The 56236-nt window shown below is 34.7% G+C and carries 61 protein-coding genes and 1 tRNA gene (2 of these 62 running past the window's edge); 30 read left to right on the top strand and 32 right to left on the bottom strand.

The window, feature by feature from the left end; all coding sequences use genetic code 11:
• The 3 genes in view from murA to EZM65_RS11655 are tightly spaced (at most 37 nt apart) and all read right to left on the bottom strand, a layout consistent with a single transcriptional unit that may run on beyond the window.
• Positions 1–377: the beginning of a UDP-N-acetylglucosamine 1-carboxyvinyltransferase gene (gene murA / locus EZM65_RS11665; RefSeq protein ID WP_136668738.1), read on the bottom strand. Its footprint begins 934 nt before the window's first position; 377 of the gene's 1311 nt are visible here — the first part of the coding sequence; the start codon lies at positions 375–377; the stop codon falls past the left edge of the window.
• Positions 378–414: 37 nt separating this feature from the next.
• Positions 415–1122, bottom strand: coding sequence for a DUF4290 domain-containing protein (locus EZM65_RS11660; protein WP_136668737.1), 708 nt, complete (start codon positions 1120–1122; stop codon positions 415–417).
• Positions 1123–1410, bottom strand: coding sequence for a DUF493 family protein (locus tag EZM65_RS11655; protein ID WP_136668825.1), 288 nt, complete (start codon positions 1408–1410; stop codon positions 1123–1125). It abuts the gene before it with no gap.
• A 138-nt stretch (positions 1411–1548) separates the two neighbouring features.
• Between EZM65_RS11655 and EZM65_RS11650 the strand changes: the two genes are divergently transcribed.
• From EZM65_RS11650 to EZM65_RS11630, 5 genes are all read left to right on the top strand, one after another.
• Entirely contained in the window at positions 1549–2085 is a 537-nt protein-coding gene (locus tag EZM65_RS11650; RefSeq protein WP_136668824.1) for an AAA family ATPase, read from the top strand.
• Between the two features lie 51 nt (positions 2086–2136).
• A complete protein-coding gene (locus tag EZM65_RS11645; protein ID WP_136668736.1) occupies positions 2137–4029 on the top strand; it encodes an ATP-dependent DNA helicase RecQ in 1893 nt (630 codons plus the stop codon).
• Positions 4029–4979, top strand: a complete 951-nt coding sequence (gene fmt, locus EZM65_RS11640) for a methionyl-tRNA formyltransferase (protein ID WP_136668735.1) — start codon at positions 4029–4031, stop codon at positions 4977–4979. Before EZM65_RS11645 ends, fmt begins: the two co-directional genes overlap by 1 nt.
• Before the next feature lie 168 nt (positions 4980–5147).
• Positions 5148–5423, top strand: a complete 276-nt coding sequence (locus EZM65_RS11635; protein ID WP_136668734.1) for an HU family DNA-binding protein — start codon at positions 5148–5150, stop codon at positions 5421–5423.
• Between the two features lie 113 nt (positions 5424–5536).
• The gene (locus EZM65_RS11630; protein WP_136668733.1) at positions 5537–6097 is read left to right on the top strand and encodes a YqgE/AlgH family protein; all 561 of its coding nucleotides are present in this window, start codon (positions 5537–5539) and stop codon (positions 6095–6097) included.
• On the opposite strand, the gene EZM65_RS11625 is transcribed toward EZM65_RS11630, so the two are convergent.
• Entirely contained in the window at positions 6094–6903 is an 810-nt protein-coding gene (locus tag EZM65_RS11625) for an aminotransferase class IV (RefSeq protein ID WP_136668732.1), read from the bottom strand. The genes EZM65_RS11630 and EZM65_RS11625 overlap by 4 nt on opposite strands.
• Before the next feature lie 62 nt (positions 6904–6965).
• Complete coding sequence (locus EZM65_RS11620; protein ID WP_136668731.1) at positions 6966–7358, bottom strand: START-like domain-containing protein; 393 nt, start codon at positions 7356–7358, stop codon at positions 6966–6968.
• Positions 7359–7501: 143 nt separating this feature from the next.
• Between EZM65_RS11620 and EZM65_RS11615 the strand changes: the two genes are divergently transcribed.
• Positions 7502–7575: transfer RNA gene (locus EZM65_RS11615), tRNA-Met, on the top strand.
• Between the two features lie 502 nt (positions 7576–8077).
• Positions 8078–9592: a PAS domain-containing protein gene (locus EZM65_RS11610; RefSeq protein WP_136668730.1), complete on the top strand. Its 1515-nt coding sequence runs from the start codon at positions 8078–8080 to the stop codon at positions 9590–9592.
• Positions 9593–9661: 69 nt separating this feature from the next.
• On the opposite strand, the gene rny is transcribed toward EZM65_RS11610, so the two are convergent.
• From rny to EZM65_RS11595, 3 genes are all read right to left on the bottom strand, one after another.
• Positions 9662–11224, bottom strand: a complete 1563-nt coding sequence (gene rny / locus EZM65_RS11605; protein ID WP_136668729.1) for a ribonuclease Y — start codon at positions 11222–11224, stop codon at positions 9662–9664.
• A 211-nt stretch (positions 11225–11435) separates the two neighbouring features.
• Positions 11436–11732 (bottom strand): cell division protein ZapA, encoded by a 297-nt coding sequence (locus EZM65_RS11600; protein WP_136668728.1) that lies wholly within the window; start codon positions 11730–11732, stop codon positions 11436–11438.
• A gap of 8 nt (positions 11733–11740) precedes the next feature.
• A complete protein-coding gene (locus EZM65_RS11595) occupies positions 11741–12031 on the bottom strand; it encodes a hypothetical protein (RefSeq protein ID WP_136668727.1) in 291 nt (96 codons plus the stop codon).
• Between the two features lie 188 nt (positions 12032–12219).
• On the opposite strand from EZM65_RS11595, the gene EZM65_RS11590 reads away from it, so the two are divergent.
• The 4 genes from EZM65_RS11590 to EZM65_RS11575 all read left to right on the top strand — a co-directional run bounded on the left by EZM65_RS11590 (position 12220) and on the right by EZM65_RS11575 (position 17557).
• Complete coding sequence (locus tag EZM65_RS11590; protein WP_136668726.1) at positions 12220–13914, top strand: M23 family metallopeptidase; 1695 nt, start codon at positions 12220–12222, stop codon at positions 13912–13914.
• On the top strand, positions 13915–16377 hold the full coding sequence (locus tag EZM65_RS11585; RefSeq protein ID WP_371683006.1) for a carboxypeptidase-like regulatory domain-containing protein: 2463 nt from the start codon (positions 13915–13917) through the stop codon (positions 16375–16377).
• A gap of 34 nt (positions 16378–16411) precedes the next feature.
• On the top strand, positions 16412–17104 hold the full coding sequence (locus tag EZM65_RS11580) for a hypothetical protein (RefSeq protein WP_136668724.1): 693 nt from the start codon (positions 16412–16414) through the stop codon (positions 17102–17104).
• A 102-nt stretch (positions 17105–17206) separates the two neighbouring features.
• Positions 17207–17557: a hypothetical protein gene (locus tag EZM65_RS11575; protein ID WP_136668723.1), complete on the top strand. Its 351-nt coding sequence runs from the start codon at positions 17207–17209 to the stop codon at positions 17555–17557.
• On the opposite strand, the gene EZM65_RS11570 is transcribed toward EZM65_RS11575, so the two are convergent.
• The 5 genes from EZM65_RS11570 to EZM65_RS11550 all read right to left on the bottom strand — a co-directional run bounded on the left by EZM65_RS11570 (position 17558) and on the right by EZM65_RS11550 (position 23412).
• Complete coding sequence (locus tag EZM65_RS11570) at positions 17558–18259, bottom strand: DUF2971 domain-containing protein (protein ID WP_136668722.1); 702 nt, start codon at positions 18257–18259, stop codon at positions 17558–17560.
• 74 nt (positions 18260–18333) lie between these two features.
• On the bottom strand, positions 18334–20181 hold the full coding sequence (locus tag EZM65_RS11565; protein ID WP_136668721.1) for an ABC transporter ATP-binding protein: 1848 nt from the start codon (positions 20179–20181) through the stop codon (positions 18334–18336).
• Entirely contained in the window at positions 20181–21908 is a 1728-nt protein-coding gene (locus EZM65_RS11560; RefSeq protein WP_136668720.1) for a phospho-sugar mutase, read from the bottom strand. Before EZM65_RS11560 ends, EZM65_RS11565 begins: the two co-directional genes overlap by 1 nt.
• Before the next feature lie 23 nt (positions 21909–21931).
• Entirely contained in the window at positions 21932–22882 is a 951-nt protein-coding gene (locus EZM65_RS11555) for a glycosyltransferase family 2 protein (protein WP_136668719.1), read from the bottom strand.
• Positions 22882–23412, bottom strand: a complete 531-nt coding sequence (locus EZM65_RS11550; RefSeq protein WP_136668718.1) for a DUF4199 domain-containing protein — start codon at positions 23410–23412, stop codon at positions 22882–22884. The genes EZM65_RS11555 and EZM65_RS11550 overlap by 1 nt, the downstream gene beginning before the upstream one ends.
• A gap of 228 nt (positions 23413–23640) precedes the next feature.
• Between EZM65_RS11550 and EZM65_RS11545 the strand changes: the two genes are divergently transcribed.
• The 4 genes from EZM65_RS11545 (at position 23641) to mtaB (ending at position 28098) form a co-directional block, all read left to right on the top strand.
• Positions 23641–23892 (top strand): type B 50S ribosomal protein L31, encoded by a 252-nt coding sequence (locus tag EZM65_RS11545; protein WP_136668717.1) that lies wholly within the window; start codon positions 23641–23643, stop codon positions 23890–23892.
• A 122-nt stretch (positions 23893–24014) separates the two neighbouring features.
• A complete protein-coding gene (locus EZM65_RS11540; protein ID WP_136668716.1) occupies positions 24015–25187 on the top strand; it encodes a GlmU family protein in 1173 nt (390 codons plus the stop codon).
• Positions 25188–25273: 86 nt separating this feature from the next.
• Positions 25274–26671 carry an aspartate ammonia-lyase gene (aspA, locus tag EZM65_RS11535; RefSeq protein WP_136668715.1) on the top strand — a complete coding sequence of 466 codons (1398 nt, stop codon included), beginning with the start codon at positions 25274–25276 and terminating at the stop codon, positions 26669–26671.
• Positions 26672–26769: 98 nt separating this feature from the next.
• Entirely contained in the window at positions 26770–28098 is a 1329-nt protein-coding gene (gene mtaB / locus EZM65_RS11530) for a tRNA (N(6)-L-threonylcarbamoyladenosine(37)-C(2))-methylthiotransferase MtaB (protein ID WP_136668714.1), read from the top strand.
• 144 nt (positions 28099–28242) lie between these two features.
• Here mtaB and EZM65_RS11525 read toward each other — a convergent pair whose 3' ends face one another.
• Positions 28243–28581, bottom strand: a complete 339-nt coding sequence (locus tag EZM65_RS11525; protein WP_136668713.1) for a hypothetical protein — start codon at positions 28579–28581, stop codon at positions 28243–28245.
• A gap of 18 nt (positions 28582–28599) precedes the next feature.
• On the bottom strand, positions 28600–28881 hold the full coding sequence (locus tag EZM65_RS11520) for a GNAT family N-acetyltransferase (protein ID WP_136668712.1): 282 nt from the start codon (positions 28879–28881) through the stop codon (positions 28600–28602).
• 143 nt (positions 28882–29024) lie between these two features.
• Here EZM65_RS11520 and EZM65_RS11515 point away from each other — a divergent pair, with 143 nt between their 5' ends.
• From EZM65_RS11515 to EZM65_RS11505, 3 genes are read left to right on the top strand one after another with little or no spacing between them, the layout of a single operon-like run.
• A complete protein-coding gene (locus EZM65_RS11515) occupies positions 29025–29681 on the top strand; it encodes an alpha/beta hydrolase (protein ID WP_136668711.1) in 657 nt (218 codons plus the stop codon).
• Position 29682: 1 nt separating this feature from the next.
• Positions 29683–30531, top strand: a complete 849-nt coding sequence (locus tag EZM65_RS11510) for a lytic transglycosylase domain-containing protein (RefSeq protein WP_136668710.1) — start codon at positions 29683–29685, stop codon at positions 30529–30531.
• 6 nt (positions 30532–30537) lie between these two features.
• Entirely contained in the window at positions 30538–30906 is a 369-nt protein-coding gene (locus tag EZM65_RS11505; RefSeq protein ID WP_136668709.1) for a sulfite exporter TauE/SafE family protein, read from the top strand.
• 1 nt (position 30907) lies between these two features.
• On the opposite strand, the gene EZM65_RS11500 is transcribed toward EZM65_RS11505, so the two are convergent.
• Positions 30908–31612 carry a TlpA disulfide reductase family protein gene (locus tag EZM65_RS11500; RefSeq protein WP_136668708.1) on the bottom strand — a complete coding sequence of 235 codons (705 nt, stop codon included), beginning with the start codon at positions 31610–31612 and terminating at the stop codon, positions 30908–30910.
• A gap of 153 nt (positions 31613–31765) precedes the next feature.
• Complete coding sequence (locus EZM65_RS11495) at positions 31766–32281, bottom strand: DUF2892 domain-containing protein (protein ID WP_136668707.1); 516 nt, start codon at positions 32279–32281, stop codon at positions 31766–31768.
• A 252-nt stretch (positions 32282–32533) separates the two neighbouring features.
• Between EZM65_RS11495 and rpmH the strand changes: the two genes are divergently transcribed.
• The gene (rpmH, locus tag EZM65_RS11490; RefSeq protein ID WP_007136275.1) at positions 32534–32695 is read left to right on the top strand and encodes a 50S ribosomal protein L34; all 162 of its coding nucleotides are present in this window, start codon (positions 32534–32536) and stop codon (positions 32693–32695) included.
• 215 nt (positions 32696–32910) lie between these two features.
• Positions 32911–35763 (top strand): carbamoyl-phosphate synthase large subunit, encoded by a 2853-nt coding sequence (carB, locus tag EZM65_RS11485; RefSeq protein WP_136668706.1) that lies wholly within the window; start codon positions 32911–32913, stop codon positions 35761–35763.
• Positions 35764–35814: 51 nt separating this feature from the next.
• Here carB and EZM65_RS11480 read toward each other — a convergent pair whose 3' ends face one another.
• Both EZM65_RS11480 and nhaA read right to left on the bottom strand, forming a co-directional pair.
• A complete protein-coding gene (locus tag EZM65_RS11480) occupies positions 35815–36288 on the bottom strand; it encodes a hypothetical protein (RefSeq protein WP_136668705.1) in 474 nt (157 codons plus the stop codon).
• A gap of 170 nt (positions 36289–36458) precedes the next feature.
• The gene (gene nhaA / locus EZM65_RS11475; RefSeq protein ID WP_136668704.1) at positions 36459–37592 is read right to left on the bottom strand and encodes a Na+/H+ antiporter NhaA; all 1134 of its coding nucleotides are present in this window, start codon (positions 37590–37592) and stop codon (positions 36459–36461) included.
• A gap of 52 nt (positions 37593–37644) precedes the next feature.
• Here nhaA and EZM65_RS11470 point away from each other — a divergent pair, with 52 nt between their 5' ends.
• The gene (locus EZM65_RS11470) at positions 37645–38601 is read left to right on the top strand and encodes an ion channel (RefSeq protein WP_136668703.1); all 957 of its coding nucleotides are present in this window, start codon (positions 37645–37647) and stop codon (positions 38599–38601) included.
• Here EZM65_RS11470 and EZM65_RS11465 read toward each other — a convergent pair.
• From EZM65_RS11465 to EZM65_RS11455, 3 genes are all read right to left on the bottom strand, one after another.
• On the bottom strand, positions 38593–39498 hold the full coding sequence (locus tag EZM65_RS11465) for a YitT family protein (RefSeq protein WP_136668702.1): 906 nt from the start codon (positions 39496–39498) through the stop codon (positions 38593–38595). The genes EZM65_RS11470 and EZM65_RS11465 overlap by 9 nt on opposite strands.
• 66 nt (positions 39499–39564) lie before the next feature.
• A complete protein-coding gene (locus tag EZM65_RS11460; protein ID WP_136668701.1) occupies positions 39565–40107 on the bottom strand; it encodes a YceI family protein in 543 nt (180 codons plus the stop codon).
• A 25-nt stretch (positions 40108–40132) separates the two neighbouring features.
• The gene (locus tag EZM65_RS11455) at positions 40133–40483 is read right to left on the bottom strand and encodes a hypothetical protein (protein ID WP_136668700.1); all 351 of its coding nucleotides are present in this window, start codon (positions 40481–40483) and stop codon (positions 40133–40135) included.
• A 104-nt stretch (positions 40484–40587) separates the two neighbouring features.
• On the opposite strand from EZM65_RS11455, the gene EZM65_RS11450 reads away from it, so the two are divergent.
• From EZM65_RS11450 to EZM65_RS11440, 3 genes are read left to right on the top strand one after another with little or no spacing between them, the layout of a single operon-like run.
• Positions 40588–41112 (top strand): ankyrin repeat domain-containing protein, encoded by a 525-nt coding sequence (locus EZM65_RS11450; protein WP_136668699.1) that lies wholly within the window; start codon positions 40588–40590, stop codon positions 41110–41112.
• Position 41113: 1 nt separating this feature from the next.
• Positions 41114–41869, top strand: coding sequence for a T9SS type A sorting domain-containing protein (locus tag EZM65_RS11445; RefSeq protein WP_136668698.1), 756 nt, complete (start codon positions 41114–41116; stop codon positions 41867–41869).
• A 7-nt stretch (positions 41870–41876) separates the two neighbouring features.
• Complete coding sequence (locus tag EZM65_RS11440; protein WP_136668697.1) at positions 41877–42716, top strand: DUF5777 family beta-barrel protein; 840 nt, start codon at positions 41877–41879, stop codon at positions 42714–42716.
• A gap of 16 nt (positions 42717–42732) precedes the next feature.
• On the opposite strand, the gene EZM65_RS11435 is transcribed toward EZM65_RS11440, so the two are convergent.
• Genes EZM65_RS11435 through EZM65_RS11415 form a run of 5 tightly spaced genes read right to left on the bottom strand, consistent with a single transcriptional unit; the run spans position 42733 to position 46035 of the window.
• Positions 42733–43380, bottom strand: a complete 648-nt coding sequence (locus EZM65_RS11435; protein ID WP_136668696.1) for a cation transporter — start codon at positions 43378–43380, stop codon at positions 42733–42735.
• Between the two features lie 4 nt (positions 43381–43384).
• Positions 43385–43732: a heavy-metal-associated domain-containing protein gene (locus tag EZM65_RS11430; protein WP_136668695.1), complete on the bottom strand. Its 348-nt coding sequence runs from the start codon at positions 43730–43732 to the stop codon at positions 43385–43387.
• A gap of 10 nt (positions 43733–43742) precedes the next feature.
• Positions 43743–44291 carry an acyl-CoA thioesterase gene (locus EZM65_RS11425; protein WP_136668694.1) on the bottom strand — a complete coding sequence of 183 codons (549 nt, stop codon included), beginning with the start codon at positions 44289–44291 and terminating at the stop codon, positions 43743–43745.
• On the bottom strand, positions 44291–44668 hold the full coding sequence (locus EZM65_RS11420) for a 6-phosphogluconate dehydrogenase (protein ID WP_136668693.1): 378 nt from the start codon (positions 44666–44668) through the stop codon (positions 44291–44293). Before EZM65_RS11420 ends, EZM65_RS11425 begins: the two co-directional genes overlap by 1 nt.
• Positions 44669–44670: 2 nt before the next feature.
• Positions 44671–46035: a DNA recombination protein RmuC gene (locus EZM65_RS11415; RefSeq protein WP_136668692.1), complete on the bottom strand. Its 1365-nt coding sequence runs from the start codon at positions 46033–46035 to the stop codon at positions 44671–44673.
• Positions 46036–46175: 140 nt separating this feature from the next.
• Here EZM65_RS11415 and EZM65_RS11410 point away from each other — a divergent pair, with 140 nt between their 5' ends.
• The 5 genes from EZM65_RS11410 to EZM65_RS11390 all read left to right on the top strand — a co-directional run bounded on the left by EZM65_RS11410 (position 46176) and on the right by EZM65_RS11390 (position 51448).
• On the top strand, positions 46176–47708 hold the full coding sequence (locus EZM65_RS11410; RefSeq protein ID WP_136668691.1) for a glycosyltransferase family 39 protein: 1533 nt from the start codon (positions 46176–46178) through the stop codon (positions 47706–47708).
• A gap of 275 nt (positions 47709–47983) precedes the next feature.
• The gene (locus tag EZM65_RS11405; protein ID WP_136668690.1) at positions 47984–48559 is read left to right on the top strand and encodes a pseudouridine synthase; all 576 of its coding nucleotides are present in this window, start codon (positions 47984–47986) and stop codon (positions 48557–48559) included.
• A gap of 2 nt (positions 48560–48561) precedes the next feature.
• Positions 48562–49392 (top strand): hypothetical protein, encoded by an 831-nt coding sequence (locus EZM65_RS11400; protein ID WP_136668689.1) that lies wholly within the window; start codon positions 48562–48564, stop codon positions 49390–49392.
• Between the two features lie 29 nt (positions 49393–49421).
• Complete coding sequence (locus EZM65_RS11395; protein WP_136668688.1) at positions 49422–50384, top strand: acyltransferase; 963 nt, start codon at positions 49422–49424, stop codon at positions 50382–50384.
• A 92-nt stretch (positions 50385–50476) separates the two neighbouring features.
• Positions 50477–51448 (top strand): Na/Pi cotransporter family protein, encoded by a 972-nt coding sequence (locus EZM65_RS11390; protein WP_136668687.1) that lies wholly within the window; start codon positions 50477–50479, stop codon positions 51446–51448.
• A gap of 9 nt (positions 51449–51457) precedes the next feature.
• Here EZM65_RS11390 and EZM65_RS11385 read toward each other — a convergent pair whose 3' ends face one another.
• The 5 genes from EZM65_RS11385 to EZM65_RS11365 form a co-directional block, all read right to left on the bottom strand.
• Positions 51458–52237, bottom strand: a complete 780-nt coding sequence (locus tag EZM65_RS11385) for a dienelactone hydrolase family protein (protein WP_136668686.1) — start codon at positions 52235–52237, stop codon at positions 51458–51460.
• Positions 52238–52351: 114 nt separating this feature from the next.
• Entirely contained in the window at positions 52352–52813 is a 462-nt protein-coding gene (locus EZM65_RS11380; protein WP_136668685.1) for a DUF6252 family protein, read from the bottom strand.
• Between the two features lie 118 nt (positions 52814–52931).
• On the bottom strand, positions 52932–53708 hold the full coding sequence (locus EZM65_RS11375) for an ABC transporter ATP-binding protein (RefSeq protein ID WP_136668684.1): 777 nt from the start codon (positions 53706–53708) through the stop codon (positions 52932–52934).
• Positions 53709–53710: 2 nt separating this feature from the next.
• Positions 53711–54742 carry an iron ABC transporter permease gene (locus tag EZM65_RS11370; RefSeq protein WP_136668683.1) on the bottom strand — a complete coding sequence of 344 codons (1032 nt, stop codon included), beginning with the start codon at positions 54740–54742 and terminating at the stop codon, positions 53711–53713.
• A 1-nt stretch (position 54743) separates the two neighbouring features.
• Positions 54744–55886 (bottom strand): ABC transporter substrate-binding protein, encoded by a 1143-nt coding sequence (locus tag EZM65_RS11365; RefSeq protein ID WP_136668682.1) that lies wholly within the window; start codon positions 55884–55886, stop codon positions 54744–54746.
• A 94-nt stretch (positions 55887–55980) separates the two neighbouring features.
• Here EZM65_RS11365 and EZM65_RS11360 point away from each other — a divergent pair, with 94 nt between their 5' ends.
• Positions 55981–56236, top strand: the 5' portion of a protein-coding gene (locus tag EZM65_RS11360) for a DUF5522 domain-containing protein (RefSeq protein WP_136668681.1). It continues 110 nt past the right edge of the window; 256 of the gene's 366 nt are visible here — the first part of the coding sequence; the start codon lies at positions 55981–55983; the stop codon falls past the right edge of the window.

Raw genomic sequence — 56236 nt, 5'->3', positions numbered from 1 at the left:
CGTCGGCCAATTTTATCTCCACCTGGTTTAGGGATGTATCCACAGCCAAAACGTGCTAAAAGAGGTCCTACAATCATGATAGATCCTCTTAAGCTTCCGCCTTCTTTTTTGAAAGCTTCTGTTTTCAGGTAATCAATGTTTACATCGTCAGCTTGGAAAGTGTAGTCTCCAGGGCCGTTTTTTTGTATTTTTACACCTAAATTTCCTAGAAGTACAATCAGTTTGTTTACATCAATAATATCTGGAATATTAGTAATTCTAACTTTTTCAGAAGTTAATAAAACAGGGCAAAGTACTTGTAATGCTTCATTTTTTGCTCCTTGAGGCTGTACATTCCCTTTTAGTGGTTTTCCTCCTTCAATTTTAAATGTTCCCATTTTGAGTTATGAGTTATAAGTTATGAGCTTTTGACTCTTAATTATTTTTTTTGAATGGTTTTTTCGGTCCGCTTTTTAAATTCTGATTTTTATGCTTGCTCATGCTGTTAATTTGCATCTTGTTTGATGTACGCTTGTTGGTACGCATTAAATCATGAGTATTTGAAAGTTCTTCGGTTGAAGCCGTTAAATTGATTTTACCGTCAGAAAGCTCATACAAATGTTCAAATATAACGGCATCGGTTACGGTATCTTTGTTCCAGCTCAAATAACACTTTTTCATGTGGTTTGCAATCACACGTATCAAGGCATTTTTTAAATCACCGTCTTCCCATTCCAATGCCTTTGCAATCATATAGGTGATATTGTTGCCGTAAAAGCGGTATTTTGGGAAATTCTGAGGGTAAGGAAGCGGAGCGGGTTTTAAATGTAAAACTTCTTTGGTAGGGATTGGATAAGGAGAATCCACATCTAATTGGAAATTTGACATAATAAATAGTTGATCCCAAAGTTTGTGCTGAAAATCAGGAACATCACGCAAATGAGGATTCATACTTCCCATTACAGAAATAATGTATTTCGCTAATTTGTTTTTTTCTTCTCTGTTTTCAAGAGCAACAGCCTGATCAATTAATTTATGTAAATGACGGCCATATTCTGGAATGATTAATGATTTCCTTTCAGAATTATATTCTAAATTTTGAACCGCATTCTGAGCTAGTTCTGTTTTGATTTTTGTAACCATTTATAAAGAAATTATGCCTTCAATAGTTGAAACTTCCTGGTATTTTGTTATGATTGCCTCTGCACTTGGCATAACAACATCTACAGATATACTTGTGAACTTGCCGTTTTTTGACTGGCGGGTATCAATTACCGCACCCATACAGTCAAATGCTTTTTCAACAGTGGCAATTTTTTCGGTATCAGTAGGGACTATAAATTTATATAAATATTTTGAAGGCCAAACTTTATTTACACTATTTAGTTCTTCTTTCAGGCGAATGTAAAATTCGGTTGTTTTTTTATCCATCATCTGCATTAAAATAAACGCAAATATAGTGTTTTTAATTTTTTTGGTTACAACTTATAAAAGCATTTCAAACTGGAAATGCAAATCATTTTTATAAACCAATTTCTTTATTTAAGTTTGCACCTTGAAATTCAGGCTTTGAAAAAGGAAATAATTATCATTACAGGTGGTCCGGGAACAGGGAAAACCACTATCATTGAAAAATTAATAGAAAAAGGATATGCATGTTATCCTGAAATTTCACGCGAAGTAACTTTAGAGGCAAAAAGACAAGGGATTGATCAGTTGTTTTTAACTGAGCCTTTGCTGTTTAGTCAGATGTTGCTTGACGGAAGATTAAAACAATTTCACAACGCACTTCAGGAAGAGTGTTCCCGTATATTTATAGACCGCGGTTTGCCCGATGTTTTAGCCTATATGGATTATATAGGAGATGATTATCCGGAGCATTTTGATGTGCATTGTATTGAAACCAGATATGATTCGGTATTTGTATTGCCGCCTTGGGAAGAAATTTATGTAAGTGACGAGGCACGCTATGAAAATTTTGAGCAGGCTAAAGTTATTTACGAACACTTAAAACTTACGTATAAAAAATACGGTTACAATTTAATCGAAGTCCCTATTGGAACTGTTGAAGACCGTGTTGATTTTATTTTTGGCCATTTAAAGTAAAATTTGTTTAAAAAAGGAAAGTTTTTAACTTTATCCTTTAAACTGTCGCAATTGCAAAAAGCACTCGAAATTCTTAGAAAATATTGGGGTTATGATTCTTTCAGACCAGTTCAGGAAGATATCATAAAAGAAGTTATCAATGGAAATGATACTTTTGGTTTGATGCCAACCGGCGGAGGTAAATCACTGTGCTTTCAGGTTCCGGCTATGCTTAAAGATGGAATCTGTTTGGTTGTTTCACCTCTTGTGGCGCTCATGAAAGATCAGGTAGCCCAACTTCAAAAAAGAGATATAAAGGCAATTGCTTTAACGGGAGGGATTCATGCTGATGAGTTAATTCAGTTGTTGGATAATTGCCAATACGGAAATTATAAATTTTTGTATGTTTCTCCGGAACGATTAGAGCAGGACTGGGTTTTAGAACGGATTAAAGGTTTAAATATTTCAATTGTTGCAATTGACGAAGCGCATTGTGTGTCGCAATGGGGGCATGATTTCAGACCTTCTTATCTGAAGATTGCCAAGCTGAAGGAAATCTTTATCAAAGTACCTTTTATTGCTTTAACGGCATCAGCTACGCCGGAAGTACAGCAGGATATTGTTGCGCTGTTAGGATTAACCAATCCTAAAATTTATAAAAAATCATTTGCCAGAGAGAATTTAGGATATCATATTATTAAAGCTGAAGATAAACTCTATAAAATCAAACAAATTCTTTCTAAAAATCCGGAGCCAGGCATTATTTATGTCAGAAACAGGAAATCCTGTCATGACTATGCTTCGCAGTTAAATGCGCTTGGTTTTAAGGTAACCTATTATCATGGTGGACTTCCGCATAAAGAAAAAGAAAGTCAGATGCAGTCATGGATGACTGAAAAGACACCCATTATGGTTGCTACCAGTGCTTTTGGAATGGGTATTGATAAACCAAATGTTAAAACGGTCATTCATGTAAATTTGCCTGAAAATCTTGAAAGTTATTATCAGGAAGCTGGCAGGGCAGGACGTGACGGTCAAAAGGCTTTTGCTATTTTAATAACTTCTCCTTCTGATATTATTCAGGCCGAAAATCAATTTATTTCTGTCTTGCCTGATGTTGCTTTTTTGAAAGAAGTATATGTTAAGCTTTGCAATTATTTTCAAATTCCTTATGGCGAAGGGATTAATGATGAGTTTTCGTTTAGTTTAAATCAGTTTTGTGCGAAATATAACTTACCTATCTTAAAAGTCTTTAACTCATTACAGTTTTTAGACCGGCAGGCAATAATATCATTATCCAATGAGCAATCTGAAAAAGTACAGCTTCAATTTATAATTGAGTCCAGAGAAGTTATCCGTTATATTAGTCTGAACCCTGATGATGAATCAGTAATTACTTCAATTTTAAGAAATTATCCTGGTGTTTTTGATATGCAGACCAATATCAACACCGTTTTTATTGCTAAAAATGCCAATACTTCTGAAGCCAAAGTGATAACTTTGCTTGAAAAATTACAAGAAAGAGGAATTGTAGATTTGCTTTTAATTCAAAACGAGTCAAAAATCACTTTTCTTGAAGTCCGTGAGGATGATAGAACCATAAACAGAGTTGCAAAATATCTCGAAAAACAAAATCTGAATAAAAAAAATCAACTGGCTTCTGTAGTAACTTATGTTTCCGATGAACTGCAATGCAAGAGCAGGCTTTTGCTGACTTATTTTGGTGAGATTGTGCATAAGGACTGCGGGATTTGTTCCTATTGTTTGAATAAGAAGCCAAAAGAAATTAATAGAGAGCAGATTGTAACTCAAATTTTATCTTTATTAAAAGAAATGCCCAGAAGTTCCAGGGAATTAGCTGAAGTGATAGAAATAGAAGAAAATCAGTTGCTGTTGGTTTTGAAACAGCTTCTGGAATATGATGCCATTTCAATAAATACAAAAAATCAATTTACACTTATATAATGAAGCCATTACGAATAGTTTTTATGGGTACCCCCGAATTTGCAGTCGGGATTTTAGATGCTATCATTAACGAAAATAAATATGAAGTTGCAGGAGTAATAACAGCTCCTGACAAACCTGCCGGACGCGGGCAAAAAATAAAATATTCAGCGGTAAAAGAATATGCGCTTGAAAAAGGACTTCGTTTATTGCAGCCAACAAATCTTAAAAATGAAGATTTTCTAAACGAATTATGTTCGTTAAATGCTAATTTACAGGTTGTGGTGGCTTTCAGGATGCTGCCGGCAGTGGTGTGGCAAATGCCGGAGTTGGGAACTTTTAATCTTCATGCTTCACTTTTACCGAATTACAGGGGTGCAGCTCCTATTAACTGGGCGATAATTAACGGAGAAACCAAAACAGGGGTGACTACTTTCTTCATTGATGACAAGATTGATACCGGGGCTATGATTCTGAATAAGGAAATTGAAATAACGCCAACTGAATCAGCCGGCGAATTGCATGATAAACTAATGCATTTGGGTTGTGAGGCAGTTGTTGAAACGCTTGAATTGATTTCAGGCGGAAAAGTGCATACGACCATTCAAAATGATACTCCCGAGATTAAAACGGCTTATAAACTGGATAGAGAAAATTGTAAAATTGATTTTTCCAAAGATATCGACACAATTTACAACCTTATACGTGGTTTATCTCCTTATCCGTCAGCTTATTGTAATTTCAAAGATGGAGATAATGAGTGGAATGTGAAGATTTATGAGGCTGAAAAAGTAGAAGAGCTGCACAATATATCTGCAGGTACAGTCGTTACAGCAAAAAAGGAAATTAAAATTGCAGTTTTAGGAGGTTTTTTGGTTTTAAAATCACTTCAGTTTCCCGGAAAGAAACGTATGACGACACAGGAATTGCTTAACGGGATGAGTTTTTCCGAGCAAACAAAGGCTTTTTGAGATGAGTTTTATTATCAATTTGTTATAAAAACATATTGTTATCAACAAAAATGTTAAGTTATTAACAAAATAATCAAAAAATGCCGTAACCCGTTGTGTGGTAAGGAAATCCTGCTAAATTTGTAAAGCTAAGTATTATTATTAACCAATCATTAATAACTAATTATTATGAACAAATCAGATTTAATCGATGCTATTGCTGCTGATGCAGGAATTACAAAAGCAGCTGCAAAAGCAGCTTTAGAATCATTTCTAAGCAATGTTGAAGGAACTTTGCAAAAAGGAGGAAGAGTTTCTCTAGTTGGTTTCGGTTCTTGGTCAGTTTCTAAAAGAGCTGCAAGAGAAGGAAGAAACCCTCAAACAGGTAAAACTATCAAAATTGCTGCTAAAAATGTAGTTAAATTCAAAGCAGGTGCTGAATTAGAAGGTTCAGTAAACAAATAATAAATGAAACACAAAAAAAGCCACGCAATGCGTGGCTTTTTTTATGCAATTCACCGATTTAATTTGGAAACAAAGTAATTATTTTGTTAAATTTATTAGAAAATCGATGAGTTATGATATCTGTAAAACCAAGAAAAGGAAATTTGTTAGTGGCAGAGCCTTCAATAACAGGAGATTTATCTTTTAATAGATCTGTAGTTTTACTTGCAGATCATAATGATGAAGGGTCGGTGGGATTTATACTGAATAAGCCATTACGTTATACAATCCATGATTTAATACCTGAAATCGCGGCCTCGTTTAAAATCTATAACGGAGGGCCAATAGAACAGGATAATTTATACTTTATTCATAACATACCTCAGTTAATATCCGGCAGTATAGAAATAGCTACAGGGATTTATTGGGGGGGCGATTTTGAGCAGACAAAAAGCCTTATCAATGAGGGGAAAGTAAGCCGTAATAATATACGCTTTTTCTTAGGCTATTCGGGTTGGGATGCGGAGCAACTGCAAAACGAATTGGATTCCCATTCCTGGATTATTTCTGAAAATGAACTACAGAATAAAATCATAGGAAAGTCGCCGTCAGATTTCTGGCGCGAAAAAATCATTGAGCAGGGAGGTGAATACCTGATTTGGTCAAATGCACCTGAAAATCCTATTTACAATTAACCTAGTCTGATTTTTGTATTTAGTTTCAATGTCAGGACTTCTGAAATATTTGTTTGAAATTCTTTTTTACGGTATTTTGTTATGGGTTGAATTCCAGTTATCACATTTGTGATGAAAAGTTCGTCGGCCTTTTGTAAGTCAAAAGGAGATACAGGGGCTTCTATAACTTGAATTCCTTCAACTGTTTTGGCAAGTGCAAGAACTTGTTTTCTCATAATGCCGTTTAGACAGCCTTCAGAAATTGGTGGAGTGGATAAAATATTGTCTTTAAGCATGAAAATATTTCCGTTCAATGCTTCTGCTATATTTTTGTCGTTATTAAGCAACAGACAGTTGTTTAATCCGTTTTCTTTGGCATAAATACTTCCTATGATGTTGAGGTTTTTGTTTGTGCTTTTAATTGTGGATAAAAGCTGTTTGGTAATCACAAAGTCTTTGTAAATATCAACTTCGTAAGTTTTTGGCTCGATTTTGTACAAAGGTTCCTCAATTTTTGAAACAGAAATGATATAATCAACTTCATTTGTTTCCGGTTGGTATAAACCGCCGTCTTTCCTGAAAACTGTTAGTCTGGCTCTTGCTGATTTTTCCAGACTTTGATTTTGAACTGCGGTTAAAATTTCGCTTTCAAAAAATTCCAAGGTGAAATTCATTGGAATTTCCATGCGTAAAATACGCATAGAAGCCATTAGTCTGAAGTAGTGGTCTTCGGAAAAAAGAATTTTATTGTCAATAATTTTTACTGTTTCGAAAACAGCATCGCCAAATAGGAAGCCTCTGTTAGTTTGTAAGGAAGAACTTTGCATAAAATAAAACCCCGTCCTGTTTTTAGAACAGGACGGGGCAAAGATAAGTTTTTTATTATGTTTTAAACAGAACCTATTACATGTTTTAAATCGGAAATTTGATTTTCCCATAACATTTTTGCTTCGTCTAAATCTTCATGTTCTGCAAAATCAACCACCATTAACGACACGTCTTTTGTAATATCATCTTCCAGTATTCTTAATTCAAAATAGTATTCAGTGTCTTTATTTTCAGAATCCACCCATTTGAATTTGATCTTTTCACCTGTTTTTTTAGAGAAAAGACGTGCCTTCTCTTCAGAATCGTCCCATTTGAAAGTGAAAAATTCACCACGGGAATTTACATTGTCAGCAAACCATTCCTGTAAACCGGATGGAGTGGAAATGTATTGATATAATAGCTGCGGAGATGAGTGTATAGGGAATTCTAATTCGTATCGTACTTTATTATTCATAAGTAATTTTTTTGGAAATATATAGAATTTAGTTTTAAAAAAAAATATTTTTTTGACATATATTTTTTTGAAAAAAGTTTGCAACCTTTAAAATTAGTTCTATATTTGCACCCGCATTCAGCAAGGATGTGAGACCAATAAATGGCGAGGTAGCTCAGTTGGTTAGAGCGCAGGATTCATAACCCTGAGGTCACGGGTTCAACTCCCGTCTTCGCTACAATTTTAACCCAAAATCTTTAAAATAAGGTTTTGGGTTTTTTAGTATTTGATAATCAATGTTTTGTCTTTTTTTTGTTTCTTTTTAGGGGGGGCTTTTCGTAATTCGATAATCCGTTCGGCGAAGTATTCTTTTCTTTTTGACGATGCTCCGCAAACGTCTCAGACTTCGCAGACCAAAAAATATAACAATACCGCACAACTCTAGCTTTGTTTAAATATAAGTTCTGGAAGAAGGTCTTATTGTCTAGTGCGAAGTCAGAGGCGTCTGTACGGCAATGAGTAGTAAAATTATGGCATAGTATTCGGATAGTAGAGTTTTTAACTCTTTAATTACAGATTGTGCTTCTGTTTTTGAAGATAATTTTTATCTAAAATATCGGGAGATATGTTTTTTATGTCTGAAAATCAAAGTGCTGCGTTTTTTGATTTTATTTTAACAGAGAGATTTCCTTTCATATTTCGGCAAATTTTTATAATATTGTCACTTACCCAATTACTTGATGGAGAAACAAGAGCGATTAAACGTTTACGACGAAGCTTTTTTGAACAGGATTATTTCAAATCAGCCTATAATCATATTTCAGTTTACTGTTGATAAAAACAATGATTTGAGATTTGATTATATGAATGGTCAAATCCAGGAATTCTGTGAGACCGATTTTGAGGAATTTTCAAGTACACCTTGGGAAGTCTTTAAAAGAATCATGCATCCTGATGATAAATCAAGATTTATCAGCTCGGTCCTGCAAAAAATGGAGCATCCGGGTTATTGGGAAATAGAATTCAGGGTTATGCTTCCTGTTGCTGGAAAAAGGTGGTATAAAATTACAGCCAACTCAGAATGTCAGGAAAACGGGAAAACAGCTTTTTTTGGTATTAACTCCAATATTACCAAACAAAAAAAGCTGGAAGAAGAACACCGTATTGCTGAGCTTAGAAGCCAGTTTGCAAATTTAGCTTCAAGTATAGGGGTTTGGGACTGGAATATGGTTACAAATGAAGTGTTTTATTCAGCTCAGTCTTTGAAAATCCTTGAAATTAATGAAGATGACAATGATTTGATTTCTAATCCTGAAAAATGGGATGAATTGGTGCATCCTGATGATAGAGCGGCTTATTTTGGCAATATACAGGAGCATTTTGATGGTAAAATTCCGTATTATGAAACCTATCACCGTGTGCTTTGCAATGGCCGTTATAAATGGATTCTGGACAGAGGAAAGGTTATTCAAAGGGATGAAGAAGGTAAGCCTTTAAGAATTATTGGTACGCATACCGATGTGACTTTTCAAAAAGACAAAGAGCAGAAGCTTCAGGAGACTTTTGATATGGTGAATAACCAAAAAGGGAAACTTTTGAATTTTGCGCATATCGTATCGCATAATCTTAAAAACCATACGGGAAATTTCAGTACACTGCTGACTTTTCATAAAAATGGCTACCTGACTACCGAGGAGGTGATTACGAGTCTGCAGACGGTTTCTGATGATCTTTCAGGGACTATCGAGAATCTGGTGGAGTTGGTCAATGTTCAAGTGGCGGTAAATGAAGAAAAACAATATTTGAATGTAGCCGAATATTTGTCCAAAGTGCTTTTGGTTTTAAATGAAGAAATTCAAAAAAAGGAGGTTAAGGTTGTAAACGATGTGCCTGATGCTTTGCATGTTTCTTTTATTCCTGCTTATTTGGAAAGTGTTATTTTGAATTTATGTACCAATGCCGTCAAATATTCTGATCCTGCTAAACAGGAAAAGAAAATAGAATTCTATCTGGAGCAGACCGATGAATTTTTGAAGTACAATGTGTTGTGTGTAAAAGATAACGGACTTGGTATTGATTTAGTAAAATACAAGGATTCAATTTTTGGATTGTATAAAACATTTCATAAGCATAAAGATTCGACGGGAATTGGGTTGTATATTACCAAAAATCAAATCGAAGCTATGGGAGGTAAGATTGAAGTGGAGAGCGAAGTGGGAGCAGGGACGATATTTAAAATTTATTTTAAAAAATAATCCATACCGGATAATAAAAAAAGCACGCTTTCTAAAAGCGTGCTTTTTTATGAACAAAATTTAATCAGATTATTTTGCAATATTTACAGCTCTCGTTTCACGGATAACTGTGATTTTTACCTGACCCGGATAGGTCATTTCAGTTTGAATTTTGTGTGAAATATCGAAAGATAATTTAGCTGCCATTTCATCGGTAACTTTTTCACTTTCTACAATAACACGTAATTCACGTCCGGCTTGGATTGCATAAGCACTCTTAACACCTCCAAAACCATAAGCGATATCCTCAAGGTCTTTCAAACGTTGAATGTAAGAATCTAAAACCTGACGTCTTGCGCCTGGTCTTGCGCCTGAAATTGCATCACACACCTGGATTACAGGTGAAATTAACGATTTCATTTCAATTTCATCGTGGTGCGCACCTATGGCGTTGCAAACTTCTTCTTTTTCACCATATTTTTCTGCCCACTGCATACCTAACAATGCGTGCGGTAAATCACTTTCAGTTTCAGGAACTTTACCTATATCATGCAGTAAACCGGCTCTTTTGGCAAGTTTTACGTTTAATCCAAGTTCGGCAGCCATGATACCGCAAAGTTTTGCTACTTCTCGCGAGTGCTGCAATAAGTTTTGTCCGTACGAAGAACGGTATTTCATACGTCCCACGATTTTGATTAATTCAGGGTGTAAACCATGAATTCCTAAATCGATAACGGTGCGTTTACCTACTTCAATGATTTCTTCTTCAATTTGCTTTGTGGTTTTAGCAACCACTTCTTCAATACGTGCCGGGTGAATACGTCCGTCAGTTACTAATTTGTGTAATGATAAACGTGCAATTTCACGGCGTACCGGATCAAAACAAGAAAGTATGATTGCTTCAGGGGTGTCGTCAACGATGATTTCAACTCCTGTTGCTGCTTCGATAGCGCGTATGTTACGTCCCTCACGGCCAATGATGCGTCCTTTTACATCGTCAGATTCAATGTTGAATACAGATACACAGTTTTCAACTGCTTCTTCTGTACCTACACGTTGAATAGTGTTGATGATGATTTTCTTAGCTTCCTGTTGCGCGGTTAATTTGGCTTCTTCAATGGTTTCCTGAATGTGGGCCATTGCGTTAGTTTTAGCTTCAGCTTTTAAGCTTTCCACTAATTGATCTTTAGCCTCTTCTGCAGATAAACCTGAAATAGCTTCAAGTTGCTCTACCTGAGAGCGGTGCATCTTTTCTACTTCAGAAGTTTTCTTTTCTAAAGTTTCAAGTTTGTTGCTGTAATCGGCAATTTTAGCTTCAACTTCATCGTTAACTTTTTTAGCTTTAGCCAATTCATTTGAAACCTGTGATTCTTTATCTCTTACTCTTTTTTCAACCTCTGCAACTTTGCGGTCGCGTGCTAAAATGACTTGCTCGTGCTCAGCTTTCAGTTCGATGAATTTTTCTTTAGCCTGCAGGATTTTATCCTTCTTAATGTTTTCAGCCTCCGTGTTTGCATCTTTTAATATTGACGATGCTTCCTTCTTTGCATTTTTTACCAGGTTTGAAACGTTTGTTTTTTCTAAATATTTAGCAATTCCAAATCCTCCGGCAACTCCTACAATTCCTACAATAATTAGTATTAAAATGTCCATAGTTTGTGTTAAGATTTATATATAAAAAAACCTACATTAGAAGAATTGCATAAACTCGTGTAGACAAGTTTTAGGTTAACTCAATGTTCAAGCTTCCCACTTAAAGGCCTGCTATAGTATTGAAGATTCACCTGTTTAAAACGTTAGTGTTGAGTTTATCAAATGATGACTAATGTAGGTAGTATCGTTATTTTATGTTAAGAACGTTCGTTTATTTGTTTTCGAGATAGTCTCCCAATAAATCATTCAATTCCTGAAGTTTCTGTTTTGTCGATTCTTCCAGATTGTTTTTGTCAATTTGTTTTTGCTCTGATTGCGCTGCAAACTGAAGGGCGCACATAGCTAAAACATCCTGTTTGTCACGCACAGCATAATTTTGTTCAAATTGCTTAATCATAGCATCAATTTTCCTGGAGGCACTTCTTAAACCTTCTTCCTGACTTGGGTCTACTGTTAATGGGTAAACGCGGTCGGCAATTGATATTTTGATTTTTAATTTTTCACTCATTTCGCTTTCTAATCAGAAAGTTGGGCTATGCAGTAATCAATTTCTTTGATTAATGAATTTATTTTGAGTTTTGTATCTCTTTTGTATTCGTCACTACCTAAAAGTGAGTTTGTAATTTTTATTGAGTCAAAATCGGCTTTCAGAGTTTTAATTTCGTCGGCCTGTTTTTGAATAATTGCTTCCGAATATTTAAGTTTCAATGTCAATTCATTGTTAGCCTGCTTTAAATTTTCCAATTTATTTACAAGCATTTGAAACCTAACTTCAAGAGAATCAACTATTCCTCTTATTTCACTCATTGCAATAAAAATACATACATCACTTCACAAAGTTAAATTTTAAATTGAATTATAACAACTGCATTGAAAAAAAAAATGATAATTGTTGTTTTTTTGTTACAATTCCTTAAAAATTAATCTCTTATATTAAGAAGAATCCGAGTAAAATTTTATTAAACAAATTCTTTATATTAGCGCAAATATTAAGTATGAAAAACTGGTTGTTTTTTTTATTGGTTTGCTCAATTTCATTGGCTCAGGATAAATATCCCAAGGATTATTTCGGCTCGCCTTTGGATATCAATCTGGCAATAGCCGGTTCCTTTGGTGAACTGAGACCGAATCATTTTCATTCGGGAATAGATTTCAGAACCAATCAAAAAGAAGGTTTTCCAGTATATGCAACAGCCGATGGTTTTATATCCCGCATTAATGTTTCCAATTTTGGTTATGGAAAATGTTTGTACATCGATCATCCAAACGGGTTTACTACTGTTTATGCACATTTACAGATGTTTTCGCCTGCTATTGATAAATACACCCGTTCGAATCAGTATGAGCAGAAGAGTTATACACTGGAGTTACGGCCGGAAGCGAATGTGATTCCAGTAAAAAAAGGTGATTTGATTGGGTATTCGGGTAATACCGGGGGGTCAAGCGGACCACATCTGCATTTTGAGATCAGAGATACCAAATCGGAGTTTATTATCAATCCGTACCTTTTTGGGTATGATAAATTGGTAAAAGACAGCAAAGCTCCCGTAATCAGCGGTTTACTTGTGTATTCTCTTGGGGAGACAGGCAATGTTAATGGTTCAGCTAAACCTGTTACTATTCCTTTGACTTTAGAAAAAGACGGGACTTATCTGGCTTCAAAAATTACGGCTTCAGGGAAAATAGGTTTTGCGATAAATGCCCACGATATTTCCGATTATAATTACGGTAAAAACGGAATCTTCAAATTGAGTGCTTATCTGAACGGTATGCCTTATTACGGTTATGAGTTTGATACTTTTTCATTTGATGAGACAAAGCATATTAATTGTTTTATAGATTATCCCAGATATAAGCAAACACATCAGCGGTTTCAAAAATTGTTTGTGTGTTATTTGTATCCGGAAAATATTATTAAAACAATGAAGAATAATGGTAAAATAGATGTTTCTACTAATCTTACCATGAATTATAAAATTGTGATTCAGGATTTTCATGGCAATCAAAACACAATCAATATTCCTATTTCTTATGGTTTACTGCCGCTTAAGCAACCTAAAGATGAAACGCAGACTCCTTATTTTTTAAAATCTCAAAATGAACATAGTTATGCCAAAGACGGCATATCTGTTTTTGTGCCTGAAAATACTTTTTATGATGATTTTTATGTGAAATTCGATGTCAAAAACAACGAATTGTATTTTCATGATGAAAGTGTGGCTATGAATAATCCGGTTAGTATTACTTTTGATGTTTCCAAAATGTCTTCAGATGAAAGAGAAAAAATGTTTATTGGAAACATAGATGGAGGCAGAATCGAATATAATAAAACTTTTAAAAAAGATGATGCGTTTTCAATTAAAGTAAAAAAACTGGGCAGATTTTTATTGGCAAAAGATACTATAGCTCCCAAAATATATTCGCCAAATTTTAAAGAAGGTGAGCAAATCGATTCTCTCAAAACATTGAAAATATCCATATCTGACAATTTATCCGGTATAGGGGAATATGAAGCCTATTTGAATGGGAAGTGGATATTAATGGAGTATGAAAACAAATTAAATAGATTAACACATTATTTTACCGATGATATGTATCAGGACGGGCGAAATGATTTTAAAATTATTGTCAAAGATAATTTAGGGAATTCATCGGTCTTTGAGTCGTATTTTTTAAAAACCAAATCATAAATTTTGAAAACAAAATTCATTCTTATTTTATTATTTTTTTCTTCATTTTTATTGGCACAATCTGCCAGGGTCAAAGGGGTGATTCTTGACGAAGCTAACAAACCTGTTAAAGATGTAAATGTTTCTTTTCAGGACTGGTCAACTCAGTCTAATGAAAATGGATTTTATCAGCTTACAATACCTTCGGGTGTAAAATCGAATTTAAAATTCAGTCATTTATCTTTAAAATCGGCAGTTATTGCATTGGAATTAAAGCCGAATGAAGACTATGAATTTAATATAATTTTAAAAAGTTCGGCAGAACAGCTTGGCGAGGTTGTAATAGTAAATAATAATAAAAAAAGAGTTGAAGGGATAATTACAATTTCACCCAAAGCAATCCGATTGATTCCAGGAGCCAATCCCGGTGTGGAAAACATCTTGAAATCATTGCCCGGGGTGAATGCCAATAACGAATTGAGTACGCAGTATGCGGTTCGTGGCGGTAATTATGATGAAAATCTGGTCTATGTAAATGAGATTGAGGTGTACAGGCCTTTTCTAATCCGTTCAGGCCAGCAGGAAGGTTTGAGTTTTACCAACACTGATTTGGTACAGAATGTAGAATTTTCTTCAGGTGGTTTTCAGGCGAAATTTGGTGATAAACTGTCCTCGGTTTTAGATATTACGTATAGAAAACCAACCAAATTCGGTGCTACTCTTGATGCTTCCTTTTTAGGTGGAGGCGTGTCAATGGATAACGTATCTAAAAATCAGAAATGGAGTGCTGTTACAGGTGTTCGTTACCGTGATAACAGTCTGCTGGTAAAAAGTCAGGAAACTGAAACGAATTTCCGCCCCCGTTTTGCCGATGCACAAACGTATGTCACTTTTACACCTAATACTAAATGGCAGTTTGGGTTTTTGGGAAATATTTCGGAAAACCGTTATGATTACAAGCCATTGACGCGCCAGACAAATTTTGGAACTTTGACAGACCCTATAGCTTTGCTTGTGTATTATGAAGGACAGGAGAAAGATAAATACACTACTGTTTTCGGGGCTTTAAAATCGACTTATAAAATTAATGAGGATTCTAATCTGAAGCTGATTACTTCAATGTATCACACTGTTGAACAAGAATATTTTGATATTTTAGGACAATACAGATTAGGAGAAGTAAATTCGAATTTAGGTGATGAAAATTTTGGTGAAGTTGAATATTCAAGAGGAATTGGTTCGCAACTGACACATGCCAGAAATGATCTGGATGCTTTAATTTTTAATGCAGAAGTTAAAGGAAATCATAAAAAGAATGATAATCAGCTTGATTGGGGTTTTAAATATACACGGGAAAGCATTCGTGATCGTTTAAGAGAGTGGGAGGTTATTGATTCAGCCGGATTCTCCTTGAATAATCCACGATTGGAACTTCCTGTAAACGATCAGCCTTATAATCCTTATACAGGACCATTGGTTCCTTATAATAATGTCCGTGCAATTAATTATACAAATATTAACCGATTTTCCGGTTATGCGCAATGGAACAGACGTTCTAAATGGGGAGAGCATGATATTTTTACCAATATTGGTGTCCGTGCTCATCAATGGAAAGTAGAAGGTGATAATTTGAATGGTAAAAGCCAGATAACGGTTAGTCCGCGTGCGCAATTTGCGATTAAGCCCAACTGGAAAAATGATATGCTGTTCCGGATTTCAGGAGGATGGTACCATCAGCCACCTTTTTACAGAGAATTAAGGGATTCTTTAGGAATGGTCAGGCCTAATGTAAAAGCACAGCAGTCTGTTCATATTGTGTTGGGTAATGATTATAGTTTCAAAATGTGGGACAGGCCATTTAAATTGGTTTCGGAAGTGTATTATAAAAAATTGACAGATGTAAATCCTTATACGCTTGATAATGTCCGTATCCGCTATCGTGCAGAAAATAACGCAGAAGCTTATGCCCAAGGTATAGATATGCGATTGAATGGTGAATTTGTACCTGGTACTGAGTCGTGGTTAAGTTTTGGGTATTTAAAGACAGAAGAAAATATAGATGGACGTGGAGATATTGCCCGGCCAACAGACCAACGATTGAAATTTGGTGTTTTGTTTCAGGATTATGTCCCTAACATTCCGGCAATGAAGATTTATCTTAATTTGGTCTATAACACAGGTTTGCCCGGTGGTTCTCCTTCGTATGCTGATCCTTATGATTATCAGCAAAGACTAAGGGATTACCGTCGTGCTGATGTAGGTTTTTCTTATGTGCTTACAGACAGGGCGCGTGCTAAGGAAAAAGACAACTGGCTTCGTCATTTCAGGGATTTAGCCATAGGTCTTGAAATTTTTAATATGTTTAATAATCAAAATGCTATAACCAATACCTGGGTTCGTGATGTTTATTCTAAGAGGCAGTACGGAGTGCCAAATTATTTAACTTCCCGTGTGTTTAGTGTGAAATTGAGTGCTAAGTTGTAAGTTTAATTGGTATATTTGATATAAAATACTTAAGATGAAAAACGCATTTTTCTATATAATCCCTATATTTTCGTTATTTGTTAACTGCAAGGAAGAACCTAAACCTAAGGTTAAGTACAATACTTCCACTCCTAAAGTAGAAATAAAACAGGATACTTCAAAACTGTCTGTGGCTGATTTGCCTATACAGTTTTCAAACTCAAATGTGCTGCTTTACGCGATAGGGGAATTACGTCTTAGTGATTTTCGAAAAGGGAATTATGATTCTGAAAAATATGATAACAGCCGATTTAATGTTTCCAATGTAATGGATGACGAAGTTACAGGATACCTGCAAAATGTGAAGTTTCAGGAAATTGGTAAAGATTCTCTTCATGTTTTAACAGATAAGGCAATTATGATTGAACGTATGACTTATCTGAAATCAAAAAAGATATTGGTTTATGTAGTGGCTGATGTTGATACTAACCAAGACAGTAAAGTGGATTCTGATGATATTAAATCGTTGTATTTGAGTACAGACTTAGGAGGAAATTTTACTAAAGTATCACCTGAAGTTCAGGAACTAATAGACTGGAATTATATCGATAAGGCGGGTAAAATTTATTTTAGAACTATAGATGATAGAAATAAAAACGGTGCTTTTGATAAAAATGATGATTTGCATTATTTTACTGTGAATGTAAATAAAGAGTGGAAAGTTGAGGAGTTTTCAGTTGCTAAATAATTTCTGATGAAAAAAATTTTTTTACTCATTCTTTTTAACTGCTTTCAACTGGTTTGTTATTCTCAAATTGATAGAAAACTGAATTCCCCACGAGAATTAACGTTGCAATTCATTGAGGATTATAAAAAATGGAATGATTTTGCTTTTGCGAATGGGAAAGAAGAATTAACTATTGAAGAAAATTATAAGAAAGAAGTTATCCGTAAATATTGTCTTCCGAATAAAAAATTCCAAAATATATCATTCGGAAGCGAATCTTCGCATTGTCCTTTAAAAGAAAAAATAGTATCTGAAAGTACAAGAACCAATGTCTCTGTAGTTGCAACTACATACAAGGATTCTAAATTAGGTCTTGAGGAAAAATTTGAATATCACTACGTTAAGGTTGATGGTAGATGGTACTTAAGCGAAGTGTACTATATAGATGGAAACGGTAAATATGAAGGCTTGTAGTTAAATCAATATATCACTTTCCAAATCTGATTTTTCTATTTCAAATCCAAAGCCTAATTTTTCAACTAATTCAATAACCAGCTTTTTATACCAGTTTTCACTTTTGGGGTGAATGTAAATTTTTTCTATCAAGGTATTAATATCGATATGAATTTTTAAACCATCATTGATGGTCAGTTTTTTTGTGCTGACATCGGTTAATACTCTTACTTCACGTTCATATTGGAAGCTTTTCCGTTTGAATAGAAAAGGAAAAAAAGTATTCTCAAAAGGGATGTACTCTTTTTTGTAGTCTATATAATTCACTTCGCCTATGTATTGTTCGAAGTTGTGTTCAGGCTGTAAGGCCTCTTTTAACCTTCCTAAAGTGGATTGAATGGCCAGTCCTTCGTTGTTTTTTGTGAAAATCTGCCACATGGCAAAACTCTCATATTCGTTAATGTGCCAACTGCTGACTACAATACTTTCTCTGTGTGATTTATAATAATCCAGAAATTTTGGATTATTCTCGGCTATTTTTTTTATTTCTTCATAAGTAGGTTCGCTAAAAGTCCCTTCGTATTGGTCTTCAAATTTATCAGAACGTGACATGAACATACGTTCAGACAGCAGTAAATCTAAAAATTTTGACAAATCCAAATACTTCCAGATAACAGTATTCGGGTCTTCTTCCAAACTTATATTTGAATGTTTGACATACATCCTTTTTTTATATAAAGATAAATGAAATTAAGAAAATTCTGTAAATAAAAAATCCCGAATAAATCGGGATTGTATTATTCAAAACTTTGCATCATAACCAGTTTGGCGTAAGTGCCTTCTTTGGCTAATAATTCATCGTGAGTTCCTTGTTCAACAATTTCTCCTTTTTGCATTACAATAATATTGTCAGCTTTCTGGATAGTTGATAACCGGTGGGCAATAACAATTGACGTACGGTTTTGCATCATGTTTTCTAAAGCCACCTGAACGAATTTTTCACTTTCAGTATCTAAAGCTGAAGTCGCTTCGTCTAAAATCATAATAGGAGGATTCTTTAGGACTGCCCTGGCAATAGACAAACGTTGTTTTTGTCCGCCTGAGAGTTTTCCGCCTGCATCACCTATGTTTGTATTAATGCCTTCTGGTAAATCCTTCGCAAATTCAAAAGCATTGGCGATTTTTAAAGCATCAATAATTTCTTCATCCGTAGCATCTGGCTTTCCTATCAGAAGGTTGTTTTTAATGCTGTCATTAAATAAGATGGAATCCTGAGTAACAATTCCCATTAATCCTCTCAATGAATGCATCGTTATATTTTTTATATCTATTCCGTCAATAGTAATACTCCCTTCTTTTACATCATAAAAACGCGTAAGTAAATTGGCAATTGTACTTTTTCCGCTGCCTGATTGCCCTACAAGAGCAACGGTCTTTCCTTTAGGAACTTCAATAGAAAAGTTTTTCAGCACATTTTCCTCTTCATAAGCAAAATTGATGTTTTCTACTTTTATGATATCGTCAAAAGTGTTTTTTTGAATAGCATCCGGCCTGTCTGAGATTGTGTTTTCAGTTTCCATTACTTCAAAAACTCTTTCAGCTGCCGCTAAACCGGTTTTAACCTGATAAGCAGCTTTGGAGATAGCTTTTGCCGGAGTCAGAATGTTATAGGCAAGCCCCATGTAAGCCAAGAAGTGAGCTCCCTGCAATATTGGTCTCCCATCAGGCAGTTTGCCTATAAGTACCATGTTGCCACCATACCAAAGTAATATAGCAATTACTAAAATTCCTAAAAATTCACTTAATGGAGATGATAGGTTGTTTTTGCGGCCAATACTATTTGTCAGACTATAAAGTCTTTGAATAGAATCATTGAATTTTTTTGTAAAACTACCTTCCGCATTGTAGCCTTTTACAACTTTTATCCCGCCTAAGGTTTCTTCCACTACTGAAATCAAATAACCGTTTTCATCCTGTGCTTTTTTTGATTTCGATTTTAAGCTCTTCCCGATTTTAGAAATTATTAATCCTGAAACAGGGATGAAAATAAAAACAAAAAGAGTTAATTTGATGCTGATGGCAACCATTGCGCCAATCGTGAAAATAATTGTCAATGGCTCTTTTACTACCAGCTCTAAAATATTGAAAAAGGAATTTCTTACCTCGTTAATATCACCTAACATTCTTGACATTACATCGCCTTTTCTTTTTTCTGAATAAAAAGAAACAGGTAATGCAACTATTTTGTCAAACATTTTGTTTCTTAAGTCTCTTAGGACTCCATTTTTAACCAGCATTAAATGATTTAACGCCAGGTAGTTGAAAATGTTTTTAAGTAAAAATGTCGATATTACTAAACTGACTACCAATAATAAGGCATATTGAGGACCACTTTCTGTTGAAAGTTTAGTAATGTAGTAATACAAATAGTCTTTACCGAATTTGGTGATATCAAAAATAGATGTAAAAACAGGCTTTTGGACTACTTTTTCAGCATTTTCAAATAATACCTGCAACATTGGTATTAGAGTAATAAATGAAAGTGTGCTGAATAATGCGTATAAAACATTGTAGATTATGTTCCAAACCACATTGAATTTATACGGCTTTAAATAGGGGAATATTTTTTTTAAATTATCATCCATTAGTTCAACTGCATTTCCGCAATAATAGTTTCAATTTTTTTATCCAATTGTTTTTCAGCTTCCGAAATATCTTCTAATGAATCTATTGCGCAATTCACACTGAAATAAAATTTGATTTTTGGTTCCGTACCGCTTGGACGCGCACAAATTTTGCTTCCGTCTTCCAAATAGTAAATCAGGACATTGGATTTAGGAATTGTAATGTCAAATTCTTCACCATTCATAAAATCTTTTCCTTTGGAAGATTGATAGTCTTCTATGCAAACTACACGTTGTCCGTTAATTTCAGTAAGTGGGTTTTCACGTAAATCTATCATCATCTGTTTGATTTCGTTGGCGCCTTCAATACCTTTTTTGGTAATTGAAATCAGATGTTCTTTATAAAAACCAAAATCAACATACAATTGCAGTAATTCCTGATATAATGAACTTCCTTTTTCTTTTGCCTGAGCAGCTATTTCGCAGACTAACAAAATGGCACCAACACCATCTTTGTCACGAACCGCATCGCCAACCATGAATCCAAAACTTTCTTCGCCGCCGCCAATGAATTTTTGGTTAGGGAAGTCTTTAATGAATTTTGCTATCCATTTAAACCCGGTTAATCCAACTTTGCATTCCACTCCATAAGCTTCTGCTAAATCCAGCATCATAGGAGTTGAAACTATGGTTGAGCCTATGAATTCATTTCCGGTAAGTTTGTCTTGTTTTTTCCATTGTTCCAAAAGGAAAGAGGTCATTGCAACCATGGTTTGATTTCCGTTTAACAGAATCATTTTTCCTTCGGTATTTCTAACGGCTACGCCTAAACGGTCTGAATCCGGATCAGTACCCACAACAATGTCGGCGTTGATCTTGTCAGCTAATGCCATAGCCATTTCCAATGCTTCCGGTTCTTCCGGGTTCGGTGATTTTACTGTTGGGAAATTTCCGTTAGGAACAGCTTGTTCTTCAACAATATTTACATCAGTATAACCTGCTTTTGCCAAAACTCCAGGAATTGCTTTTATGGATGTGCCGTGTAATGGAGTATATACGATTTTTAGGTTTTCTCTGGCTGTTTTTGAAGTGTCAAAACTGGCGTTTGCAACTGTTGAATCTCTGAAAGCTTCATCTACTGCAACATCAATGTATTCAATCAGATTTTCATTAACATTGAAGTTAATATCTGAATATTCCAGACTTTCAATTTCTTTGATAACTTCTGCATCCTGTGGCGGTACAATTTGCCCTCCGTCCTGCCAGTATACTTTATATCCGTTGTATTCCGGCGGATTATGTGAAGCCGTAAGAACAATACCTACATGGCAATTCAGATGTTTAACCGCAAATGAAAGTTCCGGAGTAGGGCGCATATCTGAAAAAAGATATACTTTGATTCCGTTTGCCGAAAATACATCGGCTACAACTTTAGCTAAAGTATCGCTGTTATTACGGCAATCATAAGCGATAGCTGCTTTTAATTCTTCTCCAGGAAAGCAAACTTTTAAATAATTTGATAATCCTTGAGTGTTTTTGCCTAAAGTGTATTTGTTTATTCTATTGGTTCCTACACCCATGATACCGCGCATTCCTCCAGTACCAAATTCCAGATTTTTATAGAAGCTGTCTTCTAATTCTTTAGGTGAAGAAGTCATTATTTCTTTAATGGCTTCTTGAGTTTTATTGTCGAATGTAGGAGTTAACCATACGTTGACTTTGTCTAAAATTGCCTTTTCAATATGCATAATTCTTTTCTTTAAATTGGCGATTAAATAACTTCTTGAATCTTATATCTCTCTTCGTTGTTTTTAGTACGTAAAATAATTTCTCCTAAAAAGCCTGCTAAAAACAATTGAGTTCCAATAATCATTGTGGCAAGTGAAATGTAAAACCATGGATTTTCAGTAATCAAAATGGCCTCTTGATGAGTGTATAGTTTCCAAAGTTTCATAGCACCTATATATCCTGCTGATAAAAAACCTATCATAAACATTAATGTTCCTAATAAACCGAATAAATGCATTGGGCGTTTGCCAAATCTGCCTAAAAACCAAATAGTAATTAAATCAAGAAAGCCATTGACAAATCTATCTATTCCAAATTTAGATTCACCGTATTTTCGGGCTTGATGTTGTACTACTTTTTCACCTATTTTTTTAAAACCTGCATTTTTTGCTAAAACAGGAATGTATCTGTGCATTTCTCCAAAAACTTCAACGTTTTTCACAACTACATTTTTGTATGCTTTTAGACCACAATTAAAATCATGAAGTTGGACGCCGGAAGTTTTTCTTGCTGCAGCGTTAAAAAGTTTTGAAGGAAGGTTTTTAGTTAAGGTATTGTCGTAACGCTTTTTCTTCCAACCTGAAACCAAGTCGAAATTTTGCTGCATTATCATTTGGTGCAATTCAGGAATCTCATCAGGGCTGTCTTGTAAATCAGCATCCATGGTGATGATAACATCGCCTTGAGCTTTAGCAAATCCAGCATGTAGTGCCTGACTCTTACCATAATTGCGCAAAAAACGGATACCTTTTAGGTTTCCGTTTTTTGTAGAAAGTTGTTGTATCGTTTCCCAGGAATTATCTGAACTTCCATCATCTATAAAAATAACTTCATAAGAAAAGTTATTTTGTAGCATTACGCGTTCAATCCATGAAGTCAGTTCGGGTAACGATTCTTGTTCGTTAAGTAAAGGAATTATAATTGATATATCCACTATAATTGATTTGACGATTTTGATTTAAAAATAGCTGCCAAAATTAAACCAAAAATTGCACTAAATAAAATATTAAATACAGAACCTTTTAAAAGATTTCCAATAGAGAATTGATCTTGTTCTTCCATCCCTTTTAATGCTTCTTTGACAGCTGAAGAAGGAGCACCGAATTTCTGCATCATTTCTGCAGCATATTTCATTGTCAGTTCTTTGATGGTTTCTTTAGCTCCCGGATCAATAAAATTGAAAAGAATAATGTTAAAAGCAACGGATATCAGTATGCCTATTACAGCTGAGATGAAATAAGTGGTAAAGGCATCCTTGAAAGGGAAAATTCCTTTTAAATCTCTTTTTGTTTTTATCAGAAGATAAATGCCTATGGCAATATATACAGCAATCGATGCAAATCCTATCCACCCGGATACAAACAATTCCAGGTTTGTAACATAGATAAAAGTAGTGATCAAAATAGATGTGGCACCGGTAATGATACCAAATTGAATTCCGTTCTTTTTAATAATTTCGTTCATAATAATTGTTTTGGTTAGTTGTTTAAACAAATATACTAATTAATAATTGTAAGAGTAAGTAGATTAAAAGGTAAAAATGTTACATAATAATTTGATTATAAAAAAAATATTGTAAATTTGCACCCTGAATTAAAAAGAAATACAATAAAAGTTGTTGAAAGTCGATACCTTTTTATAAAAATAAAAAGCATCAAGATATAAGGCGGCAAAAAATAAAAAAGATTTATTATGAAAAAAGGAATTCACCCAGAGAATTACAGATTAGTGGCTTTTAAAGATATGTCAAATGAAGATGTATTCATCACTAAATCTACAGTAGAAACTAAAGAAACTATCGTTGTTGACGGAGTAGAGTACCCAGTATTTAAAATGGAGATATCTAGAACTTCTCACCCTTTTTACACAGGTAAATCTAAACTTATCGATACTGCAGGACGTATTGATAAATTCAAAACTAAATATGCTAAATTCAACAAATAATAGTTGTTTTTAGATTCATACAAAAGCCTTTCCAATCGGAAAGGCTTTTTTGCTTTTACAATTTATAATTTTACTCCGAAACTTTGTAACTTAGCGACTTTGTAACTTTTGAAACTAAAAAAATGAACTATATACTTTTTGACGGAACAGTTCGCAATGCATTACTTCCTTTTACATTTACCCGACCGGTTGCAGATATCCGTGTAGGGATTTTAACAATTCGTGAGAAATGGGAAAAATATTTAGGATATACAACAACAACGATAACCGAAGAATATCTTTCTGAAAAATATCCAATGGTCGAAATGGAAGAGAATGTAATGATTAATGCTGCTTTTTTGCCAAATGATATTTTAGTAGAAATGGTAAAATCCTTGGAAGAAAACCAAGCCATTTTCTATAAAGAAGAAGTAATAGCTTTTTTTAGTAAAGAAAATCAGGAAGTTGATTTTGATACTTTTGAAATTATTGATTTTGATGAAGAATGCCTTAGAATAGAACATACCTGGGATATTTTTTCAAAAAATGATGCCGCTTTACGTGAGGATTTTGAATTGATAACCGAAGGCAGACATTCACAGCCTATTCCAAAATCGGTTAATGTACTGTCTCCTGAAAATATTTTTATTGAAGAAGGTGCAAAACTTGAGTTTGTGACTTTAAATGCTTCTACAGGACCTATTTATATTGGGAAAAACGCAGAAATCATGGAAGGTTCTGTAATTCGTGGCCCGTTTGCTCTTTGTGATAATGGTAGAGTAAAATTGGCTACAAAAGTTTATGGAGCTACTACAGTTGGGCCTCATTCGGTTATTGGCGGAGAAGTGAATAATTCGGTACTGTTTGGATATTCTAACAAAGGACATGATGGTTTTTTAGGAAATTCAGTTTTAGGTGAATGGTGTAACATTGGAGCCGATAGTAATAATTCCAATCTGAAAAATAATTACGAAGAAGTGAAACTTTGGAGTTATGAAACGGAAGGTTTTGCAAGAACGGGTCTTCAGTTTTGCGGATTAATGATGGGAGATCATAGTAAATGCGGAATCAACACTATGTTTAATACTGGAACTGTGGTTGGTGTATCTGCTAATATTTTTGGTTCAGGATTCCCGCGTAATTTTGTGCCGAGTTACTCTTGGGGCGGAGCTTCAGGATTTACGACCTATTTAACTTCAAAAGCTTTTCAAACGGCTAAAATAGTAATGGCTCGCAGACAAGTTGAATTCACAGAAGAAGATGCTAAGATTTTAGAACACGTTTTTGAAGAGACTAAGAAATATAGAAAAGAATAATCTGAAATTTTATAAAAATTATAACACCACGATTGCGAAAGTAGTCGTGGTTTTTTATGTAAATTTATTCCTCAAAATTTAAAGCAATGTATAGAATAGAAAACGATTTATTAGGGGATCTACAGGTTCCTGAAAATGCATATTATGGAGTTCAGACTCAGAGAGCTATTGAGAATTTTCATATTTCGGGAGTTAAGTTGTATCAGTTTCCGGAATTTATCAAAGGTTTGGCGTATGTGAAATGGGCTGCAGCCGAAACCAATTTTCAGTTGGGGATATTAGACGAGAAACTCAAAAATGCCATTGTTGATGCAGCGAAAGAAGTCATTGCTGGAAAGTTTAATCAAGAATTTCCTATCGATATGATTCAAGGTGGTGCAGGAACATCAACCAATATGAATATCAATGAAGTCTTAGCTAATAGAGCCTTAGAATTAATGGGGTATAAAAAAGGGGAATATCAATATTGTTCACCTAACGATCATGTTAATTTGTCGCAATCAACTAACGATGCTTATCCCACCTCAATACGAATTGCATCAGTAAATTCAAATATTACATTAATTGTGCATTTAAAAGAGTTAATTGCTTCCTTTAGAAAAAAAGGAGAGGAGTTTAAACATGTTTTAAAAATGGGAAGAACCCAATTGCAAGACGCAGTTCCAATGACGTTAGGGCAGGAATTCGAAGCTTTTGCTGCTACTCTGGAAGAGGAAGTGGATCGTTTAACACAAAATTGCAATTTAATGCTGGAAACCAATATGGGCGCCACTGCTATTGGTACTGGAATAAATGCGGCTCCGGGCTATGCGAAGCTTTGCGCTGAAAATCTGGCAAAAGTTACTGGTCTTGCTATTTTTTCGGCACCTAATTTAATTGAAGCTACTCCCGATACAGGTGCTTATGTGATTTATTCTTCGGCGTTAAAACGAATGGCAATTAAAATCTCTAAAATATGCAATGACTTACGATTGCTTTCTTCAGGACCAAGATGCGGGTTTAATGAAATTAATTTGCCGCCTATGCAGCCTGGGTCATCTATTATGCCTGGGAAAGTGAATCCGGTTATCCCGGAAGTCATGAATCAGGTGTGTTTTAGAGTGATTGGAAACGATTTAACAGTTACGATGGCAGCTGAAGCCGGACAATTGCAACTCAATGTTATGGAACCTGTATTGACTTACGCGATCATGGAGTCAATGCAGTTGTTATCTAACGGAATGGATACTTTAAGAGAAAAATGTATTGACGGTATCACGGCTAATGAAGAACATTGTCGTGACATGGTGTTGCATAGTATTGGTATTGTTACGGCTTTAAATCCGCATATTGGCTATAAAAACAGTACTAAAATTGCTAAGGAAGCATTGGAAACAGGGAAAAGCGTTTACAATCTTGTTTTAGAGCATAACATATTGTCTAAAGAGCAGTTGGATGATATTTTGAATCCGGAAAATATGTTGGCTCCGAAGGCTTTTAAATAATTGAATAGTAATTGATTGATAATTTTTAGAAACCAATAATTCTAACTAATTTTGCACTCTCAATTTTTTGACAACGATTTCATTGATTGAGTTATTTTATGGAAAACAGAAAAAAAGTTGCCTTTTATACTTTAGGCTGTAAATTGAATTTCTCCGAGACCTCTACCATTGCGAGAAATTTTAAAGATGAAGGTTTTGACCGTGTCGATTTTGAAGAAGTTGCAGATATTTATGTAATCAATACTTGCTCGGTAACCGAAAACGCCGATAAGCAATTCAAACAGATTGTCAAAAAAGCGATGAAGCTTAATGATAAGGCGTTTGTTGCTGCTGTTGGATGTTATGCTCAGTTAAAACCTGAAGAATTGGCTTCGGTTGATGGAGTGGATTTGGTTTTAGGAGCTACAGAAAAATTTAAAATCACTGATTATATCAATGACCTTTCCAAAAATGATATGGGGGAAGTGCATTCCTGCGAAATCGAGGAAGCCGATTTTTATGTTGGAAGTTATTCTATAGGTGATCGTACCCGGGCTTTTTTGAAGGTTCAGGATGGATGTGATTATAAATGTACGTACTGCACCATACCGTTGGCACGTGGAATTTCACGTAGTGATACCATGGAAAACGTAATGAAAAATGCCAAAGAAATCTCCGAAAGAGGAATTAAGGAAATTGTTTTAACCGGAGTTAATATTGGGGATTACGGGAAAGGCGAATTCGGAAATAAAAAACACGAACATACTTTTTATGAATTGGTTCAGGCATTGGATAAAGTTGACGGAATCGAGCGTTTGCGTATTTCTTCTATCGAACCAAATTTGCTTAAAAATGAAACCATAGATTTCGTTTCACAAAGCCGCACTTTTGTACCTCATTTCCATATTCCGTTGCAATCAGGAAGTAATGCGGTTCTTAAAAAAATGAAGCGTCGTTATTTGCGTGAATTGTATTCTGACCGAGTGGCTAAAATTCGTGAAGTGATGCCTCATGCCTGTATTGGTGTTGATGTGATTGTTGGTTTTCCGGGAGAGACAGATGAGTTGTTTCTGGAAACGTATAATTTCCTAAACGAATTGGAAATTTCCTATTTACACGTGTTTACTTATTCAGAAAGAGATAATACCGAAGCAGCGGAGATGGAAGAAGTTGTTCCGGCAAATGTCAGAGCAAAACGTAGTAAAATGTTGCGTGGTTTGTCAGTTAAAAAACGTCGCGCTTTTTATGAAAGCCAGATAGGTTCAGACAGAACCGTTTTGTTTGAAGGAGAAAACAAAGAAGGCTACATTCACGGATTTACGGAAAACTATGTGAAAGTTAAAACACCTTGGAATCCTGAATTGGTGAATACACTTCATCATGTTAATCTGACAAAGATTGATGAGGATGGAAGTGTAAGGATTGAGTTCTTAAATGTTTTAGTCTGATTTTTTTAAACCATATAAGACATATAAGATCATTTAAGAATATTCGTTATGCGATTTACTTTTTTAAGAGTTTTTGGATTATTCTGCTTTATGGTGGAGTAATTTACTTTATATGTTCTTATGTGTCTTATGTGGTTCAATAAACTAATATTTATAATGAAACCGAAGTTTGGTAATTCTGTAAACGTTTTCACCTAATTTTTCTACAAATTCAAATTTGTTTCTTCCCGGATGTGTGAAGTCGATTAAATGCTTCGCGCTGATTTCAAAATATATTTTTTTTCCTTCAAACATGAATTTTTGTCCTTCGGTTCTGTAAGCCGATTTGATTAAAAAAAATTCGGTAAGAGTCCAGGTGCTGTCGGATGAAATATTTTCAAGCTGGGTGGAAATACCAGAAGTTATCTCAACTTTGCTGTTGTAATATTTTGAAATAGTTTCAAAAAATTGAATGATTTCTAAATTTGTTTCTTCACTTAGCATATAAGTAAATATAACAAATTAAATCCTGATCCCGGGTGGCAGTAAGTGTTTGTAAGAAGGGTTTTTTCTGAAAAATGCCGCTATTTTCGGATGAGTGGGAACTATTTTTAATTTTTTTTCTTCGGCAAGATTTAAAATAGCGATAAAAAAACCGGCTAACAGCTCTTCCTCAAATCCTTCAGGAGTATTAATTTTGGTTAAAAATAATTTACGTTCCTGCTGTGAATATTCAATAGCAATCAGCTTGTCATTGATGGTGGTTTCAAATTGACGCGAAAATGTATTGTCTTTTATTTCCATGATATGTACTGTATGAGATAATTAACCCATAGAATCTTAAAAAATTGATAATTTTGGGTAAAGTTCAATTTTGTCCAGTTGGAAATACTAATTTTATACAAATTTCGGAAATTTTATCTAATTAATAGAAATCACCCTTAAGAATGTCAAAAATTCATGTTTACTTTATGCCGGGCATGGCGGCAAGCTCTGCAATTTTCGAACGAATTAAATTACCTGAGGATATTTTTGAAATGCATATGCTTGAATGGTTTTTGCCTGAAAAAAAAGAAACCTTAAAACAATATGCACAGCGGATGGCAAATGAGGTAAAGCATGAAAATGCTGTCTTGATAGGAGTTTCTTTTGGTGGGATTCTGGTTCAGGAAATGGCACAGTTTTTAAATCCTAAAAAAGTCATCATTATTTCCAGTGTGAAATCCAATAAGGAATTGCCCCGTAGAATGAAAATTGCCAAAACAACCAAAGCATACAAAATTCTGCCGACAAGTTTATTGGAGAATGTTCAATTATTGGTTAAGTATGCTTTTGGAGATGTGATGAAACAAAGGATAAAACTGTATGAGATTTACCTGAAGATGCGTAATAAACATTATTTGGATTGGGCAATCGAGCAGGTGGTTTGCTGGGACAGAGTTGAGATTGATCCATACGTAATTCATATTCATGGTGATGCGGATGAGGTTTTTCCGTCAAAAAATATTAAAGAGTTTATAAATATAAAAGGAGGCACACATATTATGATTTTAAACCGTTTCAGATGGTTTAACAGTAATCTGCCTGAGATAATTTTAAAATAGGATGAAGAAAGTTGCTGTGTTGTTAGTGGTGGGTTTTTTGGGTATTGCTTTTTTGAGCGCAACCAAAAATGAAACCAGATATTTTCCCGATAAAATTGATTTCTGCGGTGAGGAAACTCCGTTGAATATTCCTGACGTTCGTGAACGATTGGATAGAGAATTAGTTGTAAATCAGCATTTGCATGGTTCAACGATTATGATTATTAAGCGTGCTAATCGATTCTTTCCGGTGATTGAACCTATTTTGGCTAAAAATAATGTGCCTGATGATTTTAAATATCTTGCTGTGATTGAAAGTTCGCTGACCAATGCGACTTCTCCTTCCGGAGCCAAAGGATTTTGGCAGTTCATGCCTTTGACGGCTAAAGAAAAAGGGATGGAGGTGAATGATATTGTGGATGAGCGTTACCACTTGGAAAAATCTACTCAAATGGCTTGTGAATATTTAATAAAAGCCAAAGAAAAATTCGGTTCATGGACAATGGCCGCTGCCTCTTACAATGGCGGAATGGCTGGTCTGCAAAAGGCTGTTGACCAGCAAATGGAAACGAATTATTATGACTTGTTATTGACGGATGAAACTTTTAGGTATGTTTTCAGGATTCTAGCCTTAAAGCAAATTATGCAGAATAAGCAATTGTATGGCTTTGAGTTAAAAGTTGATGAACTATACCAGCCGTTGTCAATTAGGAAAATTGAAGTTGACAGCAGTATTTCCGATTTGGCTAAATTTGCTAAAATACAAGGAGTCAATTACAAAGAGCTTAAATTGTATAATCCCTGGCTTCGGGATAAAAAATTAGATAACCCAACCAAGAAAAAATATATTTTTGATTTACCTGTAAAATAATATAGTATGAGTACAGCAACTATTGTTACGTTGATAATAACCGGCTTAATGGCTGGAATGCTTAGTGGTCTTGTAGGTGTAGGCGGAGGGATAATTATGGTTCCTATGCTGGTTTTGATTTTAGGATTCAGTCAGCATCAGGCACAAGGCACAAGTTTGACAGTGCTGGTGGTTCCGGTAACTGCTCTGGCGGTTTACAATTATTATAATGAAGGTTATATTAATTGGAAATATGCCGGTATAATTGCCATTTTTTTTGTTGTAGGGAGTTATTTTGGCAGTAAGCTTGCTGTAAATATTGATCAAAAGATGCTGAAGAAAATTTTCAGTATAGTGCTGATTGTTATTGCGGGAAAAATGCTTCTCGAAAAATAAATTATTCAGTATCGGAAATATGATCCTGTTTTAGAGCTTTGTCAAGCAGGATACTGCTGAGGCCTTCATGATAAGTGTTGTAATTCATGGTGAAAGCGTTTACATAACTGCTGTTTTGTTGTGGATGTGCGCCACCTCTTTTGAGGTTTACAATCTTTAGGTCCTGATCAAGAAAATAGGAGGTTGGAAGACCAAAAGAGTGCTTTAAATGGGCAATAATGTGAGTGTCCTCTTTATAGGAATCGTAAGCATAACAAACTGTAATGTTATGGTTGAATTTTTTGGCTATGTCTTTAATGTTTCCCCTTTTGTCCCAGAAAAGAATTACGAATTTTACTTCTTTGGAATATTTTTGAGCCAATTTGCTTAAAGCCTGAAATTCACCCTTGCTGGGAATACACCATGAAGCGTAAGTCAATAAAAAAACCGGCTTTTGAAAACTGCTGAGTTTGATTTTTTTACGTTCAACGGTTTTTAAAGTGTAATCTTCGAATTTAGTTCCTTTGATATGGTTGTTGATTAAAGAATCAAATAATACTTGTGCTTTTTCTATATTGTTTTCTTCGTATGCTTTGTTTGCTTCTGTGTTGTATTTGCCTAAATGTAACCGCAGGGCATCAGGAAAAAATGCAGGACTATCCTTCTGATCTTGCGCAAGACCAAAAAAATAAAACATAAATAAAAGCAAGGTGTATAATTTCCTCATTCAGTTTTAGCTATTGTTGCGAATATAATTGCCTGATTTTAAATACAATAAAATATTCGACTAAATTAGTTTTTTTATCGATTAACAACATGTATATACGAAAAAACCATACAAATATTGTATGGTTTTATGGTTTTAACAAAAAAAAGTGTATTAAATTTTCTTTAATTGCTCTTTCATCATGCTGATCTGATCTTTCAGCATGTTGTGTTTGTCCAGTTTTTTAGCTTCGTTAAGCAGTGTTGTTGCTTCTAATTTTCTACGGCGGCTCATTGCAATTCCAGCTAAGTTTAATTTAGCCAGTGCTAAATCCTGATCCATGGATAATCCTAAACTGATTGCTTTCTTGAAGAATTTCTCAGCTTGGTTTAAATTAGTCTGAGAAACCATCAGACCGTTTAGATAGTTGTAGTAACCCTGTTGTTTTTGAATCAAAGCGGTCTCTGGATTTTTGATTTTGTCCAGCCATTTTTTTGCGCCTGGAAAATCTTGATTTCTTAATTTTAAAAACGCCATTAAGATAAATTCATTTCTGAAGTATAAGAAAACAGGAATGATTGCTAATAAGATTAAGAAAATTCCGTTGCCTATATTGCTTTCGGTGAATTGCCATACCCCTGTAATAAGCAGCAAACCGGCAATTATCAGTTTAATATTTCTGTGAAACATAATTGTTTAATTAAATAGTGGTGCAAATATAAAAAAAAGAAATCGCGATAAAAAATCTGTTTAGCCTAAACAAATTCTCTTATTTCAGCTGATTTTTTTAATCTGTCAATCAATTAAAACTCAGACTTTATGTTGATTGAAATTATTTTTTTTAAAACCACTTGCAAGAATAAAAAATCGTTGTATATTTGCACTCGGTTTTAATAAAGCCAAAATAATCAAGATAATTTACAAGATTTAAAGATAAAAGCTATGAGTAAAAGAACATTTCAACCATCGAAAAGAAAAAGAAGAAATAAGCACGGTTTTATGGACAGAATGGCTTCTGCGAATGGAAGAAAAGTCCTAGCTCGTCGTCGTGCAAAAGGAAGACACAAATTAACTGTTTCTTGCGAACCAAGACACAAAAAATAATGATTGATTTTCAGTCAAATACTAAGGCGTTACTTTTATCAGTAACGCCTTTTTTTTAAAAAGTTCATATATTACTGATAATTTTAGGTGCTATTTAGCTACACTAAATAAAAAAATCCCGCCGGAAAAGTATGTTTTGATGATCATTTCGAGAACCTCAATGATCAAAGATGAATACTTCTCATCGGGGCTAAACAACAAACAACACACATACAATGCCTAAAGACAATTCAATTAAGTCGGTTTTAATTATTGGGTCTGGGCCAATTATTATTGGTCAGGCCTGCGAGTTTGATTATTCAGGATCACAATCAGCACGTTCATTGCGTGAAGAAGGAATTGAAGTTATCTTAATCAATTCCAATCCGGCAACAATCATGACAGATCCTTCAATGGCTGATCATGTTTATCTTAAACCGCTTACAACAAAATCTATTATCGAAATCCTGAAAGCACATCCGCAAATCGACGCGGTATTGCCTACTATGGGAGGACAAACTGCCTTAAATCTTTGTCTTGAAGCTGAAGATAAAGGTATTTGGAAAGATTTTAATGTAAAACTTATCGGAGTTGACGTTAATGCTATCGAGATTACTGAGGACAGAGATAAGTTCAAGGATTTATTAAATAAAATTGGAATCCCTCAGGCTCCTGCAAAAACTGCAAATTCATTCTTAAAAGGAAAAGAAATTGCTCAGGAATTTGGTTTTCCTTTAGTAATCCGCCCTTCATTTACACTTGGAGGAACAGGAGCGGCTTTCGTGCATAAAAAAGAAGATTTTGATACTTTATTAACAAGAGGTTTAGAGGCATCTCCAATCCACGAGGTGTTAATTGATAAAGCACTTTTAGGCTGGAAAGAATATGAATTGGAACTGCTTCGTGATAAAAACGATAACGTAGTAATCATTTGTACTATTGAAAATATGGATCCAATGGGAATTCATACCGGAGATAGTATCACTGTGGCACCTGCTATGACTTTGTCTGACACTACATTCCAAAAAATGCGTGACATGGCGATGCACATGATGCGTAGTATAGGAAACTTCGCAGGAGGTTGTAATGTTCAGTTTGCAGTTTCTCCTGATGACAAAGAAGATATCGTTGCAATCGAAATCAATCCTCGTGTGTCACGTTCATCAGCTTTAGCGTCAAAAGCAACTGGTTATCCAATTGCTAAAATTGCTACAAAACTGGCACTAGGGTATACTTTGGATGAATTGCAAAACCAAATTACAAAATCAACTTCGGCTTTATTTGAGCCTACGTTAGATTATGTAATTGTGAAAATCCCTCGTTGGAACTTCGATAAATTTGAAGGTTCAGACAGAACTTTAGGTCTTCAGATGAAATCTGTTGGTGAGGTAATGGGAATTGGACGTTCGTTCCAGGAAGCATTGCACAAAGCTACTCAGTCGCTGGAAATTAAACGTAATGGTTTAGGAGCTGACGGGAAAGGGTATAATAACTATGAGCAGATTATAGAAAAATTAACTCATGCGAGTTGGGATAGAGTTTTTGTGCTTTATGATGCAATCGCAATGGGTATTCCTTTGTCAAGAATTCATGAAATCACTAAAATTGACATGTGGTACCTGAAACAGTATGAGGAATTGTTTTTATTAGAGAAAGAAATTTCAAAATATACATTGGATACACTTCCGAAAGAATTGTTATTGGAAGCGAAACAGAAAGGATACGGAGACCGCCAGATTGCCCACATGTTAAACTGTCTGGAAAGTCAGGTTCATGCATTACGTGATACAATGAATATTCAGCGTGTGTATAAACTGGTAGATACTTGTGCGGCTGAGTTTAAAGCGCAGACTCCTTATTACTATTCAACTTTTGAAGCTGAAATTGAGCGTCCTGATGGTACTCGTTATGTAGCTAATGAAAGTGAGGTTACTGATAAAAAGAAAATTGTAGTTTTAGGTTCAGGACCTAACCGAATAGGACAGGGAATTGAATTTGACTACTCTTGTGTACACGGTGTATTGGCAGCTAAAGAATGCGGTTACGAAACTATCATGATTAACTGTAATCCTGAAACGGTTTCTACCGACTTTGATACGGCTGATAAATTATACTTCGAACCGGTTTTCTGGGAACATATTTATGATATTATCCGTCATGAAAAGCCTGAAGGTGTTATTGTTCAGTTGGGAGGTCAAACAGCACTTAAACTGGCTGAGAAGCTTAATAAATACGGAATCAAAATTATAGGGACAAGTTTTGATGCTTTGGATTTAGCGGAAGACCGCGGACGTTTCTCTGAATTGCTGACGCAGTTGGGTATCCCTTTTCCTAAGTTTGGGGTAGCTGAAAATGCAGAACAGGCAGTAGCATTGGCTGATGAATTGGATTTTCCATTATTGGTGCGTCCTTCATATGTGCTAGGTGGACAGGGAATGAAGATTGTTATCAATAAGCAGGAGCTTGAAGAGCACGTAATTGAGATTTTAAAACATATTCCTAATAACAAATTGTTGTTAGATAATTACTTAGACGGCGCAATAGAAGCTGAGGCTGATGCAATTTGCGATGGCGAGAATGTGTATATCATAGGAATCATGGAGCATATTGAGCCATGTGGAGTACACTCGGGAGATAGTAATGCTACTTTACCACCATTTAATTTGGGTGAGTTTGTAATGCAGCAGATTAAGGATCATACGAAGAAAATTGCTGTAGCATTAAAGACCGTAGGTTTGATTAATATTCAGTTTGCTATTAAAGATGATATGGTGTATATCATCGAAGCAAATCCTAGAGCGTCACGTACTGTTCCTTTTATTGCAAAAGCGTATGGTGAGCCTTATGTAAATTATGCAACTAAAGTAATGTTAGGAGAGAAGAAAGTTACCGACTTCGAATTCAATCCTAAGTTAAACGGATACGCTATCAAGCAACCGGTATTCTCATTCAATAAGTTTCCTGGAGTGAATAAAGCTTTAGGTCCGGAAATGAAATCGACTGGAGAGAGTATTTTGTTTATCGATGATTTAAAAGATGATCAATTCTACGAATTGTACTCTAGAAGAAAAATGTATCTTACTAAATAAAAAAAATCCCGAGTAATCTCGGGATTTTTTTATGGCTTTTAAGTTGTTAAATTACTGAGAAATAGGTTTTCCTGTAGTGTTTGAATTATCGGAAGAATCTGCAGTAGCTACTTTTACGTTTTGAGCACAGCAATCTAATTTAGATGATACAAATCCAGTAATTCGATAAGATCCCATAGAATGGACGTGTTTTTCAAATTTTGAAAAATTCAGGTTAATTTTAGAATCAACATCGTTAATTCTGGTATCAACTTCGTTATCTTTTGCCTTTAATTGACCGATACTATAATCCAGTACTTTGTAATTTACTACTGTTGCTGTTTTTTGCTTTTCCAGTTCAGCTTTCAATTGATTTATTTCATTTTGAAGTTGCGCTATTAATTCTTCCACAGCCGGCTTTTTTTCTTCTGCTTTTTGAATTTTTATATCAGTGCTGTTCACAGCTCTTATTTTTTGTCTCTCTTGAGCAGAAACAGTTAAGCAATTTAAAATAATAAAGCTCGAAACAATAAATAATTTTTTCATGGTTTTTGTTTTTAGGCCGTGAAAATAATAAATTATTGATTTGACAGATATGTTAAGCTTGTTTTCTAGATATAGTGCAATATTAATCGATTAAATGGTCATTTGTGTTGCGAATTGTATTCTGGACGAATTAGATAGATTAAAAGTAAAGGTTCCCGTTTAAGACTTTTTTATTTCTTTAAAACAGTTTTTAAATAAAATAATCCCGAAATACCAGCAATAAGAGAGCCTATAATAATATATAGTTTCGAATTGTTAATAACGGTTGCGTCTGTAAAAGCTAATAGAGCAATAAATATAGACATAGTAAAGCCAATTCCTCCTAAAATTCCTGCTCCAAAAATCATTTTCCAGTTTAAATCGTCCGGTAAAGAAGCTGCTTTAAGTTTTACTGATATCCAAGAAAATAATGTGATGCCTATAGGTTTGCCAAGAACTAATCCCAAAATTATTCCTAGACCATAAACAGGGAATAAACCTTCGTTTGGATTAAATTGCAATGAAATTGCGGTGTTTGCCAATGCAAATAAAGGAAGAATAATAAAAGCAACCGGCCAGTGTAATTTTTGTTCAAGTTGATAAGAAACAGTTTTCTTAGTCCCATTTTCAAAAGGTATGGCAAATGCAAGTAATACACCAGTAATAGTAGCATGTACCCCCGAATAAAGCATGAAATACCACATGAAAAGACCTAAAAAAAGATAGGGCCAAAGACGGTAAATTTTTAATCGGTTCATGAGTAGTAAAATACCAAACAGGCCTATTGCAATTCCCAGATTAACCCAGTCCATGTTGGTTGAATAAAATAAAGCTATGACGAGTATTGCTCCTAAATCATCAATTACTGCCAGAGCGGTCAGAAATACTTTTAATGAAGAAGGAACCTTATTGCCTAATAATGATAAAACTCCTATCGCAAAAGCTATGTCGGTAGCCATTGGAATCCCAATTCCGTTGCTGTATGGAGTGTTGTTGTTAAAGAAAAAATATGTTAAAGCAGGAAATACCATTCCGCCAACTGCGGCTAAAATGGGTAACATTGCATTTTTTATATTGGAAAGTTCTCCTATATAGATTTCCCGTTCTAACTCTAAACCAATCATCAAAAAGAAAATTGTCATCAAACCATCATTAATGATATGTTCTATACTTAAACCTCCGATTTTAGAATGCCATAAATGTTGATAGGATTCTCCCAAATTTGAATTGGTTAGTACAATTGAAAGAATTGTACAGAATATTAATATCAAGCCACTGGCTTTTTCGCTTTCAAAAAAAGAAGTAAAAAGTTTAGTTAATTTCACGAGTCAGTTTTTTAAGGAATTTTGGTAAATTTACAAGAAATAACCTCAATTTATGGCTTTTACCAGGAAAAGGAAAAAAATATTAGCAGCAACCCAAACGGGTTTCGGTTCAAATCCTGAAAATTACGGAGGACGCTTTATCAATAAAGACGGTTCAGCAAATGTTGTTAAAACAGGAATTCCTTTTATTGATCAAATCAGTTGGTTTCATACGTTGTTGGAAATGCCAGGCTTGAAATTCTTTACGGTAATTCTGAGTGTTTTTTTGTTTATCAATTTATTTTTCACCTGTGTTTATTACCTGATTGGGATAGAGAATTTAAATGGTGTTACTGCGGTAACTGAAATTGAAAAGTTCGGACAGGCTTATTTTTTTAGTGCACAAACGTTTACAACGGTGGGTTATGGACATATAAGCCCTAAAGGTTTTTGGATAAGTTTTACAGCGGCATTGGAAGCCTTGTCGGGATTGCTTGCTTTTGCCATTGCGACAGGTTTGCTTTATGGGCGTTTTAGTAAGCCTAAGGCGCATATTCTTTTTTCTGAAAACGCACTTATTGCACCTTTTAATGATGGGAAAGCTTTAATGGTTAGATTGGCTCCGTTTAAAAATGTCAATCTTTCTGATGCAACTGCAAAGCTGACAATGGGTTTGGAAGTTGAAGAAAAAGGAAAAAAGGTTTATAAATTTTTTAATTTGGATTTAGAATATGATGTGATTAACCTACTTACCTTGAATTGGACTATTGTTCATCCTATTACAGAAGACAGTCCGTTGTTTGAGTTTAAAGCGGAAGATTTTAAGGGTAAAAGCGGCGAAATTATTTTATACATCAATGCTTTTGATGATATGTTCAGTACTGTTGTGGCCAGAAGGACTTCATATACTTTTGATGAAGTTGTTTATGGAGCCAAATTTTTGCCAATGTTTGAAGATGATGACAGTATGAATACTACCATTTTGCATCTTGATAAATTGAATGAGTTTAAAAATGTTGACCTAATGTAAAGGTCTTTTCTTTATCATGCCGCCTTTGGTGTCTTTAATGCTGTTTTGTACTACAAAAGCTTTCGGGTCAATTTTTTCTATTTCAAAAATCAGTTTCGATACTTCAAGGCGGGTAACGACACAAAAAAGAACTTTTCCTTCATTTTCTGCTTCTCCGGAAGAGCCGTACCCTTTTTCAGATTTAAAGACTGTGACACCTCTTCCCAAATTGTGGATGATTGATTGTTTGATGGCATCGGCTTTTCTTGAAATGATATGGACACCAATATATTCTTCAATACCATTAATAATAAAATCAACCGTTTTTGAAGCAGAAAGATAAGTCAGCATTGAATACATGGCGGTTTCAATACTGATTAATAATGAAGCTGTCAAAAAAAGCACAACATTAAACAATGCAATGAAGTCACCAACGCTTAAGCTGCTGGTTCTGGATACGGTTATGGCTAAAACTTCGGTTCCATCAATTACAGCACCGCCTCTTATTGTCATTCCTATTCCTGCACCCAGGAAAAAACCGCCAAAGACCGCTATAAGTAATTTGTCAGATGTAATTATGGGAAGTTCAATAAAGTGGATTAGGATTGCTAGTGAAAATATCGCAAAAACACTTTTAAGCGCAAATGTTGTTGAAATCTGTCTGGCGCCAAAAAGTAAAAAAGGAATGTTTATAACAACAATTAAAATAGACAGGTCAATCTTTGTAATCCGCTCTGCCAACAAGGATACTCCTGTGGCGCCTCCATCAAGAAAATGGTTGGGAAGCAGGAATGCCTTTAAACCAATGCCGGCTAAAATAATTCCTGTGCCTATAAAAAACAAATCTTTTGCACTGCTTAAATAAGTTAGTTTTCTTAGGTATCGTGAACGTAATTTTCTGTTGAATCTATTGGGCATATATGTTTTTTTGCAAAATATGAAAAAGTATAATGGTTTGTTGTTAATGTTATTGTAAAAAACGTTTTATCTCAATTGGTAATTAATTGTAACATTTACTTTTTTGGCAACTTTACTTCTTATAAATAGAGGGAGTTCAATGTTATAATCATCAGTGTTCAATATGAAATCAGAGGTTAGTATAGTGGCATCTTCTTTTTTGTAAATTTTAGCTTGTATAGTAATCTCTTTTGATTTCCCGTGTATTTCCATTGTTCCGTTTATGTCATACTGTTGTGGAGTTGAACCGACTTCTTTCCAGTTGAAATTGGTCACCTTGCCTTTAAAAACTGCTTTTGGGTATTTGCTGCTTTCCATGTAATTTTCATTGAAATGTTCTTCCATCAGTGCCAGTCTGAATTTGAAACCTTTTATGAGAATCAAGCCGACAATTTCACCAGTATTTGTGTTTAGAATGCATCCGGAATTTTTATTGGTTGCTTTTACTTCTTCAAAAGAAGGAACTGATGCTTCGAATACAGTGGTTCCGGTTTTGGTTAGGATTTTATCCTGCGCATAAAAACCTGAGAGAAATACGTTACCAAGTAAAAAAAATACTAAAGTTTTCATTGATGACATTTTTTAAGTTAAAAAATCAGTCCTGAAAGCCGTCCTGCTGCCACTTTATAATTATGTCTATACTGACTTGTGGCAGTCTGGTTCCTCCGTAAGGCATCAAATCAGGATCTCCTTGCTGCAGGGATATCCGGTTGATTAATCCTTTGTTGATTATGGCGTCCTGTACTGATAACTTCGAATTTAATGGCATTGGTGCTCCATTTTTTGGAGGAGCGGTATGGCAGATTATGCAATTGTTGTCAATGATGGATTTAACATCTTTGCTGTAAGTCGCTTTTTCCGGGACAGGGTTTGTTAAATCTGATTCGCTTTGGTTTTCACAACTTGTAATAAGAAAAAAAAGTGATGGAATGATTGCTTTTTTCATAGAACCTGTGTTTGTGATTGAGTAATTAAAATTAGTTTAATTTTTGTAAAATATTAATAAAAATATTGTTAAATTTGATAGAATAAATTATTTTTTTATTAAAAATGAGTGATATTTTTAAAGTGTTATTGATTGTTTTGTGTATGCCAATGACCGGTTTTTCCCAATCGGATGTTTTTGCAATCGCGCGAACGGGTAATGTAAATGAGATGATTGAGTTGGTGAAAAAGAATCCTGATATTGTTAATGCGGTCAATGAGGAAGGAAATACACCATTGATTATAGCCTCTTATAAAAATAATTATGAGGTTGTTGAATTTATCGTTCAAAAGGTCAAAAATATTGATTGTACAAGTGGGATGGGAACGGCGTTAATGGCGGCTTCGGTGAAAAATAATATTCAAATTGTGAAATTATTGTTGAAAAATGGGGCAAATCCAAATTTTTCCGATAAGAATGGAACAACGGCTTTGCATTATGCAGTAAATTTTAAATTATACGATATAGCATCATTGTTGATTCAATACAAAGCGAATGTGGATTTGGCGGATATACGAAAAAAAACAGCTTTTGATTATGCTGTTATTGCAAATGATGATCAGATGATTCAAATTTTAAAAACTAAATAATATGAAAAAAAATGTACTTGCTTTTTTGGTCATAATTTTCTCTGTACTTGGTCTTATGGGGCAAAACTATTCCACCGGAACTATGACCTTTTTTGGTGACTACTCCGGAAAAATTGATGTAAACAGTACAACGGTTACTGTAACTTTAGTAGGTCCAAGCACCAGTTGGCTGGGCATAGGTTTTGATGCAACAACGATGGATGATACTGGTAAAGATGTTATTATTTTTAATGGGACTAACATATCAGACAGGAGTTTTGACGGTGTTGGTACAACTCCACCTACAGATACGCAAAATTGGACACTTTCTTCAAATACCGTCAATTCAACCGTTAGAACAGTTGTTATGACAAGAGCACGAGTTGCTACAGAATCAACCGATTATACGTTTCCTGCTTCGGCTCAGCCGTTGAATGTGATTTTTGCGAGACGTCCAGGTTCAACCTTAATAGGTTATCATGGTTTAGGGAATTGCGGTACATTAACAGCAAACTTATCTTTGGGAACTGAGGACTTTTTAATGGATACCCTAAAAGTATATCCAAATCCTTCAAAAGAATTTTTTGTGTTTGAACTCCCTGAAAAGGTTACAAAAGGAGAAGCGAAAATCTATGACTCACTTGGTAAGGTAATTATGAAACAGGAGATTTCCACTTTAGATAATAAATTGAATGTTTCAGGTTTAAGTAAAGGTTCTTATATGATGGTGTTGAGAACTGAATATGGAAATGCTGTAAAAACATTGATAATAGATTGAATTGCGTATGAAGTATTTGCTGATTATCTGCAGTTTCTTTTGTCAGTCTATTTCTGCACAGGATGATTTGTTGTCTCAGATAGATTCTACAGATGCAGATGCAAAAGTCGTGGCTGCTTTTAAAGCAATGAAAATCGTAAATTTAGAATCTACCAAACTTCTTGGAAAAAAAGAATTGTACTTTGTGGTAGCTCATCGGTTTGGATCTGTAAAAGAGGGTTTTGAAGGTTTTTTCGGTTTGGATAATGCAGTTACCCAAATTAAATTTATTTACGGAATTACAGATAAAATTTCATTGGCTGCAGGACGAAGTGAACAGGCTTATGATTTTTCAGCCAAGTATTTGATTGTTTCTCAAAAGGAGAATGGTTTCCCTTTTACATTTGTTGGATTTAACAGTTTAGGGTTTAACAATCAGATGAAGAAATCTAATTATCCCAAAATGGAGTTCAAAGACAGAATGATATATGTGAATCAGATTTTGATTTCCCGGAAATTCAATGACAAATTCTCGCTGGAGCTGGTTCCAACATACTTTCATGAAAATTTTGTAATTGATAATAATCAGGATAACAGTCAGTTTGCAATTGGAATGGGAGGAAGGTATAAAGTTTCTAAAAGAGTTTCTGTTAATTTGGATTATGCAGCTCATTTGAATCGTTCTTCAACGTCTGTTTACAGGAATCCCTTGTCTGTGGGTGTTGATATAGAAACCGGCGGACATGTATTCCAAATGCATTTTACAAACGCCCAGGCCATGCATGAGGCCGGATTTTTGGCTAATGCAACGGGCGATTGGGGTAAAGGGGATGTCTTTTTTGGTTTTAATCTGGTAAGGGTGTTTTAATTTTTCCTGTTTGATATTATTGGCAATCACAACGGTGATTGTTGCTTTTTGCTTTTTCAAAACATTCCAGACCTTCCTTAAGAGCAAAATAAGCAATTCCTATAGTTCCTATACTGTCAATATATGGGAAATGTGTTATGTAGTATATACCGCTGCTGGTTAATAATACAATGGACATGTACAGGCATACTTTTGTGCATTGTGCATCTGCAATAATGGCATGTGAGTTCAATTTTTTTCCTACGTTTGTTTTTGCTGTTATCAGTGTCCACATGACAAGAATCGAAAGTATTGAAATAATAATTCCCCAAAAAGTTGTTTCAGGCTGTTGGTGCGTATAAATATTGATAACGACAGATATTATAAGCCCGCCAGCCAATAAGAAAAAAGAAAAACCGGTGATGCGTAAAGCCTGATTTTCGAAATTATCTTTTTTACTTTCAGGATTTTTTCGGATGCGGAGAATCATATGTGTGATTCCCAGACCCGAAATAACTTCGATAAAGCTGTCGATTCCAAAACCGAATAAAACCAGGCTTTCATCCTCAAACCCAAAATAAGTGGAAATTATACCTTCGGCAATATTGTAGAATACCGTAATTAACGAAAGTCCAAACGCAATACTGTATAGTTTTTGAATTTGACCTTCCGTTAGTGTTTTCATGGTATCATGCTTTTTTGCAGCATCCGTCCAATTGTTCATAAGCAGCTACGTCAGCTTTTATTTCGTCAGCATCATAACCAAGTTTTGAAATACTGTTTTTGATGTTTTCCAAAGAAGTTTTCTGCGGATTGAAATAGACGGTGATTGTCATGTTTTTTTCGTCCAGTTCATACATTTTCACACCTTTAATTTTAAGCATGTTGGCTTGAAAATTTTTTCCGCAGGTTTCACATTCCCTGCAATGGTCGCAATAAATAGCGGTTTTGATAACTGCTTTCTGATTTTTATTTTGCTGTGCAGAAACTGTTGAGAAAGTCAGGAATGCAAAAAGGATAAATATGATTTTTTTCATTATGGTTTTTTTAAAGTATTTCTAATTGAACGTTGAAATTAGTCAAATGTGACAATGCATCTTCGGATTTATAATCGAAAGTCATTTCATGATTCTGTTTTTCCTTCTTATTGGAAATCATTTTTATACAGTTGTAAAAACGTCTGATATCATCGTCGGTAGATAAGATTAATCCTGGGACAGGAACATTGTTTCCGATTTCGTCTTTAGCCACCATAGTAAAATAAGAGGAGTTGCAGTGTTTTATTTTTCCGGTTTGGATGTTTTCTGCTTCAACCCGAATTCCAATAATCATAGAAGTGTTACCTGTGTAATTCACAGAAGCCCGCATGGTAACCAGTTCGCCTACTTCAATGGGGGCCAGAAAATCAACGGTATCAACCGATGCTGTTACACAGTAATGTCCTGAAAACTTTGAAGCACAGGCAAAAGCAATCTGATCCAGTAAAGACAAGATGTAACCACCATGAATTTTACCGCTGAAATTGGTGTGTGAAGGCAACATCAGTTCAGATATTACCACTTTTGATGATTTTACGGTTTTAAACTGATGACTCATTACTGATTCACTTTAACTTTAAAAGGAGAATCCTCTTTTACCACTTCGGTTACAAAATAAACCGTATCACCCCACCAGGGAAATGTCTTGTATCTCTCTTCGTAAGTAACTTTTACATATTCACCCTGTAGCTCTTTCATTTGCTGGATAACCTTTTCATCTTGGTCTAAAATTGAAAATTTAAAGATCTGCGCACCGGCTACTCCCTGGCTTAATTCACCTTCCCAGGTTTTGAAAATCATTCCTTTACGGCTGATTTTTATAAGTTCACCCGAACGGAATCCTTCACTAAAGGTTGCGTAATATAAAAAAGTGAAATAAGCGGTAAAGCCCACAATAATTGTGGCAATAGCGATAAAAAAGAATTTTCGTAGCATAGTTAGTTTGTTAGTTCGTTAGTTTCAGCTCTGTTTATTATAGATTCCGGGAGTGACTTTTTAGCTTTAGCTCCCATTTTTTTGAGTTTTTCAACACTGGTAACCAGATTCCCTTTTCCTTCCACCAGCTTGTTCATGGCACTTCCATATTCCGCTTTTGCTTCATCCATACGTTTGCCTATCTTAATCAAATCGGCCACAAAACCTTCGAATTTGTCGTATAAAGCTCCGGCCTGACGGGCAATTTCATAAGCGTTTTCCTGTTGTTTCTGATTGGTCCACATACTGTCAATGGTACGTAGTGTTGCCAATAAAGTGGAAGGTGTTACAATTACAATATTTTTTTCGAATGCTTTGTTGTACAGCGTTGCGTCTTCCTGTAAAGCGATGGCAAACGCAGGTTCTATCGGTACAAAAAGTAAAACAAAATCAGGACTTTCAATTTTGTATAAATCCTGATAGTTTTTTTCTCCCAGTTGGTCAACGTGACGCTTTAAAGCGATAACATGTTCTTTTAGGTATTGTTCTTTTAAACTGTCATCTTCTTCGTTTACATAACGCTCGTAAGCGGTAAGAGTCACCTTGGAATCGACAATCATTTTCTTGCCGTCAGGAAGATTAATCACCACATCAGGCTGAACACGTTGTCCTTCTTCGGTGGTAAAACTCTGCTGTACTTCGTACTCACGGCCTTTTTCCAATCCTGATTTTTCCAGCACGCGCTCCAAAACCAATTCGCCCCAGTTCCCCTGCATTTTGCTGTCACCTTTTAAGGCTTTGGTCAGATTTAAAGTTTCTTTGCTCATCTGAACGTTAAGTTCTTTTAATCCTAAGATTTGCTGGCGTAAAGCAGCGTGGTAATCAATGCTTTCTTTGTGGGTATCTTCTACTTTTTTCTCAAAATGCTGGATTTTATCCTGTAGGGGAGATAATATGTTTTTGAGGTTTTCTTTGTTTTGTTCTGTGAATTTGGTCGATTTTTCTTCCAGTATTTTGTTGGCTAGATTTTCAAATTCTTTGGTGAATTTTTCCTGAAGCTGTTCTACTTCCTGTTTCTGCTCTTTGTTACGTTCCAGTAGATTGTCAAAATCGACTTCTTTTTTAGTCAGCTGAATGGCCAAAGAATCTTTTTCAATACGGATGGTCTCTTTTTCGGTATTGCTGTTTTTTAATTGCACTTCCCATTGGTTTCTTTCCGCTTGAAACTGTTGTTTTAATTGCTCGATTTGGGAAATCAATCCGTTGTTTTTTTCTTCCAATGATGCTTTTTCCGACTTCGAATTGGCTGAAAATAATGCTTTGCCAATGAAAATCCCTATGATTAAAGCAATAATAAATGCGGCTAGTATGATGATGGTGTCTGACATGGATTGTGATTTATTTTTGTAAAAATAAGGAAATAAAATTATTGATAAAAGGTAAAGATGTCAACAATTGGACGGTCTAAAATTATTCATTTTCCAGCTAACTTGAATTTTATTACATTGCATTATTTATAACAGATTGCATGAGAATAAATTCTATCCAAAGAAATATAGTTTTAGTTGTTTTTATTATTCTGAAAATAGCGCTTCAATTTCATTTAGTGTCTTCTGATTATACCTTGCACAGAGATGAATTTTTACATCTGGATCAGGGACAGCATCCGGACTGGGGCTTTATTTCTGTTCCGCCTTTGACTTCATGGATATCGTACCTTATTTACCTGCTTGGGAATTCGGTTTTCTGGATTAAATTTTTCCCGGCTTTGTTTGGGGCTTTGACTCTTGTTGTGGTTTGGAAAACTATTGAAGAATTGAATGGTGGCTGGTTTGCTTTGGTTTTAGGAGCAATTTCCGTGTTGTTCTCCGTGATACTCCGGATAAATATTTTGTATCAGCCTAACAGTCTTGATATTTTGCTTTGGACAGTGGTTTATTATGCAATTATCAAGTACATCAAAACGGAAAAAAACAATTGGTTGTATGCGGCAGGAATCAGCTTTGCTTTTGGTTTTCTGAATAAATACAACATAGCGTTTCTTGTTTTGGGAATTATTCCCGCTTTACTGCTTACGTCACAGCGAAAAGTACTTGTAAATAAGCATTTGTATTATGCAGTAGGATTGGCTTTTGTAATTGTTCTGCCCAATTTGATCTGGCAATATCAAAATAATTTTCCGGTTGTGCACCATATGAAGGAATTGCAGGAAACCCAACTGCAGAAAATAGATAAAGCCGATTTTTTTAAAGAACAGATTTTGTTCTTTCTTGGTTCTTTTTTTGTGCTGTTAATCAGTTTTATTGGGTTTTGGATCTATAAACCTTTTAGAAATTACAGGGTGTTTTTTTGGTCATTTATTATGACAATGTTCTTTTTCGTGATTTTAAATGGGAAAGCCTATTACACAATAGGACTTTATCCTGTCTTATTGGCTTTTGGTGCCGTTTATACTGAAAAATTATTAGAAAAAAAGTGGTTGTTATACCTTAGACCAGTATGTATTTTGATTCCGTTATTACTGTTTATGCCTATGTATCAATTGGCTTTTCCCAACAAAAGCCCTAAATACATAAAAGAGCATTCTGAAAAGTATAAAGAATTAGGTATGTTGCGATGGGAAGACGGTAACGATCATGATTTACCGCAGGATTTTGCAGATATGCTGGGTTGGGAGGAGTTGGCTCAAAAAACGGATAAAGCTTTGGGAATTATCGGGGATACTGATAATGTAATGGTTTTATGTGATAATTATGGTCAGGCAGGGGCAATCAATTTTTACAAAAAGAATAAATCGGTTAGTGCCGTTTCTTTCAATGCCGATTATGTCAATTGGTTTCCTTTGGATAAAAAAATAGAAACGGTTATTTTGGTTAAGGAAGCTGAAAATAAATTGGAAGCAAAAACATTTTACGGAAAAATATTTTCTACAGTGGAAGACTTCGATTCGGTTCAAAACAATTTGGCACGCGAGTATGGAACAACAATTTTTATCTTGAAAAAGCCAAAAACAGATATTAAAGCAGTGCTGAAAAAATGGATTACTGAAAGCAAAGAATGAGCTAATCAAAAGGATCCAATTCAGGAACTATGAATTTTTTTAGCTGTTTCTGATTTAAAATATCAGTTGTGAAATGAGTCGCCAACAATTCTATGAAATTTGTCTTTAAAGTAATATTTTTAGTAATGAAATCATGAAATGAAGTTGCATTAGATTTTTTAAATGTTGTTCGAGTTCACCGTTTGATTACTCAAAATATTTTTCCATCAAATAGGTTTTAGAATTATAAAATTAATGATGTTTGTTTTAGAATAACTGTATTTTTGCTGAATATTATGAAACACCGCCATTTTATCCTCCACAAACCACACGGTTACTTAAGTCAGTTTATTTATGAAAAGAAACGCCCTAAGAAGAAATTAGGCGAATTGTATGATTTCCCAGAAGGAACAATGGCAATAGGTCGATTGGATGAAGATTCTGAAGGCATTTTGCTTTTAACCACTGATGGGATGATGAGTGAAATTGTGCGGAGCAAGACCATTGAAAAGGAATATTTTGCTCAAGTAGATGGGCTTATCACTGATGAAGCTATTGAAAAGTTAAAAAACGGTGTTGAAATTGGTTTCAAAGGTATTCGCTACACTACCAAAAATTGTCAGGCTCATAAAATAGAAGTTTTACCTAATTACATTGGCGAAGGAAGACGCATACGTGATGAACGTCACGGACCTACAAGTTGGGTTTCCATTACCTTGACTGAAGGCAAATTTCGTCAAGTAAGAAAAATGACAGCAGCAGTTGGATTTCCTACGTTGCGGCTGGTCAGAATTAGAGTTGGTGATGTCAGGTTGGATGGTTTGAAGACAGGAGAGGTGATTGAAGTTTCCGATTTTTTTGATGAATTATAAAAATGAATAATACAGTATCTGTTAAAGAAGCTATTACTAAAGGGAAAATATATTTAATGTTGGTTCCCTGTTTAATAATCTTTGAGCTTCCTATTTTAGTGGGTTTTCTAGCTTTTTTTTATGAATTTTCCCCATGGATAATTTTAATTTCTATTGTTTTCGGAATTATTTTAGGATGTCTTTTTTGGAGTTATAATGTTGTTAAGTGGAAAATCTGGGCATATGAAAATGTAAGAAATGTACATGAATTAAAACGAAAAGCTATTCGATACAATTTGATTCATTCAGACAATAGTTGGCTCAATAAAACAGAAATAATAAATGATCATCAACGTCAAAGATTGGAACAACTGGAAAAGAAATTTCAGATAGAAGATATTTATCATGATGACCCTTCAATTCCTTCAGAAATCAGAGTTTCTTATTCAAAATGGAAAGCATTAGCAAATTTTATAGTTTTTGGAGTCGTTGTTTTATTAGGTTTTGCCTTGAAATATGAAGGTAAAATTGCTTTTGGTTGGGTAATAATTATAGTTGGAGCATATTTTATGTATAAAAATGCTAGAAAATTGTTCCTTATGACCGCTTTGTTTAAAATGAATGATAACGGGATAACAACACCTGAATTTGGTTGTCTCACCTGGGATTTAGTACCTTATTGCTATGTAGAACAAAGAGGATTGGGTAAGCATTCTGAGGAATATTTTACTTTCTTTGCTAAAGGAAAAGGAAGTCACGAAATCCTTCTGGATAAAACAAATATTTCTATGGAGAAGTTAGAAGATTGTATTAGGGTTTACAGAATTAGATTTCAAAATAAGAACATTTCTTAATTAAGATTTAAAAACATTCTATCTCTTTTATGCGTAACAACAACCTTGACATACTTAAAGTAGTAATGGCATTTTTAGTCATTGCACTGCATGTTTTTCCTGTTTCTAAAATTGGAGGAATTGAAGGGCTGATTTCGTATGAAATTGCCAGCGGGATTACCCGTATAGCAGTACCGACATTCTTTTTGATTTCAGGTTATTTTTTACGGAATAAATTAAATGATAAAGCGTATTTGTGGAAATATGCCAAACGTATTTTGTTGTTGTATATCGTTTGGCAGCTGATTTATCTGCCGGATTTGTACCGCTTTTACTATTTAGGTTGGTTTTCGCATACCAGTATGATTTTAAAACTTATTTATGGTTATTGGCATTTATGGTATTTGCTAGCGACTGTATTGGCAGTTGGAATTTTATATTTTATCAGGGATTTTTCTTTGGCCTCAAAAGCATTTCTAAGTATCGCTTTATTGGTGATTGGTTATGTATATCAGATTTTAATTCAAGCCGATTTGATCCATCGTAATTTGGATCTTCAGTTCTTATATGAAGTCATTGGGACAACCAGGAACTTTTTATTTTTTGCTTTTCCAATGATGCTGATAGGTACTATGTATGAATCATGGAAATCAAAAATTGAGAAAATAAAAAGTCTGTTAGTGCCGCTTTGGCTGTTGCTTATGACTGAAGTTGGTTTTTATTATATGCATGGTGTTAAAGCTATGGATTTTCTGATTGTACTTCCATTACTGAGTATGCTTGTTTTTTACTGGGTAAAGAAATCAAAACCGGTTACAGCTGCAACTATACATCCAACACTTTCTTTGGGTGTTTATTTATGTCATCCTTATGCCATCCGTATAGTAAATGAATTTTTGCCGGAAAAGGGATTTTACGATTGGTTGGTCAAATATCCAATAATTTGTCTGCTGGCGCTTGGTTTGTGGTGGCTTGTGGATAAAGTCAATAAGAAATTTTCGTGTTTTCTATAGTCTATTGTTTTTAAAATATTGATAATTAATATTTTAGAAACAATTTCTTAACATTTAAGATGTAAATTAGTATATATTTTAAATGAAACATTATGAGCGAGATTGTTTTAACATTGTTGGGAGGGCTTGTTTTATTTCTTTATGCAATTACAAATCTTTCAGATCTTATAAAAAAAGTTACTGAGGCAAAGCCCAAAAAATGGTTGCTGCGGTTTACCAAAAATCTTTTTACAGCTATTTTGACAGGAACTGTCATTACCATTATTCTGGATTCTTCATCAGTTGTTATCATACTTACAATTGTTCTGGTAAATGCTGGTTTACTGACATTCAGAGAAGCTATGGGTATAGTGATGGGAGCAAATATTGGAACGACAATCAGCAGTCAGATTATTGCGCTCGATATAACGAAGTATTCTCCTATTTTTCTTGTTATCGGAATGGTGATGATTTTGTTGTACTCAAAAGAGAAAATGAAACAAACGGGCAGGCTTTTGATTTATTTTGGTATGCTGTTTTTTGGATTGTTTATTATGGAAACAGCAATAACGCCATTAAAAAGCGAGCCGATTTTTGAACAGTGGATGCATGCCATGGACAATCCTATTAAAGGTACCCTGACCGGAGCTTTAGTTACTGTGATAATCCAATCTTCTTCCGCAACTGTGGGTATGGCTATAATTTTGGTAAAAAAAGGAGCTTTAAGTCTGATAGGCGGTATTGCTGTTATGCTGGGAGCGGAACTTGGTACCTGCAGTGATACATTGATGGCAACAATAAAAGGAAGTAGACAGGGAATTAAAACAGGAATTTTTCATCTGGTGTTTAATTTAATGTCAATACTATTGTGTCTTGCTTTGTTTGATTATTTTGTTGACTTTGTGAAATACATAAGCGGAACAATTGCTTTTGAAAAGATTTTAGCCAATGCTCATTTTATTTTTAATGTTTTAGGGGTTTTGCTTTTCGTTTGGTTTGTTCCATTTTTTGAAAAAGCATTGAATTATTTTCTCCCTGAAAAAACAGAATTTAACAGGGAGAAAATAATAAAAACAATTACTTGATCAGTTTTCTTATTCGGTTTTGAAAATTTCATCGAAGAAAACCTTCATAGCTTCCCAGGAACGTTTGGCAGCCTTTTCGTTATAGGCAACTCCTGAAGCTTTGTTGTTTCCTGCATCTTTGTGGGTGAAAGCATGAACCGCATTTGCATAGTAAACCATCTGCCAGTCGGCTTTGGTTTTGTTCATTTCTTCCTGAAATGCTTTGATTTCGGCTTCCGGAACAAAAAAATCATCGGCGCCGTGTAAAATTAATACTTTCGGTTTTATGGGTTCAATATTTCTTGTGGCATCTCTTCCCAATCCGCCATGAAAAGAGACAACACCTTGTACTTTCATATTGGAACGGGCAGCTTCGATAGCTCCTGAACCTCCAAAGCAATACCCAATTACTGCTATTTTATCCGGATTGGCACCAGCTTTTATCAATTGGTCCAAAGCCAGTTGAATTCTTTTTTGGTACTCAAGATAATTGGTTTTATAATGACCTGCTATTTGCCCGGCTTCTTTAGTATTCTGAGGTCTTTTATCCACTCCGTAGATATCGGCTACGAAAGTTATATAGCCCAGTTTTGCTAATTCGGTGGCATTTTCTTTGGCATTGTGTTCAATCCCCATCCAAGCTGGGAGAAGTAAGACTCCGGCTTTGTGTTTTAATATTGTTTTAGGTTGGGCTAATATACCTTCCAGTTGTTGATTGCCATCAGTATAAGAAACATTTCTTAATTGGGCTTGTATTGACATTATTGATAGAAATATAATGATTGTTGAGAAAGAAAATCTTGTATTCATGATTTTACTTTTTTGAAGAATTAAAGTTACAAAAGTTCTTTTTGATGATTTTAGGTATTTGGTTTTGAATGCAAAAAAAAGCGGTTAACAATGTTTTGTTAACCGCTTTTTTAATTAAAATGTTACTTTATCGGCTTTGAATTCGCCATTTGTTATGTTTACAGTTGCTCCTTCATTATCACCGCTAAAAGAAAATGTTCCTTTTATATAATCATCAGTAACTGAGGTAATGGTAATAGTTCCTGACGTTCCATCGATATATATTGATTCACCTTCAGAAGAATAACTTGCGTTGTATGTTTCTACATCAGAAGGGGTATCAGTAATGGGATATGTACCTGTAGCAACTTCATTTGGCATCCATAAAGAAATTCGCTTTAAAGTATTGCCATTACCAGTATATCCATCTACTAATGTTTTTAAACTAACAATGGTTTCCGGTTCGTAATTGTAACTTTGACCGTTTACTTTAAATTTTATGTAAGTTGAAGAATTATTGTCAGATCCATCCCCGTCTGATGAACATCCCGATAATATTAATGTGAAAATTGCTAATAACCCGATAATTTTTTTCATATTTTTTTAAATTAAATTTCAGACACAAAAATATAAGAAAATACTTCCTAAAAATATACGAGTCGTTTTTTTAAAGAATAAAATGGTAAAATTGTTGGTGTTAGATTGTAATGGTTTATTATTTAAAGATGAACTTTCCTTTTTCGGAATCAAAAACAATATCTTCATCATCAAATAAAGTATTGAAAACGCCCATTTCAATCAATTTGCAGGGATCGTCCTGAATGATATTGTTTTTAGTCATAACAATCATTTCATCACTTAATTGTATCGCTAAATCGATATCATGAGTCGAGAAAAGTATGCATTTTCCCATAGTAGTTGACAATTTTTTTAGCAGTTTAAATAATGAGACCTTATGGTGTAAATCCAAATGGGTTGTAGGTTCGTCCAGAATGATTAAAGGAGTATCTTGTGCCAAAGCTCTTGCTACTAATACTTTTTGAAGTTGGCCATCACTAATTTCAAAATGTTTTTTCTGGATAATTTCTTGGATGTTAGTAAGCTCAATGGCATTGATTACTTTTTCAATATCTTCAGGAGCCATTTTTCCAATCCAATTGGTGTAAGGCTGGCGTCCTAAAGCGACCAATTCATAAACGGTTAAATTGCTTGGAGGTAATTTTTCTGTTAAAACAACGCTGAGATTTTGTGCCAATTCTGATAGTTGGTAGGAGTTGATGTTTCGGTCGTTTAAGAATACATTTCCATGTAACGGTTTCTGAATTCCGGTAATGGTACGTAACAAGGTTGATTTACCAATTCCGTTGGCGCCGATTAATGTAATTAGTTTCCCTTCGAGAAACTCCAAATTCAGATTTTCGGCAATAATCGTATTTTCTTTTTTGGTGTGGTAACCAATGCTGAGGTTTTGGGTATGAAGTACTTTTCTCATGGTTAACTCACTATTTTTTGTTTTCTGATTAATAACCAAACCACGACTGGTGCACCAAAAATAGAAGTTATGGCATTAATTGGTAATGTAATTTCAAAGCCTGGCATTTGTGAAATGACATCACAAATCAGCATGATAGCTGCTCCAAGGAGTAATGTGCTCCAATATAAAATGAAATGATTACTCGTTTGGAAAATTAATTTGGCGATATGTGGAACTGCTAATCCCACAAAAGCAATTGGTCCGGCAAATGCAGTTATGCTTCCAGCTAATATGCTGGTTGCTAATATAATGAGTAAGCGTGTTTTTTTGAAATTCAAACCTAAACTGCGTGCATAGTTTTCGCCTAACAATAAGGCATTCAAAGACTTTATGCTCAGCAAGCTGATTAGTAATCCCAAAAGTACCGAAATGGAGAGTATAACAATGGAAAACCAGGAGAGGTTTCCAAGATTTCCTAAAGACCAAAAAGTAAATTTTTGTAATTGTTCCGCAGAACTGAAAAAAGTTAAAATACCCACAATGGCACTGGTAAAACTTCCGAACATTAATCCTAAGATCAGGATTGCCATGGTGTCACGTAATTTTTGTGAAACAACTAATACCAATAGCAATACGGCAAAACTTCCTAAAGTTGATGCAATTACCAAGCCATAGGGGGATAAAAACATCGAACTTAAAAAAGGAGGCAGCAATCCGGCGCCCAGTATCACGAAGGCAACACTTAAACTCGCCCCGGAGCTTAAACCCAAAACGTCAGGTCCTGCGAGCGGATTGCGGAATAAAGTTTGCATTAAAAGGCCACTGATGGAAAGTCCCATTCCGACTAAAATAGCGGTAATGGCTTTGGGTAACCTATAATTAATGATGATGTATTCCCAGGTCGATTTACTGGCTTCCCCGCCGGTTAAGCTATTTACAACTTCTTTGAAAGGGATGGTTACAGAACCGAAACTAATGTTAACTAGTAAAAGTAATAACAAACCTAATCCAAGGAGTATAAATAGTTGAATATTTCGTTTATGATTAACCAATTTATTTTAGTTTTTCTGCAAAAGTAAGTGTATAACCCGGGAGTAATTCTGGATGGAATATTTTGATGTAATCTTTTAATATTAGATCGGGGCGACTTGGTCCCAATTCATAATAAACGGTTCCTCCTGTAGCTCCCAATTTACTTTCAAAAGTGTAGATGCTTTTCTTCTGAAAGGCATCAAACTGAATATAATGAGGATTGTTTGTAGACAGGTCTTTTAATGTTTTAAAAGTACCAGCAGCAATCCATACATCTGCACTTTTAGCTTTTTCCAGTACTTTTTCAAAAGTAAGTGCTAGACTTCCGGTACCTTCTACATCAGCCCAGATATATTTGGATTTGGCATCTTTTAAGAATTGGGCAACCCAGCTGTTTCCTTTGGCCACAAACCATTGATCTTGGTACATGTTCCCATATAAAACGGTTGCTTTAGCCTGTTTGTTTTTTACAGCTGATAAAGCTTCATTATATTCTTTTACGATATTATCAAATAATACATCCGCTTCTTTTTCTTTCCCGAATAAAGCGGCATATAGTTTTAACCATTCCGCTTTTCCAAGTGGAGATTGTTCCATCCAGTCGCCCTGAATCATTACTTTCAGTCCGCTTTTTTCAAGATTTTTGATCATCGGATTATTGTTATCCACACCGAACGTAACAATCAGTTCAGGAGAAAGGTCGATTAGTTTCTCCATGTTTAAACGTTCATTCTGTCCCACGTTTTTTACGATACCTTTATCGATAAGTGCTCTTGTTCTTACAGAAGAGATATAATCGGTATGAGGGAATCCCACCAGTTTGTTTTCCACACCCAGCATTTCAAGGAAAGGTACATTGGTCGTAGAAGTCACCACGATGGATTTCAATGGAACTGCTACAGTTGTGTATTTTTGCAGGCTGTCCGGAACAACGCCTTTTTCTTCTTTCAGGACATAGGTAAAATCTTTGTTGGCTTCCGGCCACGGATTTGTCACTTTTACTATGGAATATCCTTCATATTTCTGAATTGAAAGTCCGCTTGCGTATTCAATTACTTCCTGCGTAGCAGTATTTTTTACGGTTTCTGTTTTTTCGTTTTGTTTACAGCTGATGTTAAATACAAAAAAAGAAATAAAAAGGGCTTTATAGAGAAAAGTCTTCATTAGTTTGTGTTTATTTTCCGCAAAGGTAAAAGAATTTGCAAAAAAAATCGGATTCTTTTTTATTCCAAAAATCGACAAACACTATCTTTACGGCATGAATACCATACGAGTTAAAAAATGTTCAACCTGTAAAACCGAGTTCAATTGCGGAGACACTTTAGATGGTAATAAATGCTGGTGCAATGATTTTCCGCCCATTTTTACTCCTTCTGATATAATTGACTGTTTGTGTCCTGATTGCTTTAAACAAGCCTGTTCGGTTAAGATTGAAGATTATGTCGCTACTGTGACACCTGAAAATGCTTTAACAAATAAAGCTAAAGATTTACCCAAGGCAGGAAGTTTGCAGG

This window comes from Flavobacterium sp. H122 (assembly GCF_004959765.1).
Lineage (GTDB): Bacteria > Bacteroidota > Bacteroidia > Flavobacteriales > Flavobacteriaceae > Flavobacterium.
The sequence above is the reverse complement of the archived record's forward strand: the minus strand, read 5'-3'. Positions and strand labels throughout refer to the sequence as shown.

What these genes read in the sequence shown, in the direction of transcription:
- EZM65_RS11635 (WP_136668734.1), top strand. Translation starts at nt 5,148, where the DNA reads ATGAACAAATCAGATTTAATCGATGCTATTGCTGCTGATGCAGGAATT.
- EZM65_RS11570 (WP_136668722.1), bottom strand. Translation starts at nt 18,259, where the DNA reads ATGTATGTCAAACATTCAAATATAAGTTTGGAAGAAGACCCGAATACT.
- EZM65_RS11455 (WP_136668700.1), bottom strand. Translation starts at nt 40,483, where the DNA reads ATGAAAAAAGCAATCATTCCATCACTTTTTTTTCTTATTACAAGTTGT.
- EZM65_RS11630 (WP_136668733.1), top strand. Translation starts at nt 5,537, where the DNA reads ATGATATCTGTAAAACCAAGAAAAGGAAATTTGTTAGTGGCAGAGCCT.
- EZM65_RS11620 (WP_136668731.1), bottom strand. Translation starts at nt 7,358, where the DNA reads ATGAATAATAAAGTACGATACGAATTAGAATTCCCTATACACTCATCT.
- EZM65_RS11510 (WP_136668710.1), top strand. Translation starts at nt 29,683, where the DNA reads ATGAAGAAAGTTGCTGTGTTGTTAGTGGTGGGTTTTTTGGGTATTGCT.
- EZM65_RS11565 (WP_136668721.1), bottom strand. Translation starts at nt 20,181, where the DNA reads ATGGATGATAATTTAAAAAAAATATTCCCCTATTTAAAGCCGTATAAA.
- EZM65_RS11545 (WP_136668717.1), top strand. Translation starts at nt 23,641, where the DNA reads ATGAAAAAAGGAATTCACCCAGAGAATTACAGATTAGTGGCTTTTAAA.
- EZM65_RS11430 (WP_136668695.1), bottom strand. Translation starts at nt 43,732, where the DNA reads ATGAAAAAAATCATATTTATCCTTTTTGCATTCCTGACTTTCTCAACA.
- EZM65_RS11450 (WP_136668699.1), top strand. Translation starts at nt 40,588, where the DNA reads ATGAGTGATATTTTTAAAGTGTTATTGATTGTTTTGTGTATGCCAATG.
- rny (WP_136668729.1), bottom strand. Translation starts at nt 11,224, where the DNA reads ATGGACATTTTAATACTAATTATTGTAGGAATTGTAGGAGTTGCCGGA.
- carB (WP_136668706.1), top strand. Translation starts at nt 32,911, where the DNA reads ATGCCTAAAGACAATTCAATTAAGTCGGTTTTAATTATTGGGTCTGGG.
- EZM65_RS11540 (WP_136668716.1), top strand. Translation starts at nt 24,015, where the DNA reads ATGAACTATATACTTTTTGACGGAACAGTTCGCAATGCATTACTTCCT.
- EZM65_RS11415 (WP_136668692.1), bottom strand. Translation starts at nt 46,035, where the DNA reads ATGTCAGACACCATCATCATACTAGCCGCATTTATTATTGCTTTAATC.
- EZM65_RS11445 (WP_136668698.1), top strand. Translation starts at nt 41,114, where the DNA reads ATGAAAAAAAATGTACTTGCTTTTTTGGTCATAATTTTCTCTGTACTT.
- EZM65_RS11395 (WP_136668688.1), top strand. Translation starts at nt 49,422, where the DNA reads ATGCGTAACAACAACCTTGACATACTTAAAGTAGTAATGGCATTTTTA.
- EZM65_RS11500 (WP_136668708.1), bottom strand. Translation starts at nt 31,612, where the DNA reads ATGAGGAAATTATACACCTTGCTTTTATTTATGTTTTATTTTTTTGGT.
- EZM65_RS11365 (WP_136668682.1), bottom strand. Translation starts at nt 55,886, where the DNA reads ATGAAGACTTTTCTCTATAAAGCCCTTTTTATTTCTTTTTTTGTATTT.
- EZM65_RS11405 (WP_136668690.1), top strand. Translation starts at nt 47,984, where the DNA reads ATGAAACACCGCCATTTTATCCTCCACAAACCACACGGTTACTTAAGT.
- EZM65_RS11465 (WP_136668702.1), bottom strand. Translation starts at nt 39,498, where the DNA reads ATGCCCAATAGATTCAACAGAAAATTACGTTCACGATACCTAAGAAAA.
- fmt (WP_136668735.1), top strand. Translation starts at nt 4,029, where the DNA reads ATGAAGCCATTACGAATAGTTTTTATGGGTACCCCCGAATTTGCAGTC.
- EZM65_RS11390 (WP_136668687.1), top strand. Translation starts at nt 50,477, where the DNA reads ATGAGCGAGATTGTTTTAACATTGTTGGGAGGGCTTGTTTTATTTCTT.
- EZM65_RS11610 (WP_136668730.1), top strand. Translation starts at nt 8,078, where the DNA reads ATGGAGAAACAAGAGCGATTAAACGTTTACGACGAAGCTTTTTTGAAC.
- EZM65_RS11400 (WP_136668689.1), top strand. Translation starts at nt 48,562, where the DNA reads ATGAATAATACAGTATCTGTTAAAGAAGCTATTACTAAAGGGAAAATA.
- EZM65_RS11385 (WP_136668686.1), bottom strand. Translation starts at nt 52,237, where the DNA reads ATGAATACAAGATTTTCTTTCTCAACAATCATTATATTTCTATCAATA.
- EZM65_RS11495 (WP_136668707.1), bottom strand. Translation starts at nt 32,281, where the DNA reads ATGTTTCACAGAAATATTAAACTGATAATTGCCGGTTTGCTGCTTATT.
- EZM65_RS11515 (WP_136668711.1), top strand. Translation starts at nt 29,025, where the DNA reads ATGTCAAAAATTCATGTTTACTTTATGCCGGGCATGGCGGCAAGCTCT.
- EZM65_RS11380 (WP_136668685.1), bottom strand. Translation starts at nt 52,813, where the DNA reads ATGAAAAAAATTATCGGGTTATTAGCAATTTTCACATTAATATTATCG.
- EZM65_RS11580 (WP_136668724.1), top strand. Translation starts at nt 16,412, where the DNA reads ATGAAAAACGCATTTTTCTATATAATCCCTATATTTTCGTTATTTGTT.
- EZM65_RS11480 (WP_136668705.1), bottom strand. Translation starts at nt 36,288, where the DNA reads ATGAAAAAATTATTTATTGTTTCGAGCTTTATTATTTTAAATTGCTTA.
- EZM65_RS11595 (WP_136668727.1), bottom strand. Translation starts at nt 12,031, where the DNA reads ATGAGTGAAATAAGAGGAATAGTTGATTCTCTTGAAGTTAGGTTTCAA.
- EZM65_RS11435 (WP_136668696.1), bottom strand. Translation starts at nt 43,380, where the DNA reads ATGAAAACACTAACGGAAGGTCAAATTCAAAAACTATACAGTATTGCG.
- aspA (WP_136668715.1), top strand. Translation starts at nt 25,274, where the DNA reads ATGTATAGAATAGAAAACGATTTATTAGGGGATCTACAGGTTCCTGAA.
- mtaB (WP_136668714.1), top strand. Translation starts at nt 26,770, where the DNA reads ATGGAAAACAGAAAAAAAGTTGCCTTTTATACTTTAGGCTGTAAATTG.
- EZM65_RS11440 (WP_136668697.1), top strand. Translation starts at nt 41,877, where the DNA reads ATGAAGTATTTGCTGATTATCTGCAGTTTCTTTTGTCAGTCTATTTCT.
- EZM65_RS11560 (WP_136668720.1), bottom strand. Translation starts at nt 21,908, where the DNA reads ATGCATATTGAAAAGGCAATTTTAGACAAAGTCAACGTATGGTTAACT.
- EZM65_RS11410 (WP_136668691.1), top strand. Translation starts at nt 46,176, where the DNA reads ATGAGAATAAATTCTATCCAAAGAAATATAGTTTTAGTTGTTTTTATT.
- EZM65_RS11375 (WP_136668684.1), bottom strand. Translation starts at nt 53,708, where the DNA reads ATGAGAAAAGTACTTCATACCCAAAACCTCAGCATTGGTTACCACACC.
- EZM65_RS11660 (WP_136668737.1), bottom strand. Translation starts at nt 1,122, where the DNA reads ATGGTTACAAAAATCAAAACAGAACTAGCTCAGAATGCGGTTCAAAAT.
- EZM65_RS11425 (WP_136668694.1), bottom strand. Translation starts at nt 44,291, where the DNA reads ATGAGTCATCAGTTTAAAACCGTAAAATCATCAAAAGTGGTAATATCT.
- EZM65_RS11520 (WP_136668712.1), bottom strand. Translation starts at nt 28,881, where the DNA reads ATGGAAATAAAAGACAATACATTTTCGCGTCAATTTGAAACCACCATC.
- EZM65_RS11655 (WP_136668825.1), bottom strand. Translation starts at nt 1,410, where the DNA reads ATGGATAAAAAAACAACCGAATTTTACATTCGCCTGAAAGAAGAACTA.
- EZM65_RS11600 (WP_136668728.1), bottom strand. Translation starts at nt 11,732, where the DNA reads ATGAGTGAAAAATTAAAAATCAAAATATCAATTGCCGACCGCGTTTAC.
- EZM65_RS11625 (WP_136668732.1), bottom strand. Translation starts at nt 6,903, where the DNA reads ATGCAAAGTTCTTCCTTACAAACTAACAGAGGCTTCCTATTTGGCGAT.
- EZM65_RS11525 (WP_136668713.1), bottom strand. Translation starts at nt 28,581, where the DNA reads ATGCTAAGTGAAGAAACAAATTTAGAAATCATTCAATTTTTTGAAACT.
- EZM65_RS11590 (WP_136668726.1), top strand. Translation starts at nt 12,220, where the DNA reads ATGAAAAACTGGTTGTTTTTTTTATTGGTTTGCTCAATTTCATTGGCT.
- EZM65_RS11470 (WP_136668703.1), top strand. Translation starts at nt 37,645, where the DNA reads ATGGCTTTTACCAGGAAAAGGAAAAAAATATTAGCAGCAACCCAAACG.
- EZM65_RS11505 (WP_136668709.1), top strand. Translation starts at nt 30,538, where the DNA reads ATGAGTACAGCAACTATTGTTACGTTGATAATAACCGGCTTAATGGCT.
- EZM65_RS11420 (WP_136668693.1), bottom strand. Translation starts at nt 44,668, where the DNA reads ATGCTACGAAAATTCTTTTTTATCGCTATTGCCACAATTATTGTGGGC.
- EZM65_RS11550 (WP_136668718.1), bottom strand. Translation starts at nt 23,412, where the DNA reads ATGAACGAAATTATTAAAAAGAACGGAATTCAATTTGGTATCATTACC.
- EZM65_RS11460 (WP_136668701.1), bottom strand. Translation starts at nt 40,107, where the DNA reads ATGAAAACTTTAGTATTTTTTTTACTTGGTAACGTATTTCTCTCAGGT.
- rpmH (WP_007136275.1), top strand. Translation starts at nt 32,534, where the DNA reads ATGAGTAAAAGAACATTTCAACCATCGAAAAGAAAAAGAAGAAATAAG.